Origin of the sequence: Pseudarthrobacter sp. fls2-241-R2A-168 (assembly GCF_030209335.1) — a bacterium.
Classification (GTDB): domain Bacteria; phylum Actinomycetota; class Actinomycetes; order Actinomycetales; family Micrococcaceae; genus Arthrobacter.
This window is the reverse complement of the sequence record NZ_JARVSG010000024.1, coordinates 1-40,743: the sequence shown is the minus strand read 5'-3', so window position 1 is coordinate 40,743 and position 40,743 is coordinate 1. Positions and strand designations below refer to the sequence as shown.

Genomic DNA, 40,743 nt, shown 5'->3' with positions numbered 1-40,743 from the left:
CTGTGAACACTGACAACCAAGGCCATCGCGTACACACATTTTGGCCGCTAACCCCCGAATTTAGTGCCTTTGTAGGACCAAAAGAGACACTCAGGTCTTCGCACCTGACAGCGTATTTGCTCATAGCTTGTCCTGGATCCGCGCAGACAGCTACTTGGCTGATTTCCAAGCCGTGAGGAACGCATTTTTCCAGTCGGCGTCGCCATCCCATGGCACTGTGGTGACATTCGATGATGTGATCAGCTTTATCGGCACGGTCCGCTGCCGGTCTGCTTCGTCCAGTGCATCGCCAAGTAGCCGGTTCAGCTGGTCCACCGCGGTGTAGCCCATCCATTCGATCGAATATCCGACGGAGCCTATAACAGGCTTGTTTCCTGATTTCAGGTCGTTAAGGGAGGAGGGGTCCCCGTTGTGGGAAACGATTTTGATGTCGAGGTTCGACGAGCGTTCGATGACCGGAGTGATGGCGGTAACGACAGGATCAAAGGACGCCCATACTGCGTTTGCGCTGGGGTTAGCAGTTAGCACCGCTTGGAATTCCTGCGGCACGGTCGTTTGCAGCCCTGCCAGCTGGAAGTCCATCTCCTTAATGATGTCGCATGAGGGGCAGAACTCCTTAAGCCCCTCTGTGAAGCCCTTGTGCCAGCCGACGACGGCGGGAAGCTGCGGATCCTTGACGGTGATAACTTGGCCTAGACCTGCCGTTTCAACCGTCAGCAGCGCAGAGTTCATCCGGCCGGCCAACGCATAGTCCGTGATTGTCTGAGCGTCCGCGAAATCCTTGGAGCTGGGCTCCAGGGTGCTGACAACTTTGATTCCTGCGGCGCGGGCAAGTGCGATGTCGTCCTTTACGAGGATTTCCGGGATAGCTCCCAGTACTATTCCGTTCACCTTGAGCTGCATGGCGGTACGAATGGCCTGGCGCATCTTTTCTGGGTCTCCAGCCGGGTCGATCATGCGCGTGTTCCAGCCCAGCGCCTTGCCAGCTTCCTGAGTTGAATCAGCCAGCCTCTTACACCCTTCTGCAGCGTATGTGCAGGGGATGACGACGATGGAGACGTCTTTAGCGATCGCCGGCGATTCCGTGGGCAGCGTCGTTCCCTTCACGTCCGCTTTCGATTGTTCAACAAAGTCCTGGGCCCGGGACAAAGCCTCCTGCCCCGCACTATCCAGGCCTTGGGCGGTTTCCGTGGTGGAGGACGCCCCGCAGGCGGGCAGGGAGAAGATCAAAGCGGTGGCAGCCCCCAGCGTCATTGCGGAGGTCCTCAATCTGGTCATGAACATGGTCGTTCCTTAGACGTTGGTAAAGCGACGTGAGCAGTCCGCGGCGTTGCGACTGCGTGTTTTGGAGGTTTACAGAATCGCGCCGGGCATGGCGTGGCACATCGGCGGGCAGGCCCGCTTCGAGCTTCCTGGCTGCACGGCGAGGGAGGGTGCGCGGGGTCCCATGTCATTTTGTAGGTGCTGTTTTCGCAACTATGGCAGGGACACGGCTGGGGCAATGAAAGTGCTGCATCCGTGGCGGAGGAGCAGCCGTCGAAGAGATGCCCGGTACGGCAACCAGTTGCGGCGAACTGAAGGGGTAGTTGCAGCTGGTTGCCGGGTCTCAGCCGGGTTCTAATGCCCGGGCAATACGACGTAGTTGCTGAAACCTCCGCGCCTCTCTCCGACTGCGCTCAGTGCCTCATTGACTTCAGCGAGGGGGAAAGTGATCTGCTCAAAAACGGAGAGGTCAAGTGTTCCGGCGGCGGCCATCTCTGCCATGTCCTGGCCGTCTGCGACACTGAACCAGTTCGATCCGATCACACTGATCTGGAAGCACATGAGCTTGAACATGTTTAGGGGCAAAGGCTCTGACATTCCTCCGATGTCTACCATGCGTCCTCCTCGACGCAGCGCATCGATGCCTGACAAGGTAATCTCGTGCGGCGCTCCTGGGCCAACCGCGTCGACGAATACGTCTGCGCCGAGCCCGTTCGTGTGTTCCCGCACCCACTCTGGTACCGGCTGGTCGCCGTGAGAGAGAACGTGTATGCGCTTGGGATCGACGAGGCGGACCCGCTCAAGGAGCTCACGGTCACGGGCCATTGCGAAGACCTTTGTAGCTCCCATCGCCAGGGCATTCAGGACGGCACCAAGACCCAATGTGCCGGTGCCACCGTTGATCAGGACAGAAGTGCCGGCCCGCACGTCTGCCTTGCGCAGGGCCGCGTAGGACGTTCCAAGGTAGCCGAACCGACAAGCCTGTTCGAAGCTAATGGATTCCGGCAGGATCACCAGGGCATCCGCTGGTGCCTTCGTAAATTCACAAAAGCCCCCGTGCGGGTAATCCTTGTAGATCTCACGAGATCCTTCGCCGAAACCGAAGTAGCCCTGAAAGGTGAAGGCCGGATCATTCAAGCCGTCGCCGCGGCGGGACGCAAGCGAATCCACGGCATACCGGCCAGGGTTAATGTAAACCCGGTCGCCAATGCGAACGTTGCGGACCTGGGACCCGACTTGGCTGACCACCCCTGCCGCGTCAAGCCCAAAGATCGCGGGCAGGGCGGGCAGGGGAAGGTAAGGGAACCAGTCAGGCCAGTGGGTTACGACGTTCTTGAGGTTTGGGATGACGTTACAGGCCTTGACCTCCACTATCACGTCCCGCTCGCCAGGCTGGGGGACCGGAACCTCTTCGACTTTGAAGGGCTTGCCCACTTCGTGCAGGCGAGCAGCTTGCATCATTTTCATCTTCTTCTCCTTATTCAGGGCCTCTTGCCGGCGCGCTTCTTTGCGATGGATGCCTGCAATGAGGACAACGGGATTTACTGGTCAGGAATCGGACTGATCCCAGGCTGTGATGGGAGGACGGGCGTCCGGGCTGCATCGAACCTCAATGAGCCACGTCTTACCACTGCTGATCGCTTTTTCCAGGACTCCGGTGATGTCGGCCGGGTCCTCGATGCACGCGGCTTCGGCGCCGCAGGCCCTGGCCACAGCGGCATGGTCGACGTAGGCGAAGTCTGTGGCCGTGGTGTGGGCTCCAAACTGCACGAGTTCCACATGCTTTTGGAATCCGAGGATACCGTTATCGATGAGGACGACGACGACGGGGATCTCCTCTCGCACGGCTGTTTCGAGCTCCGACCAGACGTGGCCGAATCCTCCATCGCCGACGAGGGAAACAACTACTGAATCCGGGCTTGCAAGCTTCGCGCCGATGGCCAGCGGAACACCCCAACCCAGGCCAGCGAGACCTCGTGGCGTCAGGAAACGCTGTCCGGGGCGGCGGGACCGCATGTAGTTGCCTACCCAGATTGACGAGTAGCTCGCGTCGGCAGTGACGATTGCATCCTGTTCTGCAAGAGTCGCATCGATCTCAGCGGCCAGGCGCTCGGGTCGGATGGGCACGGCGTTGCTGGCCAACAACTCGCCAACGTCATCTGCGTGGCGGGCCCGGGAGGCTGCGAGCATCTGCTCGATGGCTGGCCGTGAGCTGCGGCGAAAGCTCAGATCCTGGCCCTGAAGAGCTTCGCGCAGCGCCTGAAGATTCTCCCGCGCGTCACCAGGCAGGCGAACATCGGGTTCGTAGTTGCGCCCCATCTCAAGGCTGTCAACATCCATATGGATGAATGTGGCGTCCTCGGCGAAATTCTTCCACGCATCTGTGCCGTTTTCATTGGTACGGGAACCGACAAACACGATAACGTCGGCGTCCTTCACCAAGTCCCGCAGATGATGGGCCGCGCTGGTCTTCCCCATGTAATTCGACACGATGCCGACGGAGAGCGGATGCAGCTCATCGACAGATCCTTTGCCCATCGTGGTCGTGCCTACGGGTAGCGCGGCCTCATCCTGGATCGCTGCAACAACACCGGCGGCGCCGGATGCATGCACGCCGCCACCAGCGATCATGATCGGGTTTCGGGCTTCAGCGATGAGGCGGGCCGCTTCCTGAATCCGGTGTTCCTCGGCACGGGTACGGTCCAACGGGAAATAGCCGAGATTAGCCTTCCGAGGGCTCTTCGGTGCGGTATACGGCTGGTTCAGGACATCACGCGGCAGCAACAGCACTGCGGGACCGGGCCGGCCTGAGCAGGCAGCGGTGATCGCCATGTCTAGGTAGTCATCAACGCGGGACGGATCATCAAGCCGACGGATCCATTTAGCGCACGAGCTGAAAAGGGCGAAGTGGTCGTATTCCTGGAAGGCATTTTTATCGCGATTGGACATCGGTACTTCCTGCACCAGCGCCAGAATCGGGATCGAGGCCTTAGTGGCCTCGGCCATGGGTGCCACGAGAAGAGTGGCTGCCGGCCCATTCTGCGCCGCAACGACGCCAATCCGTCCACTGATGCGGGCATACGCATCAGCCATAACGCCAGCGGCGTTCTCCGTACGGTAGGCAACTTGGCGAATGTCCTGCTCCGGCGTCGCCAGGAACAAGGCTGACGGCAGGCTTTGCCCGAAGATGTCCTGTACGCCGTGACGCTTAAGCCCCGCGGCCAGGGCTTGGGCGATTGTTTGCTGAGTCATGATCCTCCCTTGGATCCACACGATTTGTGCTTCCCAGCCATCCTGTCCCTGGCCCGACCCAGCGTCTAATACACAAAACCCTGCGCCGATAACCACCGGCTATCACGGGCATGGTCCTCTGCTTTGGGTCTGATGCGATAAGCAGCGGTTATGTGCTGGCACCAAGGGCTATTGGACCGGGCCCCGCTGCGGAAGCCAGAATCGGGAGGCCGACTGGTGGTCGGCGGCTGCCCGGGCTTCCCCGCCGGAGACCCGCCAACATTTTCCAGTCGAAGACAACAATCATTGGAATGGAAGCGGGAGAACATGTCGACCAACGTGCAAAGTATCGACGCGAGGAGCGGGGTACGCCGCGCCGTTGCCCAGAACTCCACAGCCGAAGAGATCGCCGAAATCTGCATTGCAGCTTCGGCCGCATCTGCTCGGCTCGCCGCGGCGGACAGGGCTGAACGGTCAGCCATGTTGCGGGCCATGGCCGACCGACTCGAAACTGATCGCGAAGACATCATCTCTGCGGCCGACCGCGAGACGGCGTTAGGCGTGTCTCGGCTAAACGGCGAGCTGACTCGGACTACGTTTCAACTGCGGCTCTTCGCGGACGTCTTGGAAGAGGGCAGCTACCTGGAGGCAACGATCGACACGGCGGAAGCCACGGCGATGGGCCCACGTCCGGACCTGAGGAGGATGCTTGTTCCGCTTGGCGCCGTCGCAGTCTTCGGTTCCTCGAATTTTCCGCTCGCATTCTCAGTTCCCGGAGGTGACACGGCCTCCGCCCTGGCCGCGGGCAACGCCGTGGTCCTCAAGGTGCACAGTTCGCACCCGGAAACCTCGCAGCTGTGCGCCAAAGCCCTCCGACAAGGGGCGCTTGATAGCGGCTTCCCCGCTGATGTCGTCGGTCTGGTCTTCGGACGCGACGCAACCCGTCATCTCGTCACGGACCCCCGGATCAAGGCCGTTGGTTTTACCGGCTCCCTAACCGGCGGCCAGGCAATCCTTGAATACATCGATGAACGTGAAGACCCGATCCCGTTTTACGGGGAACTTTCCAGCCTTAACCCCTTCATCGTGACAGAAGCCGCGGCACGCAGCCGGGCATCCGAGATCGGCCGCGGACTGGCCGAATCGATGACCATGGGGGGCGGCCAATTCTGCACCAAACCGGGCCTGGCTTTCGTCCCCCTGGGCCCTGGCGGTGACGCACTCATGCAGGCCCTTCGACTTGCCGTGGCCAGCACACCGTCCTTCACGCTCCTCAATGAACGGATAACGCGGGACTACGAGGCCGGAGTCCAAGCTTTGAAGACTGGTGGCATCGCGTCTCTGGTCGGGGAAGGGCCAGACTCCCCCGGGGGTGCCGTGCCGGCGATGGTCTTTGAGGTTGGAACGGACGCCGTTCCCGATATCGCGCAGGAGTGCTTTGGTCCGGTAACGATCGTTGTCAGGTATAACAGCATTGATGACCTGGAACGCGTCCTCCAGTCGCTGACTGGCTCCTTGACGGCTTCCATCCACCACGCTGATGGTGAAGACGCTTCTGTCCTGCGCCTTATTGAAGCAGTCCGCGAAGGCGTGGGACGCCTCGTTTTCAACAGTTACCCCACCGGAGTGGCCGTTTCATGGGCCCAGACGCACGGTGGACCGTGGCCTTCGACGAACACCCTGCACACTTCCGTTGGTGCCACCTCCATCCGTCGGTTCCTCCGGCCGATGACCTGGCAGTCTGCAGCAGATGTATTCCTCCCTGCCGAGCTGAGGGACGCATATACCAATATCCCCCGCAGGATAAATGGCCAGCTTCTTAGCTTGGAACAGGCCCGAATCTGATAGTCGGGACGTGAATAGATCCACACAGGGCAGACTAGCTGCATCTGGCGGGGCCGGAAATAACCGCCCCGCCGGAGCCACAAATGGTTGACATACTCATCGGGCAAGGTGGCATCACTGCCCGCCCCAATCGAGGGGCCATTGGTATGCTTGCAAAGCCCTCCTGCCCGTGTATCGAGAGACAGTGAATGACTGCATCCTTCGATGTGAGCCTCAAACGCCTGCACTATTTCCACGTGCTGGCGGAGGAACTGAACTTCCGGCGGGCGGCTGAACGGCTCCATATCGCTCAGCCTGGACTTAGTTCCCAGATCAAAGTCCTGGAAAAGGAACTCGGGGTCACGCTGTTCGAACGCAGCTCGAGCGGCGTCACTCTGACGCGTCCGGGCCGTATGCTTCTCGCAGAGGGCGTCCCGCTCCTCAAGGAAGTCGACCGGGTGGTGGGACGGGTTCGTGCCGAAGCTGATGAACGACCAGGCCGTTTGCGAATCATGCTCACAAGGTCCCTCGTCGGCGATCTGCCGGACTGGCTGGTTCGTGACTTTCGGCGCCGCCACCCGGCGGCCGACATCCTCACGGAAACTGCGTGGACGATGCAAAACCTGAAGATGCTGCGCGCCCGAGAGGCCGACGTGGCTTTCGTCCGGCTGCCGCTGAACGAAGCCGACGATATTCAGATGATGCCCCTGGGCAGGACCGAACTTCTGGTCGCCGTTCCAGAGCACCACGAGCTCGCCTCGAAACCTACGCTGTCACGGGAGGACTTAAGGGACGTGCAGATCGTCTCTTGGCCGCGCAACCAGGCCCCAGGATATTTCGATTCCGTGCATGGGGCAGTCTGGGGGGTCCTCCCACCGGACAGATACGTGTTCGAACCGGACCCTGAGCGCGTCCTCATGGCCGTGGCTGAAGGCCTTGGTGTCTGTGTGATCGATGCAGGACGCGCCCAAGCACTCCAACCCGCAGGTGTCGTGCTGCGGAGGCTCAGCGACCCGTTACATGGAAACTACGGAGTGGCATGGAACGCCCGGCAGTCATTTCCCCTGCTGGAGGACTTCCTCGCGTCATGCCAGGATTCCGCCGAAAAAGGTGGCGATCACTAACGGTGATCGGCTGACTCACCTAGCTATTGGACGCCTCGTATGGCTAAGCGGTTTGGTTAAGAAACAACCAAACCGGAGGACAATACAATGCGAACTCTAGTCATGGGTGGCACCCGCTTCCTGGGCATCGAAACCGTGGAGGCATTACTGGCACGCGGACACGACGTGACCGTTTTTCACCGCGGGAGCCGGAGCATCGAGTGGAGCCGCCCCGTTACTCAAGTTCTTGGGGACAGGGACCATATTGAGGGTCTGAGCAAGCTGCGCGACCACAACTTTGACGCTGTCGTCGATCTTTCCGCGTACTCCGCCTTGCAAACGGAGCTCCTTCTGGAGGCGCTTCCCGACGTTAAACGCTGGGTGCACGCATCAACACTGAACGTCTACAGCCCAACCGATCTCCTGCCCTGGACCGAACAAACGCCGGAGGGCCCTTATCCACTGTGGGGCAGGTACGCTGTCGAAAAGATCGGCTGCGAGCATGCTCTGCGTCGGCAGCGCGAGGGCATGGAAACTGTGGCACTGCGATTTCCTCTCGTCCTTGGTCCCGGAAACTATCTGGCCCGAGAGGAATTCGTGCTCAACCGTCTCCTCGACGGGGCGGAGATCCTCATTCCAGGGGACGGCCAGGCTGTTCACCAGTACGTGTGGATCGGTCACGCAGCCGCGGCGCTGGCCAAGGCGACCGAACTGCCCGTTTTAGGGTACGCGGCGTACAACATTGCATCCCGGCGATGCCTTACCTCGCTTGAGGGCTTCGTCCGTATTTGCGCAGACGTGTCCGGAACCACACCCGCTATGCGCTTCGTCGGGGGAGGCCCGACCGGGGAGAATCTTCCGGTTTTCAACGGAGTGGACTGCGTATTCCCGTTCAGCAACGAGAACACGATCGGAGATACCGAAGCCGCAGAACGGGCAGGTTTGCTCTCGCCGTTCAAGCCGCTGAGCGAAATGATCGATGAGGCCCTGAAGTACCTTGTCGCTCACCCGGAACGGCGGGAATGGCATCGTACGGACGCCGAGTCCAGGGTCCTCTCATCGTTGGTGGCGAGCTAATAATGGTGCAGATCTCTCAAGGCGTCGAGGCTGGCAGTGTTCTGGACCAAGGGAGTGGGAATGCAGTACTGCTGCTGCATGGTACTGCCCCAGGCACTACGGCCGAGGCGAACTTCCACCGGATGCTGCCGGCGCTGGAGGGTTACCGGGTGTTGGCGCCTGACCTCCTCGGCTTCGGTGCCAGTCCAAAGCCCCTCGATGTCGATTACGGGCCGAAGCTTTGGGCGGACCAGGCATGGGCGCTGCTCGACGACCGCCAAATCGAGACGGTCTCCATCATCGGTAACTCCGCCGGCGCGCGGGTTGCTTTAGAGATGACCACGCGCAGCCCGTCACGTATCAACTCGCTGACCCTACTGAGCACCCGTGTCCTCCCCTCACTCGGTCCTACGACAGTGCAGAGGCTTCTTCGCGCATACACCCCAAGCCGGACCGGGATGGCAGAACTGATTCGGGAGTGCTTTGTCACGGACACCGAACAGGTCACCGAGGAAGTCGTGGAGGCGCGGTACCGCAGCAGTGCCGCTCCCGGAGCCCACGAAGCCATGCAACGCATCTTCGCAGGAATGGGCAGCTGGGGCGTCGATCTCAAGGCCTTGGCAAACATCAGGAAACCCATCCTGGTCTTGCACGGAAGAGATGACCGAATCGTGCCGGAGGAGAACTCCGTGGCATTAGCCATGGCCGTTCCGCATGCGGACGTCCATTTACTGGCCAACACGGGGCACTGGCTGCAGCTGGAAAGAGCCAATCTTGTCAACAGCCTCATCGTCAACTTCCTGTCGGGCGTCTATGCCCGAGAGCGTTCTAATACCGAATCAAATTGGAGCAAAAAATGAAGAATCAAGCTGAGATCGCGGTCCTGTGCCTGTCGCACAGCCCGCAGATGGCACAGGATGTCGCCAAGGCCCAAGGACGGGTATTCCGCGAAGGCTTCGAGCGCGTCGCCGCCGCCGTCAAGGTCTATGACCCAACACTGGTCGTGTTCTTCGGACCGGACCATATGCGTGCCCTGGCAGGAATTGCGCCCTGCTTCACTCTGGTGGAAGAAGCGAGCGGATACGGCGACTGGGGCAGCCCCGAAGGCGAGTACGACGTCCCCCACGAGAAGGCATTGGAACTTGGTCGCTACTTGGCCGAAGCAGGCATCGACATAGCCATGGCCCCGGCCCTAAAGCTGGACCACGGCTTCGGGCAGTCCACCGGGGACCTGTTCGGATCGCTCTCCGCCGTTCCCATCCTGCCAATTATCATCAACTGCGTCGACCGTCCGCTTCCTCCAGCATCCCGTGCCGCCGCGATCGGCACAGCTGTCGGCGACTATCTGCGCAGTTCAGCAAAGCCAGGGGAACGAGTCCTTATTATCGGATCGGGAGGCATCTCCCACGCTCCGCCATCCCTCATTCCAGGTGCCCGCGACCTATCGGAGCAGCAGCGCCAGGCCCTGATTACCGAGAACATCGCCAAAGCGGCGGAAGCGATTAATCCGGAGTGGGACCAGAACTTCATGGCAACCCTTGCAGGTGCAGAATGGCGCTCTGTTGCCGCCATGACCGCCGAAGACTGGATCCCCGCCGGTACCGGCGGAGCGGAAGCCAGGACCTGGATCGCGTCAGCATTCGCAGGAAACGTGCCGCTCGAGACCGTCGTCTACGAACCAATCAAGGAATGGATCACAGGCATGGGAATCGTCGCCAGTACGAACCTGTTCGCGCGCTGATCGAGGGGCGCTGGCCGCCAGAGGCGGCCGGCGCTCATCGCAGACAACAATTCGCCCCGGTGCCCTCTGCACAACGATTGATAAGGAACCAAGATGGACAACGTCGTCACATCTACATCAAAAAGCGCTAGATCCGTCCGGAAGGTAGCTGCCGCCAGCTTTCTGGGTACAACTGTCGAATACTACGACTTCTTCATTTACGGTGCCGCCGCCGCCCTGGTTTTCCCTCGGGTCTTTTTTCCAGGGTTCGAGCCAGCCTCGAGCCTGTTGCTGTCCCTGGCCACTTTTGGAGTGGGATTCCTTGCCCGTCCGCTTGGAGGCGTTATTTTTGGTCATTTCGGTGACCGGATCGGGCGGAAAAAAATGCTGGTGCTGTCCCTTGTCGGCATGGGGGTGGCGACGGTCCTGACCGGACTGCTACCTGGCTATGCGGATATCGGCATCGCAGCGCCTCTTTTACTCACGTTCTTTCGGCTGGTTCAGGGATTCGCTCTCGGTGGCGAGTGGGGGGGTGCGACACTCATGGTCGTCGAGCATGCACCGGCCAACCGCAAGGGCTTCTACGGCGCATTCGCCCAGATGGGTGCACCCGCCGGAACGAGTCTGGGCACTATGGCCTTGTTCTTGGTCTCACTGCTGCCCGAGGAACAGTTCCTCAGTTGGGGATGGCGGTTACCCTTCGTCGCCAGCATTGTGCTTATCTTCGTGGGACTGGCGGTCCGCCTCTCCATCTCGGAAAGCCCCGAGTTCCAAGCCGTTCAGGCCAGCCAAGGCGCTCAGCGGATGCCCGTTCTGGAAGCATTCCGGAAGCATTGGAGAGAGATCCTGCTCGTTGCGGGCAGCTACCTTAGCCAGGGAGTGTTCGCCTACATCTGCTCCGTTTACCTGATTTCATACGCCACGACGGTGGTAGGAATCGGCAGGCCGTTCGCTCTGGCCGGCATCGCCCTGGCCGGGATCGTGGCCGTCGTGCTGTACCCGCTATTCGGCCATCTTGCGGACAGTTGGGGCCGCAAAAACACGTATCTGATTGGTGTCCTTGCGATGGGCTTTTCAATCGCGCCAGCATTCGCGCTGGTCAACACCGGCAACCCCGCACTATTTTTCCTCGCCGAGGTGATGGTATTCGGCATCGCCATGGCTCCTGCAGGAGGCGTCACCGGATCTTTGTTCACCATGGTCTTCGATGCAGATGTACGCTACAGCGGCGCATCGGTGGGCTACACGATTTCCCAGATCCTGGGTGGTGCATTCGCGCCGACAATCGCCGCGGCCCTGTACGCAACTAGCGGCTCCAGCAACTCACTGGTGTACTACCTGCTCGCCGCCTCGACAGTTTCGCTGGTATCCGTACTCCTGTTGCGGGATCGTAGGCGCACAGAACAGGCAATCCCGGTAGTTCTGCCAGTCAAAGCCCCCTAACAAGAGCTCTGGTCGGGGTGCGAACGCCAGTATTCGCGCCCCGCCCCGATCCTCGGGGCGGAGCTGCTTCACCTCCTCAGCCCGAGCGGGCCTACACCTACAGCGAGCCAGGCACGCCTGGTTGCCACGCACTCGGAATCAACCTACCCCTAAGCCGTTTCAAAGTGGTCGGGAAGGCATGTACAAAGGAAACTATCCATGGCCAACACCTCCGCGAACACCACTGCGTTCGGCAGCCTCCTGACGGCCATGGTCACACCGTTCACTGTTGACGGCAAAGTGGACTACCGGCAGGCGGGGGAACTGGCCTCAAAGCTGGTCGACGACGGCTGCGACGGCCTAGTCGTTACAGGGACCACCGGCGAGACCTCTACCCTCACTGACGAGGAGAATGTCGGGATGTTCCGTGCGGTGAAGGAAGCCGTTGGCGGTCGTGCCGCCGTCATCGCTGGCACCGGAACCAATGACACCGCGCACTCCGTGTCCCTTTCTCGGCAGGCAGCCGCCCTTGGAGTCGACGGCATGCTCCTGGTCACCCCGTACTACAACACTCCGAGCCAGGAAGGTATCCGCGCGCACTTCGAGACCATAGCTTCGTCGACGGACGTCCCAGTTATGCTGTACGACATTCCCGGCCGTTCTTCGATCCAGATTGCTCCGGACACCATGCTGCGTCTTGCAGGGCACCCGAACATCGTCGCGGTCAAGGACGCCAAGGCCGATTTCGCTGCCGCCACACGAATCATGGCAGAGACAGAACTGCTCTTCTATTCTGGCGACGACGGCTTGACCCTGCCATGGATGGCACTGGGCGCCGTTGGGCTTGTGGGCGTCACCACTCACATTGCGACCCGCCGGTTCCGCGAGCTAATAGACGCCGTTAACGCGGACGACCTCGGCACAGCCCGGAAGGTGAATCTTGAACTCGAACCTCTTGTCCGGGCGACGATGACCCGGGTGCAGGGGGCCGTTGCGGCCAAGCAGATTCTTAAGTGGCAGGGGGTCCTGCCCAGTTCGGTAGTCCGTTTGCCCCTCGTAGAGCCGGACGAAAAGGAAATCGCGATCATGCGGGAGGACTTGGCTGACGGAGGGCTGGGTTTCGACGTCTAGAGGGAGCCATGTCCGTTACCAAATCATCGAGGACAACGTGGCAAAGCCCTGCTTGCTGATCCCGCGACCAGCATTGGTGGCGACTCTGATCCGTCCTTGGCTGGGGTCAATGCAGGTTGTCCACGGCTGGAAATTGGGAGCCGTTGGGTAGCTCCCGGCAGCAGTAGCGGTGGATAACCGATGCGAATTGTCCCCGGCTGTGGGCGGCGGACCCGACTTCTCGTCCAAACGTAGATCGTTCCGATTCTTCCGAGGACCCAGTAGCCGCGCCCCGCGAAGCGAGGGGCGGGCTCGATAATCCACTAAGGACGTGCTGGGCGACCTTGAATCGGGGGACCTGAAGCTACTAAGCGTGGTGCGCACTAGAACTCAGTTGTTTGCACGGTGCCGTCGCGCGAAAAATTGCAGGGTCGGCAGCCAAGAATGCGCTATTGCTGGCTCTTGTCAGCCACGGTCAGCAATGAGGCTTTGAGCTTTGGGAGCGTTATGACCCGGGCAACCAATGCCATAGAAGCAACGGACGCCTGATGGGCAGCTTCGCTCGCTGCGGAGGTGGCGTCGGACAGGACGTATGTCTTGTACCCTAAGTCGGCAGCCTGACGAACGGCGGCCTCCACTGAGGCATTGGTAGCTACGCCGCAAACAACGACATTCTCGATACCGCGGGACTTGAGTACGTCGTTCAGTAAGGAACTACGATATCCGTATCGAGGACGGCTATCTCCGGAACGATGGCACAGCCTTCGCTGCCCTCCTTTAGGCAGCCTGCCTCTTTTAGCTAACTGCAGCAGAGGAACAGTAGGGTCAAGATCTGAAGAGTCGCTCGCGAAGGCCAGTCGCAGCGGAACCACAAGCCCACCGGCTCCTCGGACGGCAGCCATCGCGCTGTAGCATTTTGCGAGGATGTTGCGTGACCGAACTTCTGGGCTGCATAGCGATCCAAGAGCGGTCCCAGGTGAGACGATGTCATCCTGCAGGTCGACGACCAAGAGCGCGGTTGAAGCAGGGTTGAGAGTGTTCACTGAGCCGGCTCCTGATCTATTCGTTGGGCTTGACGATAGCTGGATGTGAAGCCGTCTGCGAGTCGAGACCCAGTGCACCATCAAATGCGAGATTCTCTCGTCTGATTCGTTTACAGCATGGGTTCAGGACGAGCTCCGACAGTTTCGCACTTGTAGTGGAGGCCGATCCACGGTGATGCCGTCAGGTCATAGTCGGGGGAGCGGTCAGGAGCTTCCTCTTTCTTGGTGTCTATCGTCGTCTCAGCAGACACTGTCTTTGCCTTCCGTTCCGGAGGAGTACCGCTCTAGGGGTTTGTCTCCTCACCTTGTGTGGATTCCATGGTCTGTGGGCGGCGGGCCTTCAGGACAGTAATGTTCATTGAACGAGCATTCATACGTTCTTCTTGCTCCGCTGGCTGAAGGTGTGCCGGATGCTGCCATTCATCAAGGACTTGGGGGAGCCAGGGTTGGGTCGAACCGACACCTGAAATCTGGGTGGGCAGCGATTGCTCGCGAGTTCCGCGCCAGCGACTCGAGCCCATACCTCGTCGTAAGCTGGCCCGTCCGACGCGGCTGAGCATCACTCTTTAAAAAGATGTAACTGGTGAGGCTGAATCCAGACTTCGTAGCCGTCCTTTTTATCGAGCAAAACTCGGCTGTCCACACCGTCGGGTGACAGCCAGAGCATCTTCGAATCGGGAGTGACTGCATCAACCAGTCCGGTTCGGACGAAGACCCCATATCTCCGGATCTCGACGGTGGCGGAAGCTAAGCGAAACCAGTCGTCAACTCTGAATCGTGGCAAGTGGTCGCCCTTCTTAGATGCCTTCAGCGGCGCATGTGTGGTCTACATGAAAATGGGGCGGTGGCGTGGGGCCAGGGGACCCACCTGTCTCCGGATGTGGTGGATTATGAGGCAGCTATCTGGTAAACGCGCTGCGGCCTGTTATCGCTCTGCCCACGACCAGGGTGTTGATTTCTTTTGTTCCCTCGTAGGTGTAGATCGCTTCGGCATCGGCGAAGAACCGGCCGACATCGTTTGAGAGGAGGATTCCGTTTCCTCCGGCAATTTCTCTGGCCGAGGCTACGGTTTCGCGCATACGCGAGCATGTCCAGGCTTTGGCCATGGCCGAGTCCTGGTCCCGGTAGACGCCCTCGTCCTGCTGTTGGGAGAGTCGGACGACCATGCCGAGTGAAGCGATGGTGTTGCCGAGCATCCCGACGAGTTTGTCCTGGATCATCTGGAACCCGGAGATGGGCCTGCCGAATTGTTGCCGGTCCGCGGCGTATTTCAGTGCTGCTTCGTACGCTCCTGCCTGCACGCCGGCGGCGAACCACGCCACGCCGGAACGCATGGAGCGGAGCAGGTCGGCAACGTCGGCGAAGGAATTGATGCGCGCCAGCCTGAACTCTTCTGTTACCTCGACGTTGTCCAGTGAGATGTCCGAGTTCTGGACCATGCGCAGCGACATCTTGCCGCCGATGGTTTTCAGGGTGACGCCAGGTGCGTCTGTTTTCACGAGGAAGGCTTTGATCTGGCCGTCGGCGACATCACGGGCAAGGACTGCGAGGTAGTCAGCGAATGCAGCGTTTCCGATCCAGCGTTTTTCCCCGTTGATGACCCAGGTGTTCCCGCTTCTGCGGGCGGATGTTGTTAGTCCGCCTGCGATATCGGAGCCGTGCTCTGGCTCGGTCAGTGCAAAAACGCCGGTCATTTCGAAGGAATCGATGAGCGGCAGCCATGTCTTGGCCTGGTCCTCGCTGCCTCCACGCAGCACGGTCGTCCGGAAGAGCCCGGACTGGCCGTTGTAGTACGTTGCCAGCGAGGCGTCCGTGCGGGCCAGTTCAAAGTTGCGGAAGCCTTCGTACAGGGACCGTGGTTTTGCGCCGCCACCGGTGAGGGATGCCGGTGTGATGAGGTCCAGTGCCGCCAAGGGCTTAATGAGGTGGGCGGGGAACTCGCCCCGCTCCCAGTAGTCGGCAAGCAGGGGCTGGGCTTCCGTTTCGAGGAATCCACGAAGTTTGAGGAGTTCTCCTTGCTCGGCATCGGTGAGCAGCGCTTCATAGTTCATGGGATCGCACTCGCCGTACAGGCGGGCCCGCAGAGTTGTTTTCTCGGACTGCGCGGTTTCGTGGGTGGCTGCGGTCATCGTGTTTCCTTCTGCATTCCGGGTTGGCTTGGGGTTAGTGGGTGTCCGGCGGGAGGATGCGCAGTTCGCGCCGGAGTAGTTTTCCGACAGGGCTGCGGGGCAGTTCTTCCCTTCGTTCAATCTGGCGCGGGAGTTTGAACCTGGCCAGGTGAGGGCGGAGGTAGTCCTGGAGCTCCTTGAGTTCGACATTGGACTCGGAGACGATCACGGCGGTAATGACTTCACCCCACAACGGATCCGGCCGCCCGACGACAGCAGCGTCCAGAATCCCGGGATAGCCGGCGATCAGGTGTTCGATTTCTGCCGGATCGACGTTCTCTCCGCCGGTAATGATGATTTCCTTCGAGCGGCCGGTGATGCAGAGGTCACCGTCGGCATCGATCACGCCCCTGTCGCCGGTAATGAGCCAGCCATCGACGAAGGCTGCCTCGGTTGCTTTGGTGTCCCGCCAGTAGGACGACGCCGTGTGTGGCCCGCGGACAAGGATCTCCCCGGTTTCCCCAGGCGGGAGGTCTTTTCCTTCCCTGGAGACGATGCGGACGTCCGTCAGCAGGGCGGGCGTTCCGGATGATTCTGCTTTGCCGGAGGCGTCGGAACGCCGCCGGAAGCTGATGGAGGGTCCTGCCTCGGTCATTCCGTAGGAAGCCAGCACGGGGACGTTCCGCGCAGACCAGAGGGCGACAAGTTCCGGTGGCATGGGCGCCCCGCCCCCGAGGATCCAGCGAAGGCTGGAGGTATCCGCGTCGGCGAAGCGAGGAGCTTGAGCCATCAGGGTAAGCATTGAGGGAACCGCGAACATGGTGGTGATTCCGTATTCGCTGATCTGTTCCAGGCAGCGGGATGCGTCGAACTTGCTGTCAATGATTACGCTTCCGCCCTTGTGCAGGGTCGCGACGGCAATCGTGTTCAGTGCGGCAATGTGGGAGAGCGGGGTGTTCACCAGTGTCACGTCGTCGCTGGCGATGTCCAGTCCCAGAAGGGTGTTGACACCGTTGAAGAACAGCGCGCTGTGGGTGAGGACGACGCCCTTGGGGTGCCCCGCGGTGCCGGATGTGTAGATGATGATGGCGGGGTCGTCGGCTTCCGGCCGGACTTCTCGGGCTTCCGCGCCGATGTTGAGCGGGATGGGTGGAAGGCCGTGGCGGGATTGGGCTTCGAGTTGGATAATGCGGATGGCGGTGTCCGTTCCGACAGCTTCGAGAGCCGTCGGAACGGAGCGTTCCGACACCAGGATTGTGGTTGCGGACAGATCGCGGAGGATGAACTTCACATCCGCGGCGGGAGCCGCAATTCCTATCGGGGTGAAGACTGCTCCGATGCGTGAACATGCATAGAGCGCCGTGAGTATTTCCGGGCGGTTCTCGCTGACGCAGACCACTCTGTCGCCTGCCCGGACGCCTTGGGACGTCAGGAACGCGGCTGCCGCATGGATCCGTTCGAGCAGTTCCCCGTAGGTGATGCGCGCCCCGTCGTGGACGATGGCGGTGCGCAGGGGCTGTCGGAGCGCCCGGCGCTCGACCAGCTCCCCGTATCTCAGCCCCGGGAACTGGCCCGTTTCCTGCCCGTGCAGGGCAGGGCCGTCGGAAGCTCCGGCAATACTCACAAGTGTCTCCATTGGCTAGATAGGGTAGTGGCGTTCTTCGGTTGAAACGGTAATCCACCGCAGTTCCGTGAACTCTTCCAGGGAAGCTGCGGAACCGAAACGCCCGAAGCCGCTGGACTTTACTCCGCCGAAAGGCATCTGTGCCTCATCGTGGACGGTGGCTCCGTTGATGTGGCAAATGCCCGACTGGATGCGCCGCGCGAGCCCCAGTCCCCGGCTGACGTCGCTGGTGAACAGGGCCGCTGCCAGGCCGTACTCCGAGTCGTTTGCAACTTCAATGGCTTCGTCGGCGCCGTCAACCTCAATGATGGGCGCCAGAGGGCCGAAGGATTCCTCGGTGTAGATCCTGGCAGCCTTGGTAACACCCGTGAGGACTGTTGCGGGGAAGTACAGTCCATCGGCTTCACCGCCGGTGAGGACGGTTGCACCCTTTTCGACAGCGTCGCGAACCAGAGCGGTGACGTGTTCGACGGACGCCTCGTGGACCAGCGGGCCGAGCTGCGTTGCCGGGTCCGCGGGATCGCCGACGACCAGCTTGGCGGCCCGCTCGGCCAGCAACTGGCTGAACTCCGCCGCGACGGCCTTGTCCACGATGATGCGTTCGGTGGACATGCAGATTTGGCCCTGGTTCATGAACGCCCCGAAGGAGGCTGCCGCCGCTGCGGCCTGAAGGTCGGCGTCTTTGAGCACGATGAACGGCGCTTTGCCGCCCAGTTCCATGACGGAACGCTTCAGGTTCCTCCCGGCCTTTTCGGCGATGATCCGGCCAACCTTCGTGGACCCGGTGAAGTTGATAACCCGTACCGCTTTATGGGTGACCAGGGCGTCGACGACCTCGGCGGCGTCTTCGGGTGCGTTGGTGATCAGGTTGGCCACGCCGGCAGGAAGACCGGCATCGATCAGGCATTCGATAATCGCGGAGTGCGTCGCCGGAGTCTCTTCGGAGGCTTTCAGTACCACGGTGTTCCCGAAAGCCAGCGGCATGGCCACAGCGCGCACTCCAAGGATCAGCGGCGCGTTCCACGGGGCGATACCGACAACGACGCCGACCGGTTCACGTACAGCCGTCGCGGAGAGTCCTGGCACGTCTGAGGGGATGACCTGGCCGACCGTTGAGTAGACCTGGGCGGCGGCTTCGCGGAGCATGTTGGCGGCGAGCATGGCGTTGAAGTGGCACCAGGCAGCTGCAGCTCCCATTTCCTTGCCCATGACGGCAGCAATGTCGTGGCTGCGCTCGGTCAGCAGCGCCGCAGCGGCCTCAAGGATCTTTCGTCGCTGGGCTGGCGGGGTGGCCGCCCATACCGGAGCTGCGGCAGCTGCAGCGTCCACGGCACGTTCCGCATCGGCTCGTCCAGCCGCCGCGACGGTAGCCACCGCCGCCCCGGTCAGACGCTGAATCTTGTCGAAGTAGCGTCCGCTGGCGGGATCAGCGGCCTCGCCGGCGATCCTGAGGGGAACCCTGACAATGTCTGTCGTTGTGGTCATCACGGACTCCTTACTCTGCGGTCGCGGTGGTGTAGGTGCCCAGGCCGGGCCGGTAGGTCTTCTCGTCCAGGAACTGCGTCATACCCTGTTCCCTGGCGTCGGTGTCGAACAGGATGGCCTGATCGTGCTTGGCATACAGGAAGTCTTCAGCAGTTTCCCAAGACATGAGCCGGGAGTGCCGGAAGCCCATCTTGGTACCGCGCACGACCCACTGGCTGAGGCTCGTGAGCTGCCTGGCCAGCGCGATGGTGCGTTCGCGCAGCTGATCGGCCGGGACGGCCTCGTTGACCAGCCGCATTTGGGAGGCCCGACGGCCATCGAACTGTTCGCCGGTCATGATGTAGTACATCGCGTCCCGGGTCGGGATGGTCTCGGCCAGGGCCCGGGTCACCAGGTTGCCGGGAGTGACGCCCCAGTTCACTTCGGAAAGGCCGAAAGTTGCATCCTCGGCGGCAATGGCCAGGTCGCAGGAAACCAGGGGCACAAAGGCGCCACCGAAGCACCAGCCGCTGACCATGGCGATGGTCGGCTTGGGGTAGCTGAGCAGTTTGCGGTACTGCCAGTTCGTCCCCTCGGTGCGGACCTTGTTCTGTATTGAACGGGGCTTGCCGTCCGTTTCGCGGAAATACTCCTTCAGGTCCATCCCGGCGGACCAGGACTCCTCGGTTCCGGTCAGGACCAGGACTGCGCACCGGTCATCCGTTTCGAGGTATTCCAGCGTGGCGTACATTTCGCGGTTCAGCGTCGGATTCATCGCATTGCGCTTTTCCGGGCGGTTGAAGCGGACCCAGGCGATGCGGTTCTCGTCGAACTCGACGAGAACGGTGTTGCCCCAGGGCTCCTGGGGAGTGGTGTTTTCAACTGTCATGACAATCCTTCAGCGGAATGGTTGGGTGGGATGTGGTCCGGCTTCGGCCCGTCAAAGGATGCGCCGGGTTTCGGAATGAGTATCAGTGTTTCTGATACAAGAGATATCAGGCATTCTGATAAGCTGTCAACCATGTCTGCAGAAGTTTTCGGTGCCGGCCGTCCCGGGGAGCACGCTACTGACGAGCCGCACGCCCGTGTGACCTATCTGGTGAAGCGCCTGGAGTCGGCGGTCCGGCGGGACCTGGATGCGATCATGCAGGAACAGGGGCTGACCACCCCGCAATACGCCGCCCTGAGTATCTTGAGGAGAAGTCCGGGGCTTTCATCGGCCCAGCTGGCCCGCCGGTCTTTCGTCACCGCCCAGTCGATGCAGGTAATGGTCGCCGCTTTCGAGCGCAGTGGCTTCATCGAGCGGCGTGCCGATGCGGGGCATCAGCGGATTCTGCGTAACTTCCTCACGGCCGCGGGCGAAGCTGTCCTGGCACGCAGCGAGGAAGCCGCCGACCGAATCGAGAAGCAGATGCTCGCCGGGCTCAGCGACGCCCAGATCAGGCGGCTGCGCGAAACCATGGAGGCCTGCGTCCAGAACCTTCTGGCCGACGGGCCTGAACCGCTGCGCTAGGCGGGCTGCGGTGCTGCCCTGCCGTATACCGTCTAGCTCCCTGCCTGCCGGTGCAAACGGGGGCTGATGGTGGAGGCGGCGTGGCTGCCGGCGAGGGCGTGGGAGAGTCCGCGCGCGGCCATCTGCACGAGGAGCTTCATCTCTTTCAGGTCCCTTGCCCCCGGCGAACTCAGGAGTGACACCGCTGCGATGCCCACTTCCGGCGGACCGAATACGGGGGCCGCGCAGGAAACTGAACCCGGGGTCAGCTCATTCTCTGACGTGGCCACGCCATCGTTCCTGATGCGGTCCAGTTCCAGACGAAGGACCTCCGGGTCGGTATGGGTATTCGTTGTATAACGGGCCAAGGGTGAAGCCAGCACGGCATCCCGGATCGCAGGTTCGGCGTATGCCAGCAAGACCTTTCCGGAGGAGCTTGCGTGAAGCGGCAGCCTGCCCCCGGCCCGGCCGGCCGCGGGCACGCCGCGGGTTCCGGCGATCCGCTCTATCAAAAGAGCATCATTGCCGTCCATGACGGCGATGAGCACATGCGCCTTCGTCGTTTCCCAGAGGCTTTGGAGGAATGGCATGGCCGCCTCCCTCAGGCCGTAGCTGCGGTTGGACCTTGCCGCGATCTCCCAGAGCCTGACTCCGATGGCATAGCCGCCGCCGGATGTGCGCTCGAGGCCGCCCCAGATGACCATGTCCTGGATGAGGCGATGGACCGTGCTGGTGGGCAGGGCCGTGAAACGGGCGATATCGGACATCGACAGCACCGTGCGCTCCCCGGCGAAGGCGTCCAGAACGAGAAAAATTTTCGCGGACACCGACTGCCCAGGAGTTGAGCTGTTGCCCGCCATTGGACGCTCCTTAGATGTCAGAGGCTCTTATTCACCTCTGCAGGATAGTTTCCCACTGAGTGGGCATGAGTGTCACCCGTCACATCAGAGGCTCTTATATTGAAGTCAACGGCGTGATGCCGGCCCCCAAACATCCCACAGGAGTGAAATAGTGACCAGGACAATGATGTCAGCCCGTATGCACGAGGTTGGAGCGCCGATGGTGCTGGAAGAAGTTCCCCTTCCCGAGCCCGGCCCGGCGGACGTGCGGGTATCGGTGCAGGCCTGCAACATCGTGCCGAACCTTGCGAACATTCTCGCGAACTGGACGACATGGTTTCCGCAGAACCCCCTTCCCGCCCTGCCGGCCATTTTCGGTCTTGACCCGGCAGGTGTCGTCGAAGCGGTGGGCTCCGACGTCCACGGGTTCGCGCCGGGGGACCGGGTGTACGTCAACCCGGGTCGGTATTGCGGCGGATGCCTGGCTTGCCGGAGGGGAGACCATATCAACTGCACCAGCTACGCATTCTCCGGCTACTTCGGCTTTACGCCGACGGCTACCAAAATGTTGGATCGCTACCCCTACGGTGGGCTGGCCGAGTACATGATCGCCCCGCAGTATGCACTGGTCAAACTGCCGGATTCGGTCAGCTTCGAACACGCCGCCCGCTTCGGCTACCTGGGCACCGCATACTCCGCGCTGCGCAAAACCAACGTCGGGACCGACACCACCGTGCTCATCAACGGCATCAGCGGAACCCTCGGCCTCGGGGCCGCCCTGTACGCACTCGCTCTCGGCGCCACGCAAATCCTGGGCACCGGACGTGACCGCGCCCTGCTGGAAAGGGTCCGTGCCCTGTCGCCCGAGCGGATCCAGACGTTCTCCAGTCTTGACGGACCGATCGATGAATGGGTGCACAGCGTCACGGACGGCGGAGTCGACGTCCACATCAGCGCTCTTGGACCCGGTACACCGCACGATCCCTTCATCCAGGGTATGAAATCTCTGCGCCGCGGCGGAAAGGCCGTCAACATCGGCGCGACCGCCGGGGACGTCCCCATCGACGTTCACCACATGATGGACCAGCAGCAGCAGCTGATCGGCTCCGTCTGGTTCACCGCAGGGGAGGGCCAGGACATGGCAGCCATGGCTGCCAACGGCATGGTCGACCTGTCCATCTTCGAAAACGTGGTCTACCCGCTGGCGAAGGTCAACGACGCAATCAACGGCATCGAGAACCGCCACGGCGGCTTCAGTAACTACATCATCAGCCCGAACGAAAAGTAGGACAACGCCATGACCGCCAACGAGCTGCAGTTCGATCCCGCCCGCACGGCACTGGTAAACGTGCACTGGCAGCGGGACATTGTGACCGCTGAGGGGGCGTTCGCTCCTTTCTTCGCCGAGGCCGTTCAGCGGCACGGCGTCATTGACAGCACCCGGAGTCTGGTCCAGGCCGCCAGGGAAGCCGGTGTCCCGGTCATCTGGGCACGTGCTGCCTTCCGGCCGGGCTACCCCGAACTCATCATGAACACCGGACTCAGCCATGCCATCAAGGACCTGAACGCCCTCGTGGAAGGAAGCCCCGGAGCCCAGATCATTGAGGAGTTGACTCCGCTGGATACCGAACCGGTGGTCAGCCACCCCGGCACTTCCGCGTTCCCGGACACGCCCCTGCACGCGATCCTGCGCCGCCTCGGCGTGGAGACGGTCCTCTTCACCGGTGTCGCCACCAACATCACTGTGGAAGGCACGGCACGGGATGCCGTCAATCTCGGGTACCACGCCGTGATCGTCTCGGACGGCTGCGCCGCAGCCACCGACGCCGCGCACGACGCCACCCTTGAGACCTTTTCGCTGCTGGGGCAAACAGCCACCATCGACGAAATCCAGGCCGCGCTGCAGGGCGTCGCGGCACAGCCGGCCGTTTCGGCCCGCTAGCCGGGGGCCTCACGTCCCTGTCGTGTTCTACCGTGCGGTCCCCGCCTGGGGACCGCACCCACCCGCTGTTTCACCCCGTCGAAGGAAAGAACATGCCCAAAAATCGAATCAGGTCCTCCGCGATGACGCTTGGGGCCGCCGCCGCGCTGATCCTCTCCTTGGCCGGCTGCGCAGGTTCCTCCGCAGGCCAGTCAGGCGAAGGCCTTGACAGTGCCGACCAGCAGGCGTTGTCGCAGGCGAAAGACTTTGTCGAAAAGTCCCAGTCGAAGGTCACCGACGTGGCCCTGGCCTCGAGCTCGCCCGCTATCGTCAAGGACATCTCCATCGTCGTTATCCCCTGCACGTACGCGGCAGAGGGGTGCAAACGTGTGGCTGATTCCGTGCAGGAGGCTGGCAAGACGCTGGGCTGGGAGACCCGCATGATTGACCCGGCCGGAGACCCGGAAAAGATGCGCCAGGCCATCCGCACGGCCATGCAGCTCAAAGTGGACGGCATCGTGCTCGGCGCGATTCCGGAAATCCTGGTCAAGGACGACGTCGCCCTCGCTCGCGCCGCGGGAATCAAGGTCGTCAACGCCATGGAGCCCAACTCCAAGGAATTCTCTGACGCGCAAACCGGCACCGACAACGTTCAGGCCGGCCGCATGAACGCAGCGCTGCTCGCTGTCCAAACCGGGGGCCTTGGCCGCGTCATCACCATCAATGATCCGCAGTTCCCCGCGGTCATTGGCTGGCATAAGGGCTTCACCGAAGGGCTCAAGGAATTCTGCCCCTCGTGCACCATCGTCAAGGAGATGGAATTCCAGTTGTCCGGACTGCAGACCACCCTGCCCCAGGAATTCCAGGCAACATTGACGGCCAACCCCGACGTCAACGCGGTCTGGGCAGCCTACGATCCCGTCGTCACTGCCATCACCCCCGTCATCGAACGCTCCTCCAATCCCGATATCAGGGTTGTGTCCCAGAACGCTGACCCCTCTGCTCTGAAAGACTTGAAATCAGGGGACAAGCCGGTCCTGGGCTCGGTCGGGTATTCCATCGAGTGGATCGGCTACAGCGCAGTTGACCAGATGAACCGGTTGTTCAGCGGTTCCCTCCCGGACGCTGACCGCCTACGGACGGTGCCGAACAAGCTGATCACCTCTTCGAATGTCACCACCGTGCCGTGGGATGGCGACGCTGACTGGAAAAACGCGTTCCTCACCGCATGGAAATCGGCCAAGTAGCAGCCCGGGCCCGGATTCAGGACACCAAGATGACCAACTACGCCGTCGCCTGCGAAGACCTGAGTATTTCCTTTGGCGCCACCAAAGCACTCAAGTCGGTGACCACTGGCTTTGAACGGGGCAAGATCACGGCGCTGCTGGGGATGAACGGTTCCGGCAAGTCCACGCTGATCAAGATCCTCGCGGGAATTTACCGGCCCGGTCCCGGGTCCAGGATCACGATCGCGGGGTCCACGATCGCGGGGCACCTGACACCGCAGCGATCCCATGCCTTGGGGATGAGGTTCCTCCACCAGGAAGTCGGATTGGTGGAGGCCCTGACCGTATCGGACAATTTCGCCTTGACCGGGCGCTTCAAGGCCCCTTTCGCGCTGGGCCCCATCGCCCAGCGGGAGCAGGACGATTTCGTGGCCCAGGTGCTGCAGCGTTTCGACCTCCCCGTTCATCCTCAATCCAAGGTCGCCGACCTGAGCCCGACCCTGCGGACAATGGTAGGGATGGCCCGGGCGTTCCAGCACTCCGGCGATGATGAGGACGTGTTCGCCAGGAACGTCCTGGTTCTGGATGAACCAACGGCATCTCTGCCCACCGATGAGGTCCACGCGGTCATGGCTACCGTCGAACGGCTCCGCGATCATGGCGGCACGGTCATTTACGTCAGCCACCGCACCGAGGAAGTCAAACGGCTGGCTGACAATCTCGTCGTCCTTCGGGACGGCGAGGTCGTTGTCGAAGAGGCGGTTGAACACCTGCAGATCCCCGACATCGTCACCAGGGTCGTAGGAAAATCCATCGCAGCCAAGGAACCCCGTCAGAACAATCTCACCGCCGCACCTGTCGTCTTCGAGGTCAACACTCTGCACGGGACCAGGCTCCGCGACGTCAACCTGGAAATTCGTGCAGGTGAGATCCTCGGCGTCGCGGGACTGGTGGGGTGCGGCCGGAGCGAACTGATCCGTCTCCTTTCCGGCGCGCAACGCCCCACCCAAGGAACCATGGAACTCAAGGGCAAGCCGTACCACCCCACGCACCCGGCAACGGCAGTGAAACGGGGCGTTGTCTCCGTGCCGCAGGACCGCCGAGCTGAAGGATGCATCTTGGGCATGGCCACCACCGACAACCTGACCATGGGCGGCCTGAACACCTTCTACAAGGGTGGACTCCTGCGCCTGAAATCCGAATCCCTCTCAGCCCAGGGGCTCGCCGAAACCTACCGGGTAAAGGCCGGGGACATCCGGTCCCCCATCAGCACCCTCTCGGGCGGTAACCAGCAAAAGGTCGTTATCGCCAGAGCAGCCAGTAAGGCGACCGAAGTGCTCTTGCTTGACGAGCCCACGCAAGGCGTCGATGCCCTGGCCAAGCAGGAAATCTGGCACATCATCCGTGGATTCGCAGCAACTGGAAAAGCCGTCATCGTTGCATCGACCGACTTTGATGAGTTTGTCGGCCTCTGCGACCGCGTCATCGTCCTGGACCGCGGAGTCATTGCCGCTTCCGCCGAAGGGCCCGACGAAATCACCGAAAAGCAGCTTGCACTCCTGTGTGCAGGAGCGGACCAATGACGTCCCGCAGCCCGTCACCATCTACGAAAAGGATGACCACCGCCATGGTTTCCACCATCACGAAAGTCCGGCCAGAGCCGGGTACGGCACGGACCCGGCAGGGACCGGCCGCATTTCTCACCCGCTACGGCGTTATCGTTTTTCTGGTTCTCCTCTTCACCATTTTTGCGTTGCTGATGCCCCGGACCTTTCCAACGTCAGGGAACCTTCTGGCGATCGTCGCCGACCAGTCCATACCCATCATCCTGGCGCTTGCGGCCATCCTTCCCCTGGCCGCAGGGGAATTTGACCTCTCCATCGCAGCGGTTCTGGGCTTTTCGTCCATTCTTTCCATCGCCTTATCGAACGCCGGGCTGCCCCTGCCGCTGGTACTGGCGGGAACTCTCATTCTCGGTCTGCTGGTCGGAGCCGTGAATGCCTTCTTCGTCGTCAAAATCGGCATTAATGCCTTTATCGGAACGCTGGCAATGGCGACCATCCTCGCGGGTCTGAACCTGTTGCTCACCCGCGGATCACTGATGACCCTTGAATCCGAACAGTTCGCCAGGCTCACCAGCGTGCCCGGCTCCCGGATCCAGATCGTCATTGCGTACGCGCTCGTTCTCGTGCTGGCCGTCTGGTATCTGCTGGAGCGCACACCTTTCGGCCGGTACCTGCGGGCCACGGGCATGGGTCGCCCGGCAGCCCGCCTCAGTGGCGTGCGAACCGAGCGCTACCTCACATCCTCGTTCGTGCTCGCAGCGCTGCTTGCCTCCTTTGCCGGATTCCTGCTGGCATCCCGGTCCGGAAGTGCACCGCCGACCCTGGGGCCGGAGTTCCTCTTGCCGGCCTACGCCGCCGCATTCCTTGGGGCGGCCACCATACGCCCGGGCTTCTTCAATGTATGGGGCACAGTCGTCGGGGCATTCCTCCTGGCTGTGGGCAGCAATGGCCTGACTCTGATGGGCGCCCAGACCTGGGTGGCGAATGTCTTCAACGGAGTGGCCCTGCTCGCAGCAGTGTCGGCCTCCGTGATCGTGGCCCGCAGAGGAGTCAACGGCCGGGCATAACCGTCCAAAGGGTCCCGGATGTGTGAATCACCTGCACATCACGAAAAATGATGGGTCAGCTGCATGGGTAAGCGGTCCCCGGGCTAATGCCTTGGGACCGCTTACTTGTGGGCTTTGGGCAGTCCGGGCAGTCCCCGGGAAAGTCCGGGCGGCCCCCGGGAATGTGCTCCGGCAGCGGAGTCGGAGAATCCCGCTCGCGCGAACATGTTGCAGATAGTCTGCTTCACCGGAGGATTGGACAGGAGAAACACCGCCCGGTTCGGATGTAAAGGGCGTGGCCGGAGCGCGTCGCTTAGCCTCTGCAGGGCCAGAGTCCCCGTCTGCAAACCCGTCCGTTAAAGCTTCCAGCAGGGCCGGACGACCGGCCCTGCTGGTGCGACTGAAGCCGGCCCAGGCCGCTCCGGTGGAAGGTGTCCCTTGTCAGGGGGACTGCAGTCCGCTGGCACGGTAGGCGCGTACAGCCAGCGGGCCGGATAAGAAGCCAAAGAGGGCTGAGGCCAAGGCATCGTCAAGGGCCGTGCGCGATAACGTCGCGGAGAATTCAGTGTAATGCTGGACGGGGTGGGGGAGTGGGCCGATGACCGCTGCCTCTGGGACGAGCATCAGTTCACTTAGCTGATGGATGGCGATGTCAGCCCGTCCGTCGATGAGAGCGTAGGCGGTGGGGCCCTGATCAACGATTGTGGACCGGGAATTTACCTGGTCCGCTATACCCAGGTCCCGAATCAGGCGTGCAAAGTAGATGCCGCTCGGTCCGTTCCGCGAATACGCGACAGAGCGTGCGGCGGTCAGGGCTCCGATGAGCCCGTCAACTGAGCCAATCTCGGGGCGGGAGGCTTCCGGGGGAACCGCGACTCCTATTCCAGACTTCGCGACCGGCTTACACGATGGCAGGTCGAAGATGTCAGTGACAGCAGAGGCTTCCAGTGACCCTGTTGTTCCTACGAAGATCCCTGGCCGTGCGCCTGCTTCGATCCGCTGCAGGAGCAGGCCCGTCGGCTCGAAGAGAACATCCACTGTTGCCCCGGTCGCCCACATGAAGGCCGGCAGGACGTGCTCTTCCAGGGCCTTTTTTAGGGCCACCGCACAGAAAAGCGATAGGGCGGTGCCGGACACATGGTCCGGCACCGCCCTATCGGCCGATGAACTGGGGACGGTCATCTCAGATGTGAACCGGGGCGAGGACAATGTCAAAGCGTGTGCGGGCCCAGGACTGGTTGTCCATGTCGCGGCCGTCAGGGGTGGGGGTGCCGGCGGGCTGTGTTTCGAATTTCTTGATCAGCGAGTCTTTGACGCCGAACACAGAGTCACCAATTTCAATCTGAGGGTCTCCCTCGACGAAGATATGCGTCACCAGGGGGCGCAGGCCCTCAGCGGTGACCATGAAATGCAGATGGGACGCGCGAACAGGGGAGCGGCCCACGGCTGCCAGCATTTTACCGACAGGCCCGTCGTGAGGGATGGGGTAGGGCGTCGGCGTGAGGCCCCAGAAGGCGTACTTCCCGTCCTGATCAGCATTCAGGTGTGCGCGTCCTGCCACACGCTGGTCCGTGTACTGGACGTCGTAGAACCCGTCTTCGTCTGCTTCCCAGACTTCAATGCGGGCGCCGGGGACCGGTCGCCCCTCGGTGTCCGTAACGGTGCCTTCTACCCAGCATGGCTGGCCGTTGGCGCCTCCGGCGATGTCCCCGCCGATGGGGATTTCCGGGGCGTCGGCGACAAAGAATGGGCCGAAGACGGTAGCTTCGGTGGCTTCCTTATATGCCTGGTTGTTCATGGCGATGGTCTGCATGGACGCTCCGAATACGTCGGAGAGGAGTACGAATTCCTGGCGTTTGTCATCGGTAATGTGCCCGGCGGCGGTGAGAAACTCGATGGCTGCATTCCATTCCTCCTCGGTGAGGCGCACTTCGCGGAGAAAATTGTGCAGGTGCCTGGTCAGGGACTGCATGAGTTGCTTCAGGCGCTGGTCCTCGGCCTTGCTGAAGGATGCGACGACGGTGTCCACGAGTTGTTGCTCGACGGCAACCTGCTCGGCGGAGATCTGCTGTGTTGACGACTGGATGCTCATGAGGGGTTCCTTAGAGTCCGGGGGTGGTGCCCGAGTAGGCGGAGCGGAGGAGTTCCTCGAGGTTTTCCTCCGTGACCGGGCGCGGGTTGGAAGCGGGGATTGCCGGCAGGATCAGCCTGACCGCTTCAGGAATGTTTTCCTCGGCCAAGCCGTGATCTTCCAGGGCCTTGGGCGCACTCAAGGTTTCGCGCAGGGTGTTCAGTCCCTTGAGGGCGTTGTCGGTTCCGAAGGCGGCGGCGATTCTGGTCTCGGCATCCGCCGCGTAGGGTGCGTTGAAGGCCAGGACGTAGGGCAGGACGGTGGCGTGTGTTTGGGCATGGGGCAAGTTGTAGGCGCCGCCCAGGACGTGGCAGATCTTGTGGTGCATCCCTGAGCCCGCGGAAGCAAAGGCGACCGCCGAAAGGTACGCCCCGTACAGGGCCTGTTCCCGGCCCAGGAGGCTTGACGGGTCATCTTTGATCAGCGGAAGGCCCTGGTTCAGCGCGCGGATTCCCTCCGCGGCCAGCGCCTGATTAATCGGGTCAGCACGTGGAGCCCACATCGAATCAACACAGTGGGCCAATGCGTTCAGGCCTGATGCGACGGACAGGTCAACGGGAAGAGACAGGGTCAGGGCCGCGTCGTAAATTACCGTCACAGGCAGGACCCTGTCGTCCACACCGGTGGTTTTCCGGGACGCTTCCGTCAGTCCCCAGACGTTGGTCGCTTCAGATCCGGCATAGGTTGTCGGGACGGCGATGATGGGCAGGCCCGTGCTCATGGCGATAGCTTTGGCCAGTCCCGTGGTGGAGCCGCCGCCGACGCAGACAAGCACGTCAATGCCAAGCTCCTGGGTTGCAGAACGTGCTTTTTCCGCCTTTTCAAGGGGTACGTGGGGCGCAACGTCATCGTAGAAGGACACGACGTCGATTCCCTCGGCCACCTCGGCAGCAATCTGTGCCTCGAATTCGGAGGCGATCACCATGACACGCTTGGATCCCAGCCGGGAGACCTCCGCAGCGAGGTTTTCAGCTGCTGCGCCGGAACCGAACAGCACCCGCTGCCCCAGCGTCATATGTTGAAACGTAAGCATCAGACCAACGCCTCCTTCGCTGCGAGCTCCGCGTCATGGCCATAGAGCCAACCGTTGCTCACCAGCGGATCACCTTGGGCCAGAGCGTCATCGCGCTCTCGTTGAGCCGGGCCATCGGGCAGGTGATTGATGTGTTTGCGGGCGCGGCTGAGCTGCTGGATCCTCGTTGTCCGGCTGATGCGCACCTGCTCATAGGTCCGCAGGGCGCGGGCCGGGTCCTCCGGGTCATCGGCCAGGCACTTTGCCAGGGCAGCCCCGTCTTCGATGGCCTGGGCAGCGCCTTGGGCGAAGAAAGGGAACATAGGATGGGCGGCGTCACCGAGCAGAGTAAGCCTGCCGTAAGACCATTGCGTCAGCGGTTCGCGGTCCAGGAGTGCCCAGCGTCCCGGAGTGCCGGCTGCCCGGATAAGGTCCGTGAGCCGGGGGTCCCAGCCGTCAAATTCGGCAAGCAGTTTATCGACCGTTGCTTTCGCGCTCCATGATTCCGCAGTGAAGTCCCCGGCAGGACCGAAGGCCACGATATTGACGGCGCTGCCGCCCGATATCGGGTAGTGCACCAAATGGTGGTCCGGACCGATCCACAACGTCTGGGCAGCCCGACGTGCAAACTCGGGCGCATCCTCCATTGGGACGATGGCCCGGTAGGCGCACATGCCCGAATATTCTGCGGAGCCGGTGTCAGCAATCGCGTTCCTCACCACCGAGTGGACTCCATCGGCGCCGATAAGGATGTCTGCATCGGCGGTGGTGCCGTCATCAAAGGTGAGCTTTGCGCCGTTCTCGTGCGGCTGAACTTCTACACAGCGTTTGCCCAGACGCAGCCAGTCGGACGGGACCGCGGCCTTGACGGCATCCAGCAGATCTGCGCGGTGGGCGACATAGGTGCGTTCTCCGTACAGTTCTTCGCACCTGCCCGTGAGCTGCTCTGCCGAGAGGACTGCGCCGTCCTGCCAGCGGCGGAACTCCCATCCCACATCCAAAGGCACGGCCGTTTCCAGGAAAGCATCAATTTGACCGAGTCGGCGTATCAGACGAACAGCGTTGGGAGAGACAACTAAACCGGCTCCAACAGCGCCCAGCTCCGGGGCCTGTTCGTAAACTGTCGCGGTCAGACCGGCACGATGCAGGAAACCGGCTGCCGCCAGCCCGCCAATGCCGCCGCCCAGAATGACGATGCGGGGACCTCCCGGCTCCGCTGTCGTGTTGGTTTGAGTAGTCATTTCTTGCCTTCCGGGAAGGGGAGTGTCACATCGGGCAACACTCGGAGCTGTAGGGGTTGAATCCATAGTCCGTGCCCCCTCCATCCGCGGGAGGATAATGTTCACTGAACGGACAACGAGTCCGTGACGCCACCCCGCCAGGAGGTCTCATGCCGCGCAATGCCGAACCCGGGCGCAGCGTAACCTCGCGCCTCAGTGCCCTGCTTTTTGCCTTCAGATCCGGCAATTCCAGCCTGACTCTGGCCGATCTCACCCGGCGCACGGGAATGCCTCACGCGACGGTGCGGCGACTCGTGCTGGAATTGCTCTCCGAAGGCCTGCTGGAGCGTACAGCCGATGGTAAATACGTCATCGGTATCCGGGTCTGGGAACTGGGCACACTGGCCCCCCGCACTCTTCCCCTCCGCACCGTCGCATTGCCGTTCATGGAGGATCTCCACGCTGCCCTGCAGCAACACGTCCAACTGGCGGTCCTCGAAGGCATCGAAGCGGTAGTTGTGGAGCGCATGTCCACATCCAAAGCCCTCGGGCTGGTATCCCAAGTTGGCGGCCGGCTGCCGCTGCACAGTTCCGGCGTCGGTAAAGTCCTTTTAGCCCACGGCGGTGAGAGCCTCCTCCAACAAGTCACCGTCGAGGGCCTGAAGGCATACACGCCAACCACCATCACCGACCCCGAGCAGCTTCGAAGCGACCTGGGCGAATACAGGCGGAAAGGATTTGCACTGGTAAATCAGGAGACGAGCCGGGACGCACAATCCGTGGCGACGGCCATTTTCGGTACCTCCGGAGAGTGTGTGGCCGCGCTCTCCGTTGTAGTCGCAGCCGGAACCTTGAACCTAAACTCAGTTGTGCCCGCAGTGGTGGCTGCCGGTAGAGGGATATCCCGCGGACTTGGAGCTGCAATGCCCCGGCGCACCCTGTAGCAGTCTTAACAAACAAAGTCCTGCATAAGGCTTGTCCCCGGCGGTGGGGCGGGCGGACCGGACTTCTCGTTCAAACGGGGATTAATTTCGTTCAGACGGCCAGGGAAAGGCCCGTGTTTCAGCCTCGGGGGTGCTGTAAACAGGACTAATTACGCCCGTGATCCACGTTTTACGGAGCTTAGCCAGCTTGGGTCCGGCTACCTGTCGGCCAGCCCAACATCCACAAACCTCAAGCAGGTCTGGCTTGGTATCACTCTGACGCGGAGGTTCTCAGCCGTTGGTAGTTAACCTCAGGACGTGCAGGGTGAGGTAGAGCTCTTCCTCTCTGCGAATCGACAATCCTGTCGCTTGGGAAATTGCTTTGCCGACTTGTACCGCGCAGGAGTGTTCATTGGGGTGGGCAGTTTTCGCTGCGTTCCAGAGAAATTCTGAGGCGTCTTCGTGCTGAGACGCGGCCTGCAGCCGAGTTATCAGGAACCGAAGGTGTGTGGCGAAACGAGCAACGCTGACCGAGCTAGGGTCCAAGTCCACGTCAAAGGTGTCGCGAACAATTTGCAAGGACTCATGCAGTACCTTTGCGAGTTTGAACGTCGTAGGCATCTCGGTAGTGCTGAATCGTGCGTTGGCGATATGAAGGGCAAGAGCAGCAGTCTCCTCATCAGGCAGCTCAACATGGGTCCGGCCGCGGATCAGTTGAAGCACCTCACGTGCGATTCCAGTCTCTGTGGGAAATGCGTAAGCCATTTCCGCCACGAGCGGGATGTCCAGCTCGTACCCGCTGCGAACACGGTCGATAGCCGTGGTGATGTGGTCCGCTATCCCGATGACGAAGGAGTCAGAGACGTCGGCATCGAGGCGGTCGCGGACGAGTTGCGTAACCAGGTCAGCAGTTTCCAAATGCTCGCTAGGCAGCTCGGCAAGCAACGCAGCGAACCGCTCGGTCCCTTCGCCATCCGTTGGTTTGAAGGTGCGATCTACGTCGGCAGCGGCGATCCGTGGCTTCCGACTGGCATTAAAGCCGATCCCTTTGCCCATTAGGACGTAGTCGCGCCCCGCATCGTCCTTGGCCTCAGCGACGTTGTTGTTGTACGCCCGGACGATAGTAAATTCGGCCGGGCCAGGCCTGTTTGATTCAGACATGGAGGGATGCCCCGCGGCTTGTTATGACACCGCGATACCAATCGAAGCTAAGCTTTTTGCGGCGTTCGAGGGTACCGTTGCCGTGGTCGTCCTGGTCGACCCATATGAACCCATAACGCTTCGTCATCTCCGACGTCGAGGACGAAATTGAGTCAATGGGGCTCCATGCGGTATATCCGATGACGTTGACTCCATCGTCGAGGGCTTGAAGTACTGCCCGCAGGTGGTCTCCGATGAACGCGATGCGGTATGTGTCGTTGATTGCACCGGTTTCGTCCGGTTCCTCATTGAAGCCGCAGCCGTTCTCCAGAATGAAGATTGGTTGGTTGAACAAGCGCTGCAATTCGTTCAGGGTGATCCGCAGTCCAACAGGGTCAATCTGCCAACCCCAGTCGTTGGCGGGCAGGTGTGGGTTCTTTATCACTGAGTGCACATTTGCGCTCGTGATCTCGAGTCCTTCCGTGCTGGCGGCAGCGATTGCAGAGTTGTAGTAGGACATTCCGACGAAGTCGCAAGGATGGGAAGCGATGAGCCGAAGATCCTCCTCGGTAGCCTCCAGCTCAATGCCATTTTGGGAAAAGTATCGCGTCGCATAGAACGGATAAGTCCCGAGGTTGAGCACGTCGAGGTAAAGGAGGTTTCGAAGGCGGTCCTCCTGAACAGCCGCGAGGACGTCTTCAGGCTTGCTGGACGCCGCGTAGGTGGTGAAGTAGGCGACCATGCTGCCAAAGCGAACATCGAGCTGCTGTTGCTTGGCCCATTCGATCACTTTGGCGGAGGCGACGAACTGATGGTGCAGCGCTCGGAACATCGTCTGCTCGAAGGCATCATCCCCTGTCCGCAGCAGCCCGAGTGTCTTCTCAGGTGCCTTCACGCTCATGTTGATCTCGTTGAACGGAACCCAATGCTTGACACGGTCGCCATACCTCTCCAGGAGGGATGTCGCGTAGGTGACGTAGAGGTCGATGAGTCTGCGGTTGGCCCATCCTCCGTACTTCTCGATGAGGACCATGGGGAAGTCGAAATGGCTTATTGTCATAACCGGCGCCATGCCACGCGTGATGATGGCGTCGATGAGCCTGTCGTAATAGACGAGTGCTTCCTGATTAATTTTCCCGTCTCCGTTGGGCATTACCCGCGCCCAGGAGAACGAGAATCGGAACGTCGTACTGCCCAGTTCGGCAAGGAGATCGAGGTCTGCTTCGAAGCGGTGATAGAAGTCGATGCCCCTGCGCTTCGGGAAGTCGTGCGGTTCTGCAATCTTTGCATGATCGAGGTAATCCCGATCGAAGCGAACAGTCCTCGTGGGCTCACCTGAAGCCGGCTTAGTCAGCGGTGCGCAGTCCGCGACGGTGAGCGATTTGCCGTCGGCGTCCCACGCGCCTTCGGCCTGGGCCGCAGAGAGTGCTCCGCCGATGAGGAAATCGTGGGGAAACAGTGTCGATGTCATGCTGACGTACTCCCTACCTGGAACAGGACCGTGCCTGTGGTGACCTTCCCGCGGGCCTCTTCGGTGACAGGTGCTTTAGCTGGTTTGACGACTACGATCGGGGTGACTGTGCTGAAGCCCGCCTCCTCGATCAAACGAAGGTTGACGTCGAGCAGACGCTGACCCGCGGTAACGGTCTGCCCCTTTTCGACCAACACCGTGAAGGGTGCACCGTTCATCTTTACGGTGTCGATTCCGACATGGATGAGCAGTTCAAGACCGTCCGTCGTGCGGATCCCAACAGCGTGAAGTGTTTTTGCGACCATTACCACTTCACCGCTGACCGGGCTGGCGACCGTTCCGTCGTGCGGGAGGATCGCAATACCATCGCCCAGCACTCCGCCCGAGAAGAGTTTGTCAGGGACCTCCGTGAGTGGGACTATGGCACCGGCCATGGGGCTGAGGACTGTTCCGGCGGCAGCTGGAGGGGCAGCAGTCGGGGAGTCTGTGTCTGTAGTTTGCGTCGGCTCGAAGACGGCGGAACTCGTCTCCGCGAACGTCCGCTCCAGCGTGGCGCGCCCGAATGTCTTGCCGTATGCCAGGGTCAGGGCGAAAGCGAGGGCAGTTCCGCCCAGCAGAACCGCGACGGTTACGACAAGGGCTGCGTCGCCTTGGAGTATGCCTGTACTAAGGATGCCGGGCAGGGCGACGGCAGTCGCGGCGGTGTTGAGCAGTCCGAGGACGAGGCCGACTGCTGCGGCGGCCACGCAGGAGACGAAGAAGGGGAACTTATAGCGCAGGTTGTACCCGTAGATGACCGGCTCGGTGATGCCAAACAGTGCGGTGGACGCGGCCGCCGCAGCGCCGGAGCGTTCGTTTCCGCGCACGAGGAGTGCAAGAGCGAGGCCAGAACCGGCCTGGGCGAGGTTGGCGGCAAAGGCTCCAACGAGCAGTGCTGTTGCGCCGGTGGCCGCAACCTCTTGTACCTGGATCGGCACGAACGAGTAGTGAAGCCCGAAGATGACGAGGATGGGCCGCACACCGCTCAGTACCGCCTGCGCCAGCCAGCCGGCCGAAGCGAAAAGCCATCCAACGCCGCCTGCGATAAGTTGCCCGACGTAGTGACCGATAGGTCCAATGATGACGAAGAGCAGGGGAATCATCACCATCAGCGCGACCGCCGGGACGAAGACGATGCGGATTGCTTCAGGGATAATCCTCGTGAGCAGGTCGGTGACGTGCTTCAGTACCCAGACGGCAAGGATGATGGGAATGACCGTCGAGGAGTACGTGACAAGCAGGATAGGCAGTCCGAGAACAGTGGTACTGGTCTCTCCGGCTGCCTTCGCTTCCGCGACCAGAGCAACCCACGTGGGATGAAGAAGAACTGCCGCCAGGAGCATAGCGAGGTAGGGGTTCGCCCCGAATTTTTTTGCGGCACTTGAGGCCAGCAAAATAGGCAGAAAGTAGAAGACGCTGTCTCCCACTGCCGACAGGATCGCGAAGAGAGTGGTATCCGCCGCGATCAGCCCGGTGGATTGGAGCACTGTTACGCCGGCGCGGACCATACCAGCAGCGATCAATGCCGGCAGGATCGGCGTGAAAACGCTGGCTATCAGAGCGATGAACCGGGAGATGACGTTGGGACGTTTACCCCTCGGGCTCGTTTCCCCGGTTGAAGAGGACCGGACCCCGGAGGAGGTCGTGCGTTGCAGCGCCTCGTTAATGTCCCGGTAGAAGGCCTCTACCTTTCCGCCGACGACGACCTGTGTCTGTCCGCCGGAGTGTTGGGCCCTAAAAACTTCCGGGATCCGGTCAAGTGCAGCGATATTCGCTTTTTGTGGATCGTGCAGCTCGAATCGCAGGCGGGTTGCGCAGTGGGTGAGCTGTGCGACGTTCTCGGGTCCGCCCACCTCCTCGAGGATCTGCGCAGCGATGCTCGTCGTCGTTGAAGACTTCATTGTGCTCCTTCAGAGCTTTGCTAAGGCAACAAAAAAGACCTGAGACATGGAGCCGACAAGGGTCAGCGTCCGTCTCAGGTCTCGCCTAGTCGAACTAGTAACAATCCTGGTGCTTCAATGTGCCCAACTGCTCGACACCGGCTGGTAGCGTGCTTGCATGCAAGCTTTGTTAAAAGTATCGGGGCACCTCGTGGCCCCGTCAAATTCGGCTCTGTTGCCGGGTCTGAACCCAAGCATGCGACCTGTCATCCAGATACGCGGCACACCCTGCCAGGGCCCTGCTCTTGGGGGATCTCCCCACAATGCTCCTACTTAGTCATGTCTGGTGCTGTTGCCATTCGCGTTTGGCCTGTACCTGTCATGGCGGTTAGAAAGCGGATGCGGTCCTGGTTACCTGAATCATGGTTGCCGTGGAGAGGATGTGCTGTTCCATCTCTGCTTTGGCATTTTCTGCGTCGCCCGTTTCAAGCGCCTTGATGATTCGGGCGTGGTCTTCATTGCGTTCGACGATGGAGGATCCGACCGGGTGGGGGGCGCCGGTGGTGTTGATGAGGAAGTCGCTAAGGTCCCACATGCGGCGGCTCATGTTGCTCATGACTCTTGAATGGGCCATACGATGGATAATTTCGTGGAAGTTCCGGTTTTGGACTCGATACTGGCGGGCACGGATGTCTGGGTCCGGCTCGGTATTTAGACGGTCCATTCTGCGGGCGGCCAGGTATAGCTCGTCCAGGTGGTCGTCTGTCCGCCGTTGAGCAGCAGCTGCCGCAATAACGGATTCGAACCCAGCGAACATTCTGAAAAAGTCTTCTACTTCTTCGAGTGAGTACTCGGTGACGACGCATCCTATTTGGGGGAGGATTTCGACCAAGCCGTCTGCAGAAAGCAAGCGGAGCGCTTCCATGACAGGTTGCTTGCTTACACCGAATTCAGCCCGTATGGACTCGACAGAAAGCTTGGTCCCTGCTGCATATTCGCCTTCGAGCAATCGGCTTTGCACGGCCTCGTATATGCGCCCGAGGAGCCGTCCTCCGCCTGCGGAGGAGCGTTGGTTGAGGGGAGCTTGCAGCGGTGTCATGGAACTAGTGTTGCGCATATGGCTCCTCTCCTCAACAACTAGAACGCTAGCATATTCGCGGTGCGCCCGGCCGACATTCTATGGGCCGGGCGCACAACACTCTTAGTCAGCTTGGCGTCAGACAGCTTGGGAGGCGGGAGTGCTGGTCGTTATGTCGGCGACGCTGGCAATCTCAGCGAGTAGGCCGAGGGATTCGATACTCGCCTGGTGGGCCTCAAGGGTAGCGGCGGAAGAGGCATCCTCTGCGATGATGACGCGGTAGCCCGCGTCAGAGGCGGCGCGCGCTGTGCCCTCCAGCGATGCGTTGGTGGCCACGCCGGCAAATACGAGAGTGTCGATGCCGCGTTCTTCCAGCACAGCCGTGAGTTCGGGCACGAAACCACCAACGCGCTGGTGCGTGATGACCACGTCCTCGGCTGCTGGTGCAAGTTCGGGAATGATGTCAGCCAGCGCACTTCCGTCCTTGAGGCAACCGGACTGCTCGACGACCTTGAGCAGGGGAGAGTTCGCGTTAAGGTCACTGAAGTCGGGCTTAAAGGCCACCCGGGTATAGATCACGGTCATGCCGTTCTCCCTTGCGGAGGCCAACAGTTCTCCGATCTTGCTGATGATGTTCCTGCTGACGATCTGTTCGTGGAAGAAGGGAGCGAATGCTCCATCCGCCGAGACGATGTCTCCCTGGCAATGAACCGCGATGACGGCCGTGCGCTCTGGGCTGAGTTCCATTCTGGTCTTTCCGTTTCTTGCTAGTGGGACCGCGGCCGCGGGCGGGCAGTGTCCGCGGCCGCGAGAATCATTCTTAGGAGCCGGGGACAACAACGACGTTCGTGAAGCCGCCTCGGCGCTTATCCACCGAATCCAATGCCTCATTCACTTCCGAAAGGGGGAAGACTTCGTGTTCAAAGACCGAAAGATCCAAGGTTCCGGCGTGCGCCATTTCTGCCATATCCTGGCCTTCTGCGACGCTGAACCAGAGTGAGCCGATAACGCTGATCTGGAAGCACATAAGCTTAAACATCTCCAGCGGGAGCGGCTCTGACATGCCTCCGATGTCGACCATGCGACCGCCACGGCGCAGTGCCTCGATGCCGGCGAGCGTGATTTCGTGCGGTGCGCCGGGGCCAACCGCGTCAATGAAGATGTCGGCGCCAAGGCCGTCAGTGTTTTCCCGAACCCATTCCTCGACGGGCTTGTCCCCGTGGGAGAGGACGTGGACCCGTTTTGGATCGATGAGGCGAACCCGCTCGAGGAGTTCCCGGTCACGTGCCATCGCGAAGACCTTTGTGGCGCCCATGGCCAGGGCATTCAGAACGGCCCCGAGCCCAAGAGTTCCCGTGCCACCGTTGATGAGAACGGACGTGCCGGCCCCTGTTCCGGCTTTGCGAAGAGCGGAGTAGGACGTCCCCAGGTATCCGAAGCGGCAGGCGGCTTCGAAAGAGATTGACTCAGGCAGTATGACCAGACCGTCTGCGGGGGCCTTCATGTACTCGCAGAAACCACCATGCGGGTAGTCCTCAAAAATCTCCTGAGAGCCTGCCCCAAAGCCGAAGTAGCCCTGGAATGTGTAGGCCGGGTCGTTGATGCGTTCCCCTCGCCGTGACGCATGGGAATCACCGGAGTCACGACCCGGGTTGACGTAAACGCGGTCACCGGGCTTTACGTTGCGGACCTGGGATCCGACCCTGCTCACCACGCCGGCAGCATCCAAGCCATAAATAGCGGGCAGGGCCGGCAGAGGAAGGTATGGGAACCACTCGGGGTAGGAGGTGATGACGTTCCGCAGGTTAGGCACAACGTTGCACGCCTTCACCTCAACGATTACATCCCTGGGACCCGGTTCGGGGACGTCCACCTGGTCGATCTGGAAAGGCTTGCCTACTTCGTGAAGTCGTGCGGCCTGCATCAAGCTCATCATCGCGCTCCTTGCAAAATGAAATTTCGAAAATTGCCCCGATACGTAGCATGAGGCCAACCGTTAGTGACGGGAGTCACGCGGCGTGAGCAACGTTACATGCAAGCGTGCAAGCCTGCAAGATGGTTTCCGTCAACCTGTTGGAAGAGCATCCGATGTTGACGCGTCAGATGGCAACAGGCTTCGAAGGCTTGGCCGGGGAAGTCGCTACCCCTCAACACCACTCCACCGTGAGGTCTTGGGAAAGCCTCCAGAATGGCCGAAATATAGTGTTTCGACGGCGGACCTAGGCCCTAACAGCGCCAAAGCCCAAGCCCCCAGGGGCACGAAGGGGCCTCCCATCGTCCCATTCAACGGTACGGATCATTGCTCAGGACGGAGGCGGGCTACAGAATCCAAAGCCGGGGGAGATCGACGGTTTTCCTATTGAAACAAGACGGGAAAACGAAAAAGCTGCAGAGCCAGAGCGAAAACGCTTTACAAACCGGCTAGCATGCTAGTAGGTTTGACGTAGTGATGGGCCTCACGTTTCGAAGCGCGGGTTCCCTAGTCCTGGTAGAGAACGACCTCTATCAGCGCGGACGGAGCTGTCCGGACTTGAATTTAGAAGGTGTGATGAAAACTCAGTTGGAATTCGATACCGACGTGCTCATTGTTGGCACAGGACCGACCGGGGCCACAGCGGCGCTGGCGCTGGCTACCGAGGGTATCCGGGTGCACATGATTTCGCGATGGAACTGGCTCGCGAATACGCCGCGTGCGCACATTACCAACCAGCGCGCCGTCGAGGTCCTGCGGGATCTTGGGGTGGAAGAGGAAGCCGCAAAATACGCGGTGCCGTGGGAGGACATGGGGGACA

34 protein-coding genes are annotated in these 40,743 nt (G+C 61.2%); 15 read left to right on the top strand and 19 right to left on the bottom strand.

The genetic code is table 11. The features are described 5' to 3' along the window. Positions 1–150 precede the first annotated feature (150 nt). The 3 genes from QRN11_RS14520 to QRN11_RS14510 form a co-directional block, all read right to left on the bottom strand. Positions 151–1,284, bottom strand: coding sequence for a sugar ABC transporter substrate-binding protein (locus QRN11_RS14520; protein ID WP_285313324.1), 1,134 nt, complete (start codon positions 1,282–1,284; stop codon positions 151–153). Between the two features lie 333 nt (positions 1,285–1,617). After that, the gene (locus QRN11_RS14515) at positions 1,618–2,697 is read right to left on the bottom strand and encodes an alcohol dehydrogenase catalytic domain-containing protein (RefSeq protein ID WP_285313323.1); all 1,080 of its coding nucleotides are present in this window, start codon (positions 2,695–2,697) and stop codon (positions 1,618–1,620) included. Positions 2,698–2,811: 114 nt separating this feature from the next. After that, positions 2,812–4,515, bottom strand: a complete 1,704-nt coding sequence (locus QRN11_RS14510; RefSeq protein ID WP_285313322.1) for an acetolactate synthase catalytic subunit — start codon at positions 4,513–4,515, stop codon at positions 2,812–2,814. A 306-nt stretch (positions 4,516–4,821) separates the two neighbouring features. Here QRN11_RS14510 and QRN11_RS14505 point away from each other — a divergent pair, with 306 nt between their 5' ends. The 7 genes from QRN11_RS14505 (at position 4,822) to dapA (ending at position 12,750) form a co-directional block, all read left to right on the top strand. Beyond that, positions 4,822–6,339, top strand: a complete 1,518-nt coding sequence (locus QRN11_RS14505; protein WP_285313321.1) for an aldehyde dehydrogenase (NADP(+)) — start codon at positions 4,822–4,824, stop codon at positions 6,337–6,339. Positions 6,340–6,527: 188 nt separating this feature from the next. Next, positions 6,528–7,442: a LysR family transcriptional regulator gene (locus QRN11_RS14500; protein ID WP_285313320.1), complete on the top strand. Its 915-nt coding sequence runs from the start codon at positions 6,528–6,530 to the stop codon at positions 7,440–7,442. 102 nt (positions 7,443–7,544) lie between these two features. After that, positions 7,545–8,498: an NAD-dependent epimerase/dehydratase family protein gene (locus QRN11_RS14495; protein WP_285313319.1), complete on the top strand. Its 954-nt coding sequence runs from the start codon at positions 7,545–7,547 to the stop codon at positions 8,496–8,498. A 2-nt stretch (positions 8,499–8,500) separates the two neighbouring features. After that, on the top strand, positions 8,501–9,337 hold the full coding sequence (locus QRN11_RS14490) for an alpha/beta fold hydrolase (RefSeq protein WP_285313318.1): 837 nt from the start codon (positions 8,501–8,503) through the stop codon (positions 9,335–9,337). Then, positions 9,334–10,218, top strand: coding sequence for a DODA-type extradiol aromatic ring-opening family dioxygenase (locus QRN11_RS14485; RefSeq protein WP_285313317.1), 885 nt, complete (start codon positions 9,334–9,336; stop codon positions 10,216–10,218). The genes QRN11_RS14490 and QRN11_RS14485 overlap by 4 nt, the downstream gene beginning before the upstream one ends. 93 nt (positions 10,219–10,311) lie before the next feature. Beyond that, positions 10,312–11,640 carry an MFS transporter gene (locus QRN11_RS14480; RefSeq protein WP_285313316.1) on the top strand — a complete coding sequence of 443 codons (1,329 nt, stop codon included), beginning with the start codon at positions 10,312–10,314 and terminating at the stop codon, positions 11,638–11,640. A 198-nt stretch (positions 11,641–11,838) separates the two neighbouring features. Continuing rightward, complete coding sequence (dapA, locus tag QRN11_RS14475) at positions 11,839–12,750, top strand: 4-hydroxy-tetrahydrodipicolinate synthase (protein ID WP_285313315.1); 912 nt, start codon at positions 11,839–11,841, stop codon at positions 12,748–12,750. 428 nt (positions 12,751–13,178) lie between these two features. Here the strand turns inward: dapA and QRN11_RS22545 are convergent, their stop codons facing one another. The 5 genes from QRN11_RS22545 to QRN11_RS14455 form a co-directional block, all read right to left on the bottom strand. After that, positions 13,179–13,853 (bottom strand): cysteine hydrolase family protein, encoded by a 675-nt coding sequence (locus QRN11_RS22545; RefSeq protein WP_350223992.1) that lies wholly within the window; start codon positions 13,851–13,853, stop codon positions 13,179–13,181. A gap of 818 nt (positions 13,854–14,671) precedes the next feature. Further along, positions 14,672–15,901: an acyl-CoA dehydrogenase family protein gene (locus QRN11_RS14470; protein ID WP_285313314.1), complete on the bottom strand. Its 1,230-nt coding sequence runs from the start codon at positions 15,899–15,901 to the stop codon at positions 14,672–14,674. Positions 15,902–15,935: 34 nt separating this feature from the next. Then, a complete protein-coding gene (locus QRN11_RS14465) occupies positions 15,936–17,504 on the bottom strand; it encodes a class I adenylate-forming enzyme family protein (protein ID WP_285313313.1) in 1,569 nt (522 codons plus the stop codon). A 15-nt stretch (positions 17,505–17,519) separates the two neighbouring features. Next, a complete protein-coding gene (locus QRN11_RS14460) occupies positions 17,520–18,989 on the bottom strand; it encodes an aldehyde dehydrogenase (protein ID WP_285313312.1) in 1,470 nt (489 codons plus the stop codon). 10 nt (positions 18,990–18,999) lie between these two features. After that, positions 19,000–19,857 carry a p-hydroxycinnamoyl CoA hydratase/lyase gene (locus tag QRN11_RS14455; protein WP_285313311.1) on the bottom strand — a complete coding sequence of 286 codons (858 nt, stop codon included), beginning with the start codon at positions 19,855–19,857 and terminating at the stop codon, positions 19,000–19,002. A gap of 132 nt (positions 19,858–19,989) precedes the next feature. On the opposite strand from QRN11_RS14455, the gene QRN11_RS14450 reads away from it, so the two are divergent. After that, positions 19,990–20,481: a MarR family winged helix-turn-helix transcriptional regulator gene (locus QRN11_RS14450; protein ID WP_285313310.1), complete on the top strand. Its 492-nt coding sequence runs from the start codon at positions 19,990–19,992 to the stop codon at positions 20,479–20,481. 32 nt (positions 20,482–20,513) lie between these two features. Here QRN11_RS14450 and QRN11_RS14445 read toward each other — a convergent pair whose 3' ends face one another. Continuing rightward, positions 20,514–21,320, bottom strand: a complete 807-nt coding sequence (locus tag QRN11_RS14445; RefSeq protein ID WP_285313309.1) for an IclR family transcriptional regulator — start codon at positions 21,318–21,320, stop codon at positions 20,514–20,516. A gap of 151 nt (positions 21,321–21,471) precedes the next feature. On the opposite strand from QRN11_RS14445, the gene QRN11_RS14440 reads away from it, so the two are divergent. The 5 genes from QRN11_RS14440 (at position 21,472) to QRN11_RS14420 (ending at position 27,078) form a co-directional block, all read left to right on the top strand. Continuing rightward, entirely contained in the window at positions 21,472–22,587 is a 1,116-nt protein-coding gene (locus QRN11_RS14440) for an alcohol dehydrogenase catalytic domain-containing protein (RefSeq protein ID WP_285313308.1), read from the top strand. A gap of 9 nt (positions 22,588–22,596) precedes the next feature. Continuing rightward, positions 22,597–23,241, top strand: a complete 645-nt coding sequence (locus tag QRN11_RS14435; RefSeq protein WP_285313307.1) for a cysteine hydrolase family protein — start codon at positions 22,597–22,599, stop codon at positions 23,239–23,241. A gap of 92 nt (positions 23,242–23,333) precedes the next feature. Further along, complete coding sequence (locus tag QRN11_RS14430) at positions 23,334–24,467, top strand: sugar ABC transporter substrate-binding protein (protein WP_285313306.1); 1,134 nt, start codon at positions 23,334–23,336, stop codon at positions 24,465–24,467. Next, the gene (locus QRN11_RS14425) at positions 24,449–26,029 is read left to right on the top strand and encodes a sugar ABC transporter ATP-binding protein (protein WP_285313305.1); all 1,581 of its coding nucleotides are present in this window, start codon (positions 24,449–24,451) and stop codon (positions 26,027–26,029) included. The genes QRN11_RS14430 and QRN11_RS14425 overlap by 19 nt, the downstream gene beginning before the upstream one ends. 44 nt (positions 26,030–26,073) lie before the next feature. After that, a complete protein-coding gene (locus tag QRN11_RS14420; protein ID WP_285313304.1) occupies positions 26,074–27,078 on the top strand; it encodes an ABC transporter permease in 1,005 nt (334 codons plus the stop codon). Positions 27,079–27,498: 420 nt separating this feature from the next. On the opposite strand, the gene QRN11_RS14415 is transcribed toward QRN11_RS14420, so the two are convergent. Genes QRN11_RS14415 through QRN11_RS14400 form a run of 4 tightly spaced genes read right to left on the bottom strand, consistent with a single transcriptional unit; the run spans position 27,499 to position 31,441 of the window. Continuing rightward, positions 27,499–28,239, bottom strand: coding sequence for a substrate-binding domain-containing protein (locus QRN11_RS14415; RefSeq protein ID WP_285313303.1), 741 nt, complete (start codon positions 28,237–28,239; stop codon positions 27,499–27,501). Between the two features lies 1 nt (position 28,240). Then, a complete protein-coding gene (locus tag QRN11_RS14410; RefSeq protein WP_285313302.1) occupies positions 28,241–29,149 on the bottom strand; it encodes a hydroxyquinol 1,2-dioxygenase in 909 nt (302 codons plus the stop codon). A gap of 10 nt (positions 29,150–29,159) precedes the next feature. Continuing rightward, positions 29,160–30,224, bottom strand: coding sequence for a maleylacetate reductase (locus QRN11_RS14405; RefSeq protein WP_285313325.1), 1,065 nt, complete (start codon positions 30,222–30,224; stop codon positions 29,160–29,162). Then, the gene (locus QRN11_RS14400) at positions 30,221–31,441 is read right to left on the bottom strand and encodes an FAD-dependent monooxygenase (RefSeq protein ID WP_285313301.1); all 1,221 of its coding nucleotides are present in this window, start codon (positions 31,439–31,441) and stop codon (positions 30,221–30,223) included. The genes QRN11_RS14405 and QRN11_RS14400 overlap by 4 nt, the downstream gene beginning before the upstream one ends. Before the next feature lie 149 nt (positions 31,442–31,590). Here QRN11_RS14400 and QRN11_RS14395 point away from each other — a divergent pair, with 149 nt between their 5' ends. Continuing rightward, the gene (locus QRN11_RS14395) at positions 31,591–32,364 is read left to right on the top strand and encodes an IclR family transcriptional regulator (protein WP_285313300.1); all 774 of its coding nucleotides are present in this window, start codon (positions 31,591–31,593) and stop codon (positions 32,362–32,364) included. A gap of 270 nt (positions 32,365–32,634) precedes the next feature. Here QRN11_RS14395 and QRN11_RS14390 read toward each other — a convergent pair whose 3' ends face one another. From QRN11_RS14390 to QRN11_RS14365, 6 genes are all read right to left on the bottom strand, one after another. Then, the gene (locus tag QRN11_RS14390) at positions 32,635–33,504 is read right to left on the bottom strand and encodes a PRD domain-containing protein (RefSeq protein WP_285313299.1); all 870 of its coding nucleotides are present in this window, start codon (positions 33,502–33,504) and stop codon (positions 32,635–32,637) included. Then, on the bottom strand, positions 33,497–34,954 hold the full coding sequence (locus QRN11_RS14385; protein WP_285313298.1) for a glycoside hydrolase family 1 protein: 1,458 nt from the start codon (positions 34,952–34,954) through the stop codon (positions 33,497–33,499). Before QRN11_RS14385 ends, QRN11_RS14390 begins: the two co-directional genes overlap by 8 nt. Further along, on the bottom strand, positions 34,951–36,894 hold the full coding sequence (locus QRN11_RS14380; RefSeq protein WP_285313297.1) for a glucose PTS transporter subunit IIA: 1,944 nt from the start codon (positions 36,892–36,894) through the stop codon (positions 34,951–34,953). The genes QRN11_RS14385 and QRN11_RS14380 overlap by 4 nt, the downstream gene beginning before the upstream one ends. Positions 36,895–37,261: 367 nt before the next feature. Beyond that, a complete protein-coding gene (locus QRN11_RS14375; RefSeq protein WP_285313296.1) occupies positions 37,262–37,972 on the bottom strand; it encodes a GntR family transcriptional regulator in 711 nt (236 codons plus the stop codon). A gap of 117 nt (positions 37,973–38,089) precedes the next feature. After that, positions 38,090–38,698, bottom strand: coding sequence for a cysteine hydrolase family protein (locus tag QRN11_RS14370; protein WP_285313295.1), 609 nt, complete (start codon positions 38,696–38,698; stop codon positions 38,090–38,092). 73 nt (positions 38,699–38,771) lie between these two features. Further along, a complete protein-coding gene (locus QRN11_RS14365; protein ID WP_285313294.1) occupies positions 38,772–39,884 on the bottom strand; it encodes an alcohol dehydrogenase catalytic domain-containing protein in 1,113 nt (370 codons plus the stop codon). A 615-nt stretch (positions 39,885–40,499) separates the two neighbouring features. Here QRN11_RS14365 and QRN11_RS14360 point away from each other — a divergent pair. Next, on the top strand, positions 40,500–40,743 hold a 244-nt coding region (locus QRN11_RS14360; RefSeq protein WP_285313293.1), incomplete at its 3' end, for an FAD-dependent monooxygenase.

What these genes read in the sequence shown, in the direction of transcription:
- QRN11_RS14520 (WP_285313324.1), bottom strand. Translation starts at nt 1,284, where the DNA reads ATGTTCATGACCAGATTGAGGACCTCCGCAATGACGCTGGGGGCTGCC.
- QRN11_RS14415 (WP_285313303.1), bottom strand. Translation starts at nt 28,239, where the DNA reads ATGACCGTCCCCAGTTCATCGGCCGATAGGGCGGTGCCGGACCATGTG.
- QRN11_RS14470 (WP_285313314.1), bottom strand. Translation starts at nt 15,901, where the DNA reads ATGACCGCAGCCACCCACGAAACCGCGCAGTCCGAGAAAACAACTCTG.
- QRN11_RS14450 (WP_285313310.1), top strand. Translation starts at nt 19,990, where the DNA reads ATGTCTGCAGAAGTTTTCGGTGCCGGCCGTCCCGGGGAGCACGCTACT.
- QRN11_RS14410 (WP_285313302.1), bottom strand. Translation starts at nt 29,149, where the DNA reads ATGAGCATCCAGTCGTCAACACAGCAGATCTCCGCCGAGCAGGTTGCC.
- QRN11_RS14430 (WP_285313306.1), top strand. Translation starts at nt 23,334, where the DNA reads ATGCCCAAAAATCGAATCAGGTCCTCCGCGATGACGCTTGGGGCCGCC.
- QRN11_RS14485 (WP_285313317.1), top strand. Translation starts at nt 9,334, where the DNA reads ATGAAGAATCAAGCTGAGATCGCGGTCCTGTGCCTGTCGCACAGCCCG.
- QRN11_RS14375 (WP_285313296.1), bottom strand. Translation starts at nt 37,972, where the DNA reads ATGACACCGCTGCAAGCTCCCCTCAACCAACGCTCCTCCGCAGGCGGA.
- QRN11_RS14460 (WP_285313312.1), bottom strand. Translation starts at nt 18,989, where the DNA reads ATGACCACAACGACAGACATTGTCAGGGTTCCCCTCAGGATCGCCGGC.
- QRN11_RS14455 (WP_285313311.1), bottom strand. Translation starts at nt 19,857, where the DNA reads ATGACAGTTGAAAACACCACTCCCCAGGAGCCCTGGGGCAACACCGTT.
- QRN11_RS14505 (WP_285313321.1), top strand. Translation starts at nt 4,822, where the DNA reads ATGTCGACCAACGTGCAAAGTATCGACGCGAGGAGCGGGGTACGCCGC.
- QRN11_RS14495 (WP_285313319.1), top strand. Translation starts at nt 7,545, where the DNA reads ATGGGTGGCACCCGCTTCCTGGGCATCGAAACCGTGGAGGCATTACTG.
- QRN11_RS14370 (WP_285313295.1), bottom strand. Translation starts at nt 38,698, where the DNA reads ATGGAACTCAGCCCAGAGCGCACGGCCGTCATCGCGGTTCATTGCCAG.
- QRN11_RS14390 (WP_285313299.1), bottom strand. Translation starts at nt 33,504, where the DNA reads ATGTCTGAATCAAACAGGCCTGGCCCGGCCGAATTTACTATCGTCCGG.
- QRN11_RS14385 (WP_285313298.1), bottom strand. Translation starts at nt 34,954, where the DNA reads ATGACATCGACACTGTTTCCCCACGATTTCCTCATCGGCGGAGCACTC.
- QRN11_RS14400 (WP_285313301.1), bottom strand. Translation starts at nt 31,441, where the DNA reads ATGACTACTCAAACCAACACGACAGCGGAGCCGGGAGGTCCCCGCATC.
- dapA (WP_285313315.1), top strand. Translation starts at nt 11,839, where the DNA reads ATGGCCAACACCTCCGCGAACACCACTGCGTTCGGCAGCCTCCTGACG.
- QRN11_RS14500 (WP_285313320.1), top strand. Translation starts at nt 6,528, where the DNA reads ATGACTGCATCCTTCGATGTGAGCCTCAAACGCCTGCACTATTTCCAC.
- QRN11_RS14510 (WP_285313322.1), bottom strand. Translation starts at nt 4,515, where the DNA reads ATGACTCAGCAAACAATCGCCCAAGCCCTGGCCGCGGGGCTTAAGCGT.
- QRN11_RS14380 (WP_285313297.1), bottom strand. Translation starts at nt 36,894, where the DNA reads ATGAAGTCTTCAACGACGACGAGCATCGCTGCGCAGATCCTCGAGGAG.
- QRN11_RS14490 (WP_285313318.1), top strand. Translation starts at nt 8,501, where the DNA reads ATGGTGCAGATCTCTCAAGGCGTCGAGGCTGGCAGTGTTCTGGACCAA.
- QRN11_RS14425 (WP_285313305.1), top strand. Translation starts at nt 24,449, where the DNA reads ATGGAAATCGGCCAAGTAGCAGCCCGGGCCCGGATTCAGGACACCAAG.
- QRN11_RS14445 (WP_285313309.1), bottom strand. Translation starts at nt 21,320, where the DNA reads ATGGCGGGCAACAGCTCAACTCCTGGGCAGTCGGTGTCCGCGAAAATT.
- QRN11_RS14420 (WP_285313304.1), top strand. Translation starts at nt 26,074, where the DNA reads ATGGTTTCCACCATCACGAAAGTCCGGCCAGAGCCGGGTACGGCACGG.
- QRN11_RS22545 (WP_350223992.1), bottom strand. Translation starts at nt 13,853, where the DNA reads ATGGTGCACTGGGTCTCGACTCGCAGACGGCTTCACATCCAGCTATCG.
- QRN11_RS14395 (WP_285313300.1), top strand. Translation starts at nt 31,591, where the DNA reads ATGCCGCGCAATGCCGAACCCGGGCGCAGCGTAACCTCGCGCCTCAGT.
- QRN11_RS14435 (WP_285313307.1), top strand. Translation starts at nt 22,597, where the DNA reads ATGACCGCCAACGAGCTGCAGTTCGATCCCGCCCGCACGGCACTGGTA.
- QRN11_RS14365 (WP_285313294.1), bottom strand. Translation starts at nt 39,884, where the DNA reads ATGAGCTTGATGCAGGCCGCACGACTTCACGAAGTAGGCAAGCCTTTC.
- QRN11_RS14480 (WP_285313316.1), top strand. Translation starts at nt 10,312, where the DNA reads ATGGACAACGTCGTCACATCTACATCAAAAAGCGCTAGATCCGTCCGG.